Here is a 57,671-nt window from a genome sequence, read left to right as displayed (position 1 = left end):
TGCTTCAAGGTCTTTAAATAGAGCACATTCACCAGAAACTTTAACCTGAGCGTAGCCAAACTCACGTTCGTTAGAGCCCGCCACTTTGCCTCCTAGCTGTTCCGCCATGGTTTGCATGCCGTAACATACGCCAAGCAAAGGAACACCAGAATCAAACACATATTGAGGCGCGCGTGGAGAGTTCTCTTCCGTTACGCTTTCTGGACCGCCAGATAGGATAATGCCATCTGGGTTGAATTCGCGAATATCCGCTTCTTCTACATCCCAGCTCCATAGTTCACAGTAAACGCCGATTTCACGTACGCGGCGTGCTACTAATTGAGTGTACTGAGAACCGAAGTCCAAGATCAGAATACGTTGGTCATGGATATTTTTAGTCATTTTGAGCAGTCTTTTTAAGGCTAAGTGATTAAAACCGAGGCGAGTGTACTCGCCTCTTCTTAATGCTTCAAGGAAAAAGCAAACGTTTCCGTTAGGTAATTAGTTCCCTAGACGGTAGTTCGGTGCTTCCTTAGTAATTTGAACATCGTGTACATGAGACTCTTGCATACCAGCACCAGAGATACGTACAAATTCAGCTTTCGTACGCATATCTTCGATAGTTGCAGAACCAGTTAGACCCATGCTTGAACGTAGACCACCCATTTGTTGGTGTACGATCTCTTTTAGACGGCCTTTGTATGCGATACGACCTTCGATACCTTCTGGTACTAGCTTGTCCGCTGCGTTGTCAGACTGGAAGTAACGGTCAGAAGAACCTTGAGACATAGCACCAAGAGAACCCATGCCACGGTAAGACTTGTAAGAACGGCCGTTGTATAGAATCACTTCACCCGGCGCTTCTTCAGTACCTGCAAACATAGAACCAACCATCACACATGATGCGCCAGCTACGATTGCTTTACAGATATCACCTGAGAAACGGATACCACCGTCAGCAATAACCGGAATACCATAATCATTAGCCACTTCTGCCGCATCTGCGATTGCAGTGATTTGTGGAACTCCCACACCCGTTACAATACGAGTTGTACAGATAGAACCAGGGCCGATACCCACTTTCACTGCGCTTACGCCAGCTTCGATTAGTGCTTTAGCACCAGCACCTGTTGCTACGTTACCACCGATGATGTCTAGATCTGGGTAAGCAGCGCGAGTTTCGCGGATGCGGTTTAGTACACCTTCAGAATGTCCGTGTGAAGAGTCGATAAGTAGAATGTCAACGCCTGCTTCAACTAGAGCAGCAACACGCTCTTCGTTACCAGCGCCAGCACCAACGGCTGCGCCAACACGTAGGCGACCACGCTCATCTTTACATGCGTTTGGTTTACGTTCTGCTTTGTGGAAGTCTTTCGCAGTAATCATACCGGTTAGTTGGAACTCATCATTCACAACCAATACTTTCTCTACACGAGCTTCGTGCATTTTCTCTTGCACTTCTTCTCGTGTTGCACCTTCTTTAACTGCTGCCAACTTCTCTTTTGGCGTCATTACTGAAGATACTTTCTTAGAAAGGTCCGTCACAAAACGAACGTCACGACCAGTGATAATACCAACAAGCTCATTGCTCTCAGTGACAACAGGGAAACCTGCAAAACCATGCTTTTCAGTGAGTGCAACAACATCAGCGATGGTCGCGTCAGGGTTTACAGTAACCGCGTCAGTTACCATACCAGCTTCGAACTTCTTAACTTTACGAACTTCGGCTGCCTGCTGCTCAATAGACATGTTCTTGTGGATAAAGCCAATGCCACCCTCTTGCGCTAGCGCAATTGCTAGACGAGCTTCAGTAACAGTGTCCATAGACGCTGAAATCATTGGGATGTTTAGGGTGATGTTCTTAGTTAGCTGAGTGCGAAGATCAGCTGTGTTTGGGAGAACGGTGGAGTGTGCTGGCACAAGTAGTACGTCATCGAATGTCAGCGCTTCTTTGGCAATTCTTAGCATTTGCAATATCTCACAATTAGAGGAGTAAAAAGAACAATCCAATCTCATCGTTTCGCATAATGAGGGTAACCTGCGTTAGCAACTAGCTACATTTGGATTAGATATTGCGGAGGGATTATACGGTTAACGCAATCGCTTGACCACAAATTTTTTAATTTTTTTCTTGCAATTACCCCCTTGCTATGTATTATATTGCCGCTAATTTCCATACTCACGTCTAAGAGATTAGCTGTGCTCTCCAAGACCAATCAAAACATCTTTACTGTTTCTCGTCTCAACGCAGAAGTTCGTTTACTCCTTGAAAACGAAATGGGGATCGTTTGGCTCGTCGGAGAGATATCCAACTTTTCAGCTCCTGTCTCTGGTCACTGGTACCTCACTCTTAAAGACTCTCGCGCTCAAGTTAAATGTGCCATGTTTCGTGGTAACAATCGCCGCGTTACTTTCAAACCCGCTAACGGTAATCAAGTCCTAGTAAAAGCTCGTCTGTCTCTTTATGAGCCTCGCGGTGACTACCAATTGATCATCGAAAGCATGCAACCGGAAGGTGATGGCCGTCTTCAACAAGAGTTTGAAGAGCTGAAAATGAAGCTTGCAGCAGAAGGGTTGTTCGCGCAAATCAATAAGCAATCTTTGCCTGAGCACCCTAAACGTGTTGGCGTCATCACATCGAAAACTGGTGCCGCGCTTTACGATATCTTAGACGTATTGAAACGTCGTGATCCTTCCCTACCTGTTGTGATTTATCCGACAGTGGTACAAGGTGAGGACGCAGCCATTCAAATTGCACAAGCCATTGGTCGCGCTAACAGCCGTGATGAATGTGATGTACTAATTGTGGGCCGAGGTGGTGGTTCATTAGAAGACTTATGGTGCTTTAACAACGAGATATTAGCTCGCACGATTGCAGCAAGCCAAATTCCTATTATTAGCGCCGTTGGACATGAAGTTGACGTGACAATAGCTGATTTTGTCGCCGACGTACGCGCGCCTACTCCATCAGCAGCCGCTGAGCTAGTAAGCCGTGATAACAGCCACAAAGATCAAGCTTTAGTTACCCGCCAGCATAAGTTAGCGAGCGCGATGCGTTACTACCTAGCACAACAAAAGCAGCAATCTGCTCAATTAGTGCACCGTCTAGAGAGACAGCACCCAAGCTATCGCTTGCAACGTCAGACGCAACAGTTAGATGAGTTGGACATGCGCTTACAGCGAGCGATGAGTCGTTTTATTGCCTTGCGTCAACAGCGAATCGAGCGTCAACATTATCGGCTGCAATTAAATTCTCCTGTAACACGCCTTGCCGAGCAGAAGTCGAAGCTAGAACGTGTTGAGCAAAAGCTCATGGATGCAATGGATCGCAAGTTACTGACTATGCGCCATCAACTCGCGATTGCTGCAGAGAAGTTAGACACCGTCAGCCCACTAGCGACATTGAAACGAGGTTACTCAATTACTCAAACTGAGCAAGGAAAAGTAATTACGCAATCTTCAGATGTAAAATCGGGAGATGTATTGATTACTCGATTAGCCGAAGGCGACGTTCGCTCTACCGTTAACTGAATACAAACTCTGGTTAACTGATTTTCTGGAACTCAAATCGGACACGTGATTTTGACTTGAGTTCATTACACACATTGCAAAAGTAACTCGCAGCACCGCATGCTTGCAGCTTCTCCAGCTCCGCCTCACAATCAGGGCAAAAACCTACTTTTTTAAAATCCGATTCACACTGTGCACAATGGTATTGTCCTGTCCATTCCAGTTCGACATTGCAAGTCGGGCAAATGTTCTGCTGCATATCCCGTTCCTCTCTCTAAACTAAGCAATTTCGAGTAACGCATGCTACTCAAAATAACGAACAAGTATGTTGATCTTCATCACCGCCCCAACAAGTTTCACGAGGCGTTAACCATACTTGATACGTAGGATCTTATACTGATCGTCTGATATTTACTCCTTGATCAGCGATCACCCCTTAAAAGAATATTTATATAACCACACACCGAAAGCATAAGTTACATATTCTGCATTCCAATTTAAGACAGAATAAAAAACCTTAGAGAGATTTAATTAAACGAAAAATCAGAATTTAATAAAAAGATCTTATTCAAAAAGCAGTGTTTACATTGGTGTGCATTTCGATAGTTTGAGCGTCGAGCTCAACGAGTTTAACTTGGATAAAAGCAAACTCATTTAAATGGCTCGCATGCGTTCCACCACAAGGGATTACCGCTAATTGACCTTCCCCTAAATCGCACTTCCAATAGCGAGAATCCGTTAATCTATCGCCGTGGCATTCCATGGTGATCATCGCATCTCTTTGAAGCCATTCAACCAGTTGGCCATTCACTTTTTCTGCAATCGCCTGGAGGTCATTCAGCATATCTGCACTGTTTAATCCTCTTTTACGGAGTGTTTTGCCTAAACGGTACGTATCGAGGCACTTGTCTGGAGTGACATAACTCGTGACTTGCGCATAGCTATTAAAGTCATAATAACCATGTGGGTCTTTGCGGTCTGCGTCTTTTCGCCAATAGTCTTCCGCTAGTACTTTATTCAACGCCAAATACGCTAAGTGTCCTGCTGTGTGGCCTCGACTCAAAGCATTTTGATAGTCTTTATCTACCGCTAATGTTACCAAGTCATTAATTGCAAATGATTCCGTACGTGATAAAACATGCACGACGACAAACACCCAACCTTCAGCATCATGCTTTACAGGGATGTCACTACCCACATACAAAGCACCACTCTCCTGCTCCACTGCTCCAACTTGGCAATCTACTACGTCATGCTCAGCCCCATTCACCTTCAACGTTCCTTTGTCTGCAGGGTGATCCGGCCATATGTGACTAACGGGATGGAACGGCGTGACATCTGTAATAACGTAAGTCACTTCTTCCGTAGATTGAACGAGCTGTATTTGTGCTTCTAATTGCCATGTTTGATGACAAAAACGAGTCTTTGTTGCTGTGATAGTCATTTTTACGATTACTTTTGATAAAAAAATACCCAAGTAGAAACTTGGGTATTCGAATTTCATTATTTATTGCGGTTTTTCACCATCGACATCATACGCTTACGTTTACGCTCTTGTGATAGCGTAAGCTTATTCGTACGGTTCTCGTATGGGTTATCACTGTTGTGGAAGTTAATGCGAATCGGTGTTCCCATAATTTCCAGAGACTTACGGAAGTAGTTCATCAGATAACGTTTATACGAATCTGGTAATTCACGAACCATGTTACCGTGGATAACAACGATCGGTGGGTTGTAACCACCTGCGTGTGCGTATTTGAGTTTGATACGACGACCACGAACCATTGGCGGCTGGTGATCATCCACTGCCATCTTCATGATACGCGTCAGTACTGACGTACCCACGCGCGTTGTCGCCGAGTTATATGCTTCTTGAATAGATTCAAATAAGTGACCAACGCCAGTACCGTGCAGCGCAGAGATAAAGTGGATACGCGCGAAATCGACGAATCCTAGACGGCGGTCCAGTTCTTTCTTCACGCTTTCTTTCACGTCACTGTCTAGACCATCCCACTTGTTAACGGCGATGACAATTGAGCGGCCAGCATTCAGTGCAAAACCAAGCAAGCTTAGGTCTTGGTCTGAAATATTTTCACGTGCATCAATCACCAGTAGAACGACGTTTGCATCTTCTACCGCTTTCAGCGTCTTAACAACAGAGAACTTTTCAACCGTTTCATTGATACGACCACGACGACGAACACCTGCGGTGTCAATTAGTACGTATTCGCGTCCATCACGTTCCATCGGGATGTAGATAGAATCGCGCGTTGTACCTGGCATATCGTATACAACTACACGTTCTTCACCCAGAATACGGTTAGTCAGTGTCGATTTACCTACATTCGGACGACCGATGATCGCCAACTTAATCGGCTGCTCTTGAAGGCGCTTGAATTCAGCTTCTGCGTCTTCTTCAGTGTAATCTTCAACAAGAGGCTCTTCGTCTTCGAATCCAGTCAGGTCTTCAATCTCACCTTCTTCAGATTCACTTGTTAATAGATCATCAAAGAATGGAGATAAAGCACGCTCAAGCAAAGCGGTCACACCACGGCCATGAGCAGCCGCAATCTGGTACATATCATCCACTCCGAGCTGCCAAAAATCAGCACACGCCGCATCGGCATCAATACCATCGATTTTGTTTACTACCAGCATCGCTGGCTTTTCAATTTTACGCAGATGCGCAGCAATTGCTTCATCTGAAGGTGTCAGACCAGCACGACCGTCAACAAGGAACAACACAACATCAGCCTCATCAATCGCGGCTAATGACTGTTCTGCCATCTTTGTTTCCACGCCTTCTTCTGTGCCATCGATACCACCGGTATCAATCACAATGAATTCGTGCTCTTCACCAAGTCTCGCCTGGCCATATTTACGGTCTCGCGTTAGGCCTGGAAAGTCCGCAACCAACGCGTCACGAGTGCGAGTCAATCGGTTAAATAGTGTAGATTTACCTACGTTCGGACGCCCTACTAGAGCTACAACAGGTACCATAACAACCTCTACAATAATCTTTCTTCTGTAGTTATAGGTAACGACTTGCTCGATGCCAAATCAAACCAGATTTTTACCTATAACCACGTCAGGGTTAATAAATTCAAACAACAAAACGGCTCCTAGCTGTCACCAGCCAGGAGCCGAATGTGAATTATATCACGATATTATTCGTTAATGGTTAGTTTCTTTACATCGCCGTTGCGAGTTGTAATCACATAACCATCCGACAATAACGTCGGGCCAACTGCCAAGCCACTATCATCGACAAACTGCTGCGCAACAAATTCGCCCGTTGAACGATCCATCCAGTGAAGGTAACCAAGCGTGTCACCGACAACGAGATAATTGCCAACAATAACTGGCGCTGTAAGTTGTCGGTGCTCAAGCAAGCTGTTTTCCCACAACTCAGTTCCGCTTCGTGAATCAACGGCAACAACATGATCTTTTTCCGTTATCACAAAGATGCGACTACCATCTGTAGAAATGTCTGTCGCAGATGAGTAATTACGCTTCCAAATCGGGTTCGCTGAACGCAAGTCAATAGCGATAAGTTGGCCATTGTATCCAATGGTGAAAAGAGTACCGCCTAGCACAATTGGCGATGAATCAACGTCAACCAAACGATCAATTTCTGTCGCGCCTTTTGGCGTACCAACAGGCTGTTGCCAAATCAACTGACCACGCTCAACGATAGCAGCTGCGAGTCGGCCATTTGCCGTTCCCCAAAATACACCGCCACCAATTGCAGTCGGAGTACTGTCGCCACGTAAAGTTAAGTTCGGCACTTCTGTACTCAATGCCCAGCGTTGCTCACCTGTACTCTCATTAAGGGCAATCAACATGCCTCGGCTAGTATTGATGATAATAAGGCCTGAATCTGCAACTGGCTTCGCCAGTACCTCACCACCAACTTTTACACGCCAAACAATTTCACCTGTTTCTTGGTCAAGAGAGATGACTTCACCATTCTCAGAGCCAATGTAAAGGTTTCCGTATGCCGCTGTGATACCACCAGAGAGACGAGCAATGACATCTTCTTCTAGGTCCGTTTGCCAACGTTGTTTACCATTCTCAGGATCCAGCGCTTTTACTAAGCCATCACGACTTGCCACGAACAATGTATCATTCGCAAATACAGGGGATAGCTTTGAAAAGTAATGACCGACACCATCGCCAACCGATGTGCTCCACTCACTACTGGTTGTAAACTGACTGTCTACCTGAGGTAGTGGCGCCATTACAATGGTGTCTTTCTCACCTGCACAACCGGCAAGTACTCCCATTGTTAACGCCCCTAGCAAGGCTTTCTTAAAGACTCTTTTCATCCAATGCGGTCCTTATTTCGCCAGATCGTCCAATTTCATTTGTAGTGTCGGGCTTGCATCTGCCGCTTGCTGAGCTTCAGTATACGCAGCGTACGCAGCATCTTTGTCACCTTGGCGAATCGCAATATCGCCACGAAGTTCAGCAATACGACCTGTCCATGCTGTATCAGTGACGTTACTTAGCTCTGCCGTTGCAGCGTCGAAGTTACCCATTTCCGTCTCAATACGCGCAATGCGGTAACTAATCAATGGTAACAACGCAGCATCTTGAGTGTTGCTTTGCGCCCACTTCAGTTGCTCCAATGCAGCAGAAAGGTCTTGAGCTTCAACTTGTGCTTTAGCAAGTTGTAGCGCAGCCAATACTGAATATTCTTTTACTTCATTTGACTCAATGAAAGCTTTCACGTCAGCTTGAGCATCAGTGCCTTTGTCTTGCAAAGCATTCATTGCTGTCGTGTAGCTTTGAGAAGCTGCTTCACTCGCCTGAATCACAGAATCCTGGTAGTAACGCCAGCCGAATAGACCACCTAAACCAACAACCGCACCGATGATGACGGCTTTGCCGTTTTCCTTCCACCAGTCTTTAATGGCTTCAACTTGTTGTTCTTCAGTATCGTAAAGTTCCACTTCCTGTCCTCTTAAAACATGTAAATGGCAGCTTAGCTGCCATTGTTCCTATTTCGTTTAAAGGCTCCACATTTGGGAGCCTTAGCTTACGAACTAGGATGTAATTTTGTTAGATTACTAAAAGACTTAAATCAGTGCTGCGATCTTTTCTGCAACTTCTGCTTGGTTGTAAGTCTCTTGCTCACCACCAGCTAAGTCTTTCAGTACTACGGTATTATCCGCAACTTCGTTTTCACCCAGAACTAATGCTACAACAGCACCAACTTTGTCTGCGCGTTTAAACTGTTTCTTGAAGTTACCGCCACCGAAGTGATTCATCACACGAACGCCTGGAACAGACTCGCGAAGCTGTTCTGCTAGCTTCATTCCTGCCATCATGGTGCCTTCACCCGCTGTGACTACGTACACGTCAACACTGCGACGAACGTCTGTCAGTTCCAACGTTTCTAGCATCAGTACTAGACGCTCTAGGCCCATTGCAAAGCCAACCGCTGGTGTTGGTTTACCACCTAATTGCTCTACAAGGCCATCGTAACGACCACCACCACATACAGTGCCTTGAGCACCTAGGCTCTCGGTGATCCACTCAAATACCGTGCGATTGTAGTAATCCAGACCACGAACTAGACGTTCGTTAACTGTGTATTTGATACCTGCGGCGTCTAAAAGTTCACATAGACCTGCGAAGTGTGCTTTAGATTCTTCACCCAAGTAATCTGAAAGGCGAGGCGCATCACCTAAAATAGCTTGAACGTCTGGGTTCTTCGTATCCAGAACACGCAGTGGGTTCGTGTGCATGCGACGCTTACAATCTTCATCTAGCACATCAATATGTTGCTCAAGGAATGCAACCAGTGCAGTACGGTAGTCTGCGCGGTCTTCTTGAGAACCGATAGAGTTCAGCTCAAGACGAACATGTTCATTGATACCTAGCTCACGCCATAGACGCGCCGTCATCATGATAAGCTCTGCATCAACATCTGGACCATTTAGACCAAACACCTCAACACCACACTGGTGGAATTGACGGTAACGACCTTTCTGCGGACGTTCATGGCGGAACATAGGCCCCATGTACCACAGACGCTGTTCATCACGGTTGATCAGGCTGTTTTGGATACATGAACGTACACAACCCGCCGTACCTTCTGGGCGAAGTGTTAGGCTGTCGCCGTTACGGTCATCAAAAGTGTACATTTCTTTTGAAACGACGTCTGTTTCTTCACCAACAGCGCGGCTGAATAGGTTTGTTTCTTCAACGATTGGCATGCGCACTTCGTTATAACCGTATGCGCTAATTACATTTTTCACTGTGTTTTCTAATTTTTGCCACAGTGGCGACTGAGTTGGGAGGCAATCGTTCATGCCTCGAATTGCTTGAATTGTTTTTGCCACAATACTTACCGTAATTCTCGTTGAGATTAATCTTGTACTTTAACTTCGATGCGGTTTTCGCCATTCATCATAGCTGCTTTCGCACGGATCTTAGCTTCTAGCTTATTCACAAGGTCATCGTTATCAAAGCGCTCTTTCTGGCGTTTACCATCTTCGTAGAATGCGCTCTTCTTGTTACTACCTGCTAGACCTAAGTGAGAAACTTCTGCTTCACCAGGGCCGTTTACCACACAACCGATGATAGACACATCCATTGGAGTGATGATGTCTTCTAAACGTTGCTCCAGTGCATTCACCGTACCAATCACATCGAATTCTTGGCGTGAGCAGCTTGGGCACGCAATAAAGTTGATGCCTCGAGAGCGAATGCGCAGAGATTTAAGGATGTCGAAACCAACTTTGATTTCTTCAACTGGATCGGCAGCCAAAGAGATACGCAGCGTATCGCCTATCCCTTCAGATAACAGCATACCTAAGCCAACAGATGACTTAACAGCGCCAGCTCGAGCACCACCCGCCTCTGTGATACCTAAATGAAGAGGCTGATCGATTTTCTTCGCCAGCAGACGATATGAATCCACCGCAAGAAAAACGTCTGAAGCTTTCACGCTAACTTTAAATTGGTCAAAGTTAAGACGATCGAGATGATCTACGTGACGCATCGCCGACTCAACCAAGGCTTCTGGCGTAGGCTCACCGTATTTCATCTGTAGATCTTTTTCCAAAGATCCACCATTGACACCAATACGGATCGGGATGTTTTTATCGCGAGCGCAATCAACAACAGCGCGAATGCGCTCTTCATTGCCGATGTTACCTGGGTTGATACGTAAACAGTCAACTCCGTACTCCGCAACTTTCAGCGCGATACGATAGTCGAAATGAATATCAGCCACTAATGGTACAGAAACTTGCTGTTTAATCAGTTTGAAAGCTTCTGCTGCGTCCATCGTAGGTACAGAAACTCGAACGATATCTGCGCCGACTTTTTCTAGTGCTCGGATTTGAGCGACTGTCGCTTCTACGTCAGTCGTGCGAGTGTTAGTCATTGACTGTACTGCAATTGGCGCACCATCACCAATTGGCACATCACCCACATAAATACGCGTCGATTTACGACGAATAATTGGAGATTCGTGTTGCATAATTTTTTATAACGGTAGAGTGAATCTAGCTACTTTGCCTGAAGTATACCCAGAAAGGTCGACAGGTTCACTTGCAAATGTCATTGTAACCCCTTCCGGTGCGCCTAATATCACTTTAAATGGCGCTTTTCCGGTAAGTTCTACATCTTGTCCTGGCTTATGAGTACCACTTACCAGCGTTTTACCATTGGTGTCTTTTACTTGAATCCAACAGTCCGCTTTAAACTTCATAGTAAGAAGTGTCATGCCTTCAGGTACTACTGGCGCAGGCTGTTCCTCTTCCGCCGCTTCAATCACGGCAACAGGTTCTTCAGAATCTACGCTTGTTGTATTTTCAGTTTCAGTCAGCAAAGGATCCGCCCCTTGCTCAACGGGTGCTTCAGTCAATTCAGCAACACCTTCATTAGTTGAAGCAACTTCTTCAGGAGTGCTTGCGATTAACTCTTCAGCCGTCATCAAATCGATATCAGCTAATTCTTGAGCAGTGGGCTGCGGCGCTTCAACACTTGAATCCGTTACTTCCTTAGTTAGGCTATTCTCTTGTTGGTTTTGCCACCACCATGCCGCTGAAATGCCAATAATGACCAGCCCGATAACCCAAGTAAGGAGCATAATACGGCTATTGTGCTTCTCGTCTTTTGTTTTACGAGAGAAGCTTTGCATTTCAATTTCTTGCTCTTGAGGCTGAGCATCGGCAGTCTGCTCTAACGCCGTCAAAACCACCTTCTCATCAAGACCTACGAATTTAGCGTAAGAGCGTAAGTAACCACGTGTAAATGTCGCGACTTGTTGAGATTCAAATCGGTTATTTTCAATATCTTCAATCACAGAAATGCGAAGCCTCAGGCGATCGGCAACTTGCTTTTGGCTCATTCCCAAGGATTCACGTTTGTTTTTCAGTAATGTGCCAGCTTCAATAGAGAGTGGCACTTCATTCGTATTTTCGTGTTCTGTCATAATGGCGGTATTTAATCTGTTTTAGTGGCTAACGTAGTCATGTATTTTCGTTATTGTTCTTAAGCCTCTTTAAAGATAGCTAGCCTAAACGCGTTAACCAAAAATAATAATTTTAAGAAACTCTCAGCGATCTGAGTGCGAATACCCGTTTTGCAAAAATCAGCAAAACGTATGTGAGAAAGTGCTGAGAATTATCGGTGTCATCGTTAGTGTTACATATCATGATAAGCGAATGCGCAACGAAGACAAAAACTCTTTACACTCAAACTAACAGATAGCTCAAGCTTTTGTCCAAACTTTGACAAAGGAATTCGAAATTATACCCAAATAACCTTAAGTTGAAGAGTGATAGTCCCAAATCTTGGCGAAAATGTCCTAAACAATAAACAAAATAGCCAGAGCGAATGGCTCTGGCTATTTTTGAATTCCGGTCGTTTATACAGCTTTCACTTCAATGGTATCGGCACCGCGTGACGCTTTCAGCATTGCCGTACGTTTAGTTCGGTCAATTACATCACCGACCAACTGACCACATGCGGCATCAATGTCATCACCACGTGTTTTACGAACCGTAACTGTGTGCTCGTATTGCATCAATGTTTTTTGGAAGCGATCAATACGTGAGTTACTTGGTTTCTTGTAAGGTGAACCTGGGTACGGGTTAAACGGAATCAAGTTAATCTTACATGGTGTGTCTTTCATCAATTCAGCCAGCTCGCGTGCATGGTCCATGTCATCGTTCACATGATCAAGCAACACGTACTCGACTGTTACCTTGCCACGGTTTGCATTCGATGAAGCAATGTAACGACGAACGGATGCTAGGAAATCTTGAATATCCCAACGATCGTTAATTGGCATGATTTCACTACGCAGCTTATCGTTTGGTGCATGAAGAGAGATCGCCAACGCAACGTCGATTTTGCCCGTCATCTGATCAAGACCAGAAACCACACCTGATGTTGATACGGTTACGCGACGCTTCGACAAACCAAAGCCAAGGTCATCCAACATTAACTCCAGTGCTGGAATCAAGTTCTTCATATTAAGAAGCGGCTCACCCATGCCCATCATCACGACGTTCGTAATTGGGCGACGGCCTGTTTCTTTCTCAAGACCAATTTCACGTGCAGCACGCCACACCTGACCGATGATCTCTGAAACTTTCAAGTTACGGTTAAAGCCCTGCTGTGCTGTTGAGCAGAACTTACATTCCAATGCACAACCTACTTGAGAAGATACACAAAGCGTTGCGCGATCATCTTCTGGAATGTAAACCGTTTCTACATCCTGATCACCAACCTTCATTGCCCACTTGATCGTGCCGTCTGAAGAATGCTGAGCTTCTGCTACAGTTGGTGCTTTAATTTCACACTTGTGTAAAAGCTTTTCGCGCAGCTTCTTGTTGATGTTTGTCATTTTTTCGAAGTCATCTACACCGAAATGGTAGATCCACTTCATAACCTGATCGGCACGAAACGCTTTCTCGCCAAGTTCTTCCGCGAAAAACTGACGCATGCCTTTGCGATCAAAGTCGAGTAGATTGATTTTTTCAGTGGTCATGTTGCCTCTCAATGACTGAAACAAGAATAAGGGCGCGAATTGTACAGCCTTTATTCAGCTACAACAAGGGGTGTAAGACCCTGAGTTTGCTAAGGCATTAAAATAAAAACGATTAAATTTTAATCAGACTTTACGGTGAGAATAATGATTAGACAACCGGCAGCAAAAGCGTAGAAGTGGTGCAGAGAAAGCAGTGAGAAGAAACACACGTAACTAAGCTTTCCCCCCTGTAAGGTGCTCAGATTAGCCAACGTCTTCGCGAGTACTTACGAATGAACTCGCCGATGAAATGGAGAACGCGGAATAAAAAACCTCGGACAATTCCGAGGTTATTACGAACTAGATCATCACGCAAAAGTGATGCATGAACGAGTTAGCGAGAGAAAACTTCTGATTCAGGGAAGAAAAACTCAATTTCACGAGCGGCAGACTCAGGGCTATCTGAACCATGAACTGAATTGTGACGCATGCTGAGTGCGTAATCAGCACGCAAAGTGCCACATGCCGCGTCCTCTGGGTTGGTTTTACCCATTAGCTCGCGGTAACGTGCAATCGCATTTTCGCCTTCCAATACCTGAACCATAATAGGACCAGATGTCATGAACTCTTTTAGAGGAGGGAAAAACTCTTTACCTTCATGCTCTGCATAAAAGCCGCTTGCCTGATCTTCTGTCAGGTGAACCATTTTGGCAGCGATGATACGTAGGCCAGCCTTTTCAATACGATTGTAGATTTCACCAATTAGGTTTCGCTCTACAGCATCAGGCTTAATGATTGAAAATGTTCTTTCTAGAGCCATAAAATTTCCTTTCTGTACTTGTAATAATAGTTGTGCTTTTAAAGTGACTTACTGGGTAAGAGCAGCACTCAAACAAGAGAGTGCTGCAATCAATCTTATTTTCCAGCTTGCTCATTGAGGAAACGAGCAAGTGTACGAACACCCATACCCGTTGCTCCCGCAGCCCATTTATCAGAAGCGGCTTTACGATACGTACCCGCACAGTCGAAATGTAACCAGCCTTTTTTGTAGTCCTCAACGAAGTAAGACAAGAATGCAGCTGCAGTGCTTGCACCTGGAGAATAATCACCAGAGCTGATATTCGATAAATCGGCAAAATTAGATGGCAGCATTTCTCGATGGAAGTCAGCAAGTGGTAGCGGCCACAAGCCTTCTTTTTCCTGGTTTGCCGCCGTAAGCGCTTGATGCGATAGCTCATCATCAAAGCTCATTAGCGCATGGTAATCGTTACCTAACGCATTCTTCGCTGCGCCTGTTAGCGTCGCGCAGTCAATAATTAACTCAGGCTTTTGCTCACTAGCGTAGATAAGACCGTCTGCAAGCACCAAGCGACCTTCCGCGTCGGTATTCATAATCTCAACGGTTTTGCCGTTTTTGTAAGTGATGATGTCGCCAAGCTTAAGGGCACGGCCAGAAACCATGTTCTCAGCACAACACAAGATCAGTTTTACGCGCTTGTTCAAACCGCGTAAGATAGCTAACCCTAGGCCACCAGTGATAGTACCCGAGCCACCCATATCTGCTTTCATTGCACTCATGAAGTTAGAAGGCTTCAAGCTGTAACCACCGGAATCAAAGGTGATGCCTTTACCCACAAGACATGCGAATACAGGTGCGTTTTCGTCACCAGTTGGGTTGTAGTCTAACTGAAGCATCGCAGAAGTACGCTCAGAACCACGGCCTACTGCGTAAATACCTTCCCAACCTTCTGCCAACAAGTCTTTGTCTTTGACGATACGTGCTGTCACCGTGCCTTTCGGCGCAACAGATTTAATGAATTCAGCAGCCATTGTCGCTAGCTGACGAGGAGCAACTTCTTCTGCCGTTTTGTTGATAATATCGCGGGTAAAATCAGTCGAAGTAATACGAGCTTGAAGCTCTGCTTGATCTTCATCAGACAATGCTGCCCACTCAACTGAGCCATGTTTTTTAGGGTTACGGAACCCTTGGTGGAAAGCCCATACGCTCTCTAGATCCCAGTTATCACCAGAAAGAAAAATAGAACGAATTCCTTGGCCATCTAGCTGACGAGCTGCACGTTGAATTGCGCCGAGATCATGACCTTCACCTAAGTGAATAGTTGCGCCGTTTTCAGCGAATGAAAGCAGTGCTTTTTCACCCCAATGTGGTGCTGCCGACTCTTGACTTAAAAATACAGACATCTGTGTAGACATGGTTTCTCCTTGTCTTATAGCAGCGTTGCCTACGCTGCTTCTTTTTAATAACTCACGGATGTTAGCATTATGTAGGGCAAAAATGTCAATTGGATAAAAAAAACGGACCTAAAGGTCCGCTTTTTTTAGTAAGAATTGTTAACTAGGCTGTGTTTTACAGACTTAGTCCGCTTCGTCCATCCAGCACATGATAACGGCTTCTAGAATCTTTTCATTAGAACGGTTTGGCTCATCGTCAAACTCATCTAACTCCATGATCCATTGATGAAGATCGGTAAAACGCACTGTTTTTGGATCGACATCTGGAAACTTGTCACAAAGTTCAATCGCGATATCGCGAGAATCTGTCCATTTCATTGCTCATCTTCCTTTTGCTTCTTCCCTATATTGGGAAGATAGTTTTAGTGATCTTCTGAAGCGTGGTTTAGTGTGTATTTAGGAATTTCTACCACCAAGTCTTCATCAGCAATTCTCGCCTGACACCCTAGGCGTGACTCAGGCTCTAGACCCCACGCTTTATCTAGCATGTCGTCTTCTAGTTCTTCACTTTCTTCTAGTGAATCAAAACCTTCACGGATGATTACGTGGCAGGTAGTACACGCACATGACTTCTCACACGCATGTTCAATACCGATACCGTTTTTTAGCGCTACGTCTAGAACGGTGTCACCAGAGTTTGCTTCCAACACTGCACCTTCTGGGCACAAATCGTCGTGTGGTAATACAATAATCTTAGGCATAACTACTTATCTCTTATATATCGTCTACTGATTGACCTGACAACGCAGCTCGAATCGATTTATCCATACGGCGTGATGCGAAATCTTGGCTCGCTTTATCGGTATCTTTAATGCCTTGCTCTATCGCATCTGCATCATCACCATTACGCAGCTCAATCAAGGCTTCGATGGCTTTAATCAAGTTTTGTTTCTCTTGTTCTGATAGTAAGTCATCACCATCAGCTTGCATCGCTGCAATCAAACCTTCTATCACTCGGTCGGCTTCAACACGCTGCTCAGCTAAGGCACGAGCTTGCATGTCTTCTTTTGCGTGCGTCATTGAATCACGCAACATATCCGCCACTTCATTGTCACTTAAGCCGTAAGAAGGTTTTACTTGAATCTCTGATTGAACACCAGTGCTCTTCTCCATTGCCGTAACAGAAAGAAGGCCATCTGCGTCAACTTGGTAAGTCACGCGAATATGTGCCGCACCCGCTGCCATCGGAGGAATACCTTTTAACGAGAAGCGAGCAAGTGAACGACAGTCATCAACCATTTCACGTTCACCTTGTACCACATGAACACTCATCGCCGTTTGGCCATCTTTGAATGTGGTAAATTCTTGCGCACGCGCAACGGGAATCGTAGTGTTGCGGGGGATGATCTTCTCGACCAAACCACCCATGGTTTCAATACCGAGCGACAGTGGAATCACATCAAGAAGCAACATTTCAGAGTCAGGCTTGTTACCCGCGAGAATGTCTGCTTGAATACCCGCACCGATTGCAACAACTTCATCTGGGTTAATGCTTGTCAGTGGTGTACGGCCAAAGAATTCGCCAACCATTTCTCGTACAAGCAATGTGCGTGTTGAGCCACCGACCATGACTACTTCAAGTACATCTTCCGCATCTACATCCGCATCTTTCAGCGCACGGCGGCAAGACATCAGGGTTTTCTTCACTAGCGGACGAATAAGATCTTCGAACTGCTCGCGAGTCACGGTGCCTTTCCAACCAAAAACGTCAACGTCAACACTGTCTTGCTCAGAGAAAGCAATCTTAGCTTCAGTAGCAATGTTCAACAGTGTACGGTTCTTTTCTGCAGAAAGCGGCGCTTCTAGACCCGCTTGCTCCATTAAATAATCGGCAAATAGATGGTCGAAGTCGTCACCGCCTAATGCAGAATCGCCACCTGTTGCTAATACTTCAAATACGCCTTTCGATAAACGTAGGATAGAGATATCAAAAGTACCGCCACCTAGATCGTAAACCGCAATCACACCTTCTTGACCTGAGTCTAGGCCATAAGCAATTGCCGCAGCGGTTGGTTCGTTAAGTAGACGGAGAACATGAAGACCAGCTAATTTCGCCGCATCTTTTGTACCTGCACGTTGCGCGTCATCAAAGTAAGCAGGAACGGTAATAACGACACCAGCTAACTCACCACCTAACGTATCTTCAGCTCGCTTACCCAATACTTTTAGGATGTCCGCAGATACTTCAATCGGGTTTTTGTCACCTTGAGGTGTTTGCAGAATTGGCAGGCCGTTTTCACTCTCTTTAAAACGATAAGGAAGTGAAGAGTAACGGGACTGAATGTCCTTTAATGAACGACCGATCAAACGTTTTACAGAGATAATCGTGTTCTCTGGTTCAAACTCTGCTTTAGCTTTGGCTTCGTGGCCGACCGTTAACGTTTCCTCAGCGTAATTAACGACTGAAGGTAAAATAGTACGGCCCTGCTCGTCCGCAAGTGGAGTTGCATCGCCGCTACGTACAGAAGCAACCAAAGAGTTGGTAGTACCTAGGTCGATACCCGCTGCTAACTTATGCTCATGAGGTGCCGAGCTTTGGCCCGGTTCTGCGATTTGAAGTAGTGCCATGATAGGTCCTTGTCACGCTTACTAGCCGAGGAGTTTGTCTTCGACTAGCTCAATTTCGTTCTTTAGTTTGGCAATGAATTTTAGCTTACGAACTCGGTCTGCGGCTTCAGCCCATAGACCATCATCAAGCTCTTGCTCGACGCTTGCCAGATGCTGTTTGTACATTTTGCTGACCTTAGAGTCGAAGTCAAAAAGCACCGATTCAGGATCGGACTTGTCAGCAATCTCTTCCAGTTCTTCGCGCAGTTCCATTTGCTCCATTAAGAACATCGGATCTTGCATCGTTTGCTGTTCACCTCGGATCTCAACACCTTGCTCTGCGAGGATATACTCGGCGCGAGAAATAGGATTTTTCAGAACTTGATAGGCATCGTTGATTTGCGCCGCCTTTTGCACCGCCATCAAACGGTCACGTTCTGAGCCCGTTGCAAAGTTATCCGGGTGGAAGCGTTTTTGTAGTTCTCGGAACTGAGAAGAAAGAAGGCTACCATCCAGCTTAAACTGACTTGGTAGCCCAAATAATTCAAAGTGATTCATTAAGTTCGGGTCCTAGTAAAGCCTTCCGGACTCGTTTGCCCAGAAGGACAATCAATTAGACGTTGAAGCTTTCACCACAACCACATTCACTTTTCGCGTTAGGGTTGTTGAATTCAAAACCTTCATTCAACCCTTCTTTCACGTAATCCAATTCAGTACCATCTAGGTACACTAAGCTCTTTTGATCGATGATAATTTTCACTCCAGAGAGTTCAAATACTTCGTCTTCTTCATTGAGCTCATCAACAAACTCAAGTACGTATGCCATGCCGGAACAGCCAGTCGTCTTCACTCCAAGACGTAAACCGATACCTTTGCCTCGGTTATCTAGGAATGCTCTTACGCGACTTGCCGCTGATTCTGTCATTGTGATGGCCATACTGCACCTTAGTCTGTCTAAATTTCGATTGGAATGGGAGCGTCAAAGCTCCCATTATATTACGGAATAATTATTCTTGGTGTTTTTTCTTGTAGTCAGCAACCGCTGCTTTGATTGCATCTTCAGCAAGAATAGAACAGTGAACTTTCACTGGTGGAAGCTCTAGCTCTTCAGCAATCTCAGAGTTTTTAATTGCTGCCGCTTCATCAACTGACTTACCTTTTACCCACTCAGTTACTAGTGAGCTTGATGCGATTGCACTACCACAACCGTATGTTTTGAACTTCGCATCTTCGATGATACCTTCAGGTGTCACTTTGATTTGAAGCTTCATTACGTCACCACACGCAGGAGCGCCAACCATGCCGCTACCTACTGATGGATCTTCTTTATCGAATGAACCAACGTTACGTGGGTTCTCGTAGTGATCAATTACTTTTTCGCTGTATGCCATGATAAATTACCTCGAATCCTCTATTTCAATCCCTGAGATTAATGGTGAGCCCATTCAACAGTGCTCAAATCAATCCCTTCTTTGTACATATCCCATAGAGGAGACATGTCGCGTAGCTTAGTCACTGCAACGCGGATTTGTTCAATTGCGTAATCAATTTCTTCTTCAGTCGTGAAACGACCAAACGAGAAACGAACCGAGCTGTGAGCCAATTCGTCATCCATGCCTAGGGCACGAAGAACGTAAGAAGGCTCAAGGCTTGCAGACGTACAAGCACTACCAGAAGATACCGCTAGATCTTTAAGCGACATTAGTAGTGATTCACCTTCTACGAATGCGAAACTGATGTTTAGGTTGTGTGGTACACGCTGCTCAAAGTCACCGTTTACCGTCACTGCTTCTAAGTCTTTCACGCCATCAAAAAGACGGTTACGAAGCGCTAAAGCATGATCGTAATCTTTTTGCATGTCTTCTTTTGCAATGCGGAATGCTTCACCCATGCCTACGATTTGGTGAGTAGGTAGTGTACCAGAGCGGAAACCACGCTCATGACCGCCACCGTGCATTTGCGCTTCAAGACGAATACGAGGCTTACGACGTACGTAAAGTGCACCGATACCTTTAGGACCGTAAACTTTGTGAGCAGAAAGTGAAATTAGATCAACTTTCATCTCTTGAACGTCGATTGGTAATTTACCTGCAGATTGCGCAGCGTCCACGTGGAAAACAATTTTACGCTCACGGCACAGTTCGCCGATCGCTGTAATGTCTTGAACCACACCAATCTCGTTGTTTACATGCATAATAGACACAAGCACGGTGTCATCACGCATGGCTGCTCTAAGCTTCTCTAGATCGATCAAGCCATTTGATTCTGGCTCAAGGTAAGTCACTTCAAAGCCTTCACGCTCAAGTTGACGACATGGGTCAAGAACGGCTTTGTGCTCTGTTTTACAAGTGATTACGTGCTTGCCTTTCTTCGAGTAAAAGTGCGCTGCACCTTTAATCGCAAGGTTGTCTGATTCTGTCGCACCAGATGTAAATACGATTTCGCGAGGATCTGCATTTAGAAGGTCAGCAATTTGCTCACGAGCAGTATCGACCGCTTCTTCTGCCTGCCAGCCGTAACGGTGCGAACGTGACGCTGGGTTGCCAAATGTGCCATCCATTGTCATGTACTGAACCATTTTTTCAGCAACACGTGGATCAACTGGACATGTAGCGGAATAATCAAGATAAATCGGCAGTTTCATTCTCTACTCCAATGTAAAAAGCTGACCGCTAAGAGCGGACGTTTACACCGATGGGCGCGGCGGTTGTATTTTTGTTTGATAGCCCATGGGTTACCGCCAGATCAATGTCCTGACGATCAGAAATTTCGAGTACTTCATTGTCTGTCATCAACTCACCAAGAGTGATGTTATTCAAAAAGTCACTAATGCGAGAGCTTAGGTCACGCCACAGCGTGTGAGTAAGGCAACGTGTTCCACCTTGGCAATCTCCTTTACCTTGGCATTTGGTTGCATCTACTGACTCATCAACGGCAGCAATCACGGTACCAATAGCGATACTGTGAGCGTCGGCACCAAGTCGGTAACCACCACCAGGACCACGAACGCTGGCAACGAGACCTGCTTTACGCAATTTTGAAAATAGCTGCTCTAAGTAAGAGAGCGAGATCCCTTGACGCTCTGAAATATCAGCCAGAGGTACAGGGTTTTGTTGCGAATGCAGTGCCACATCCAGCATGGCTGTCACCGCATATCTTCCTTTAGATGTAAGTTTCATACCACACCGTATCCACATGGTTTGTAATGGTTAAGATTTTTCCATACCTGAGTAATTTGGTCAAGTATTTATTTGACCATTTTACTCAGGTATTCATCCTCACATCTAAAGTGGTTATTATTCACTCAGAACTTCTTTTCTATCGAAGTCAAAACGCCTCGTAGAATATTAAGTTCTTGGGTTTCTGGTCGAGCACGAGAGAACAAACGGCGCAACTTATTCATCACCTGTCCAGGTTGCTCTTTGTTAATAAACTGGGTCTCAACCATCACCTTTTCAAGATGCTCGAAGAACAATTCGAGTTCTCGATGACGCGGGTATTCTTCCGATTCATTTGGGGAAAACTGGCTTTGCTCTAAGTTCAAGTGTGCAACTCGCACTTCGTAACTGAGAGTTTGTACAGCCATCGCTAGGTTAAGCGAGCTGTACTCAGGATTAGCGGGAATACAAACATGGTAGTGGCACTTTTGTAGCTCTTCGTTTGTCAAACCAGTTCTTTCTCGGCCAAACACGAGCGCAACCGGATGCTTTCGGCCTTCAACTGCAAATTTCTCACCGCATTCACGTGGCTCGAGCATTGGCCATTCTAATGTACGAGAGCGGGCGCTAGAACCCACAACAAGGCCACAATCTTCAACCGCTTCTTCTAATGTGCCGACAATCTTTGCATTTTGAGCAATATCACCAGCACCCGCAGCTAAAGCAAGAGTTTGTTCATCCACTTCACATTGTGGATCGACTAATACTAGTTGGTTTAAACCCATCACTTTCATTGCTCGAGCTGCTGAGCCAATATTGCCTGAATGAGAGGTACCTACGAGTACAATTTTTACTTGATCCAACATCTGTGTTTGCTACCTAAATTAAAACCGCAGAATGTTATCATAGTTTTTTAAGACACCCTAGAGGCAAGCAGACCTCTCTTCTCATTCTTGGTTATTGTTCTCGTCCGCAGTATGATCTGTACACTCAGTCGGCCGCAATTAGAGTAAAAAATAACCACTTCCCTTTTTGATTATCTCTGGTATACTCGCCGCCGCTTTCATTTGTTCTTTAACATCCGTTGGGAAATTCGTATGCATCCAATGCTAAACATTGCTATTCGCGCTGCGCGAAAGGCAGGCAATCATATTGCTAAATCATTAGAAAACACTGATAAAGTAGAATCTACTCTTAAAGGCACTAATGACTTTGTCACTAACGTAGACAAAGAAGCAGAATACATCATCATCGATACTATCAAGCAGTCTTACCCTGAGCACTGTATCGTTGCTGAAGAACAAGGTCTTATCGAAGGTAAAGATAAAGACGTACAATGGATCATCGACCCACTGGATGGCACCACTAACTTTGTAAAAGGTTACCCAACTTTCGCGGTTTCTATCGCTGTTCGTATTAAGGGCAAAACTGAAGTTGCTTGTGTTTACGATCCAATGCAAAACGAGCTATTCACTGCACAACGCGGTGCCGGCGCTCAACTAAACAGTGCACGTATTCGTGTTGCTCAACTAAAAGACCTTCAAGGTACTGTTCTAGCAACAGGCTTCCCATTCAAGCAGAAACAACACGCTGAGTCTTACATCAAGATCGTTGGTGCGCTATTCACTGAATGTGCTGATTTCCGTCGTAGCGGCTCTGCTGCTCTTGACCTTTGTTACGTGGCTGCTGGCCGTGTTGATGGTTACTTCGAGCTAGGCCTAAAACCTTGGGATATGGCAGCAGGTGAGCTTATTGCTCGTGAAGCTGGCGCAATCCTAACAGACTTTGCTGGCGGCACTGACTACATGAAGTCTGGTAACATCGTTGCTTCAAGCGCTCGTGGCGTAAAATCTATCCTTAAGCACATCCGCGAAAACGGTAACAGCGCGATCCTTAAGTAAGATTTGAAAGTCATATATAGCCCGTCACGCTGATGACTTTAGAAAGCCCCGCTCATTGAGCGGGGCTTTTTTATTTCGAACAATCAGCCTGTTTGTAGAAACGGTCGTAGTCAGATAAGTGGTCTATTTTTACGTGCTTAACCTTCCATATTTGTTCCTTCATTAAAAACTGCAGCGAAACCGTGACTGGCTGGTATACATCACCAAAGCCGTTTACAGAAAGACATCCAACTCCTCCATCCTCACTGTACTCTTCAAAGTAAGACAGCTCTGTAACCAAACTTGATGGGATAGATGATAAAAATGGAAATTGATGACCAAATTTTATTGGGTGAGACTTAATACTGTTCAGCTCTTCAATCGATAGATTTGGTCCTGCCATAGCTTCTACCACCTCTATATACTGCATCTTGTATAAATTATTACGTATATCAAGGTAAGTATCGTGGAGTGGACTTGCGATGCAGGGCGTTGAAACACTTAGTAAAACCGGAATAGGTAGAATTCTATTTAGCATAACCAACTAAACCCCAGCTTCACGGAGCGCTTGATCAATTTTACTCGGCTTAAATCTGTACTTACAAAGCCCCCACTCGCACTGCTCTAAAAGCTCACGGACATTTACCTGCCCAGTAACTCCAAAGGAAACAACACCAAAAAGAGAAACACTCCCACTGTATGTCAAAACACCATCACGAGTAGTTTTAAAAGTAACAGAAACGGCTTTTAATTTTATGCCCAGCTCTTCAACCATTTCTTTTGAAACTTCAAACTTAGTAAATCCAAGCTCACCAGATAAAGTTACTTTACCTGACTCATCAACTGCTAACTTGAACCTTTTCCCTCCAGTAACTAGCTTGGTGGTAACACCTTTATTGTGCTTGTAAGAAATCTCTACAAACTTCAGTAACTGTACTTTTATTTCAGCTTGCCTTGACATTATTTCCTCCCGAAATTGTTGAACATACTTCCGATATTCAACTCAATCAAAAAACTACAATTCAAGCTGGAAGTACCTCAAAAAAAAATGAAACTTTCAAATCTATCAGGCATAAAAAAACCGCTGATTGTTCAGCGGTTTTTGTTTTCGGTTCTCAATCTGCCTTATGGCATTTCGTCGAACTCTGCACCCTCTTTTTCTACTTGAGGTGGCATCAAGTGCTCTTTCTGGATACCCAGTTTTAGAGCCAGTGCTGATGCTACGTAGATAGAAGAGTAAGTACCTACAGTGATACCGAGTAAAAGTGCGGTTGCAAAGCCGTGAATCATAGCACCACCCTGCATGAACAGTGCAATTACCACGAACAACGTCGTACCAGATGTAATCAATGTACGGCTCAACGTTTGAGTGATTGAGGCGTCCATAATGTCTGAAGGTTCACCCTTACGCATCTTACGGAAGTTTTCACGAATCCGGTCAAATACAACGATGGTATCGTTGAGTGAGTAGCCCACAACCGTCAGTAGCGCAGCTACGATAGTCAGGTCAACTTCAATTTGTAGAAACGAGAAGACACCTAGCGTGATAATTATATCGTGAGCCAATGCCATTACCGCACCAGCCGCTAGACGCCATTCAAATCGCATCGATACATAAAGCAGAATACAGATCAGCGATACCAAGATCGCTAGACCACCAGCTTCTGTTAGCTCATCACCAACGTTGGGACCTACGAACTCAATACGACGCATTTCTACGCTTTCGCCAGTACCATCTTTGATAGCACCAATGATTTGGTTACCTAGCGTTTCACCAGAAACGTCATCACGTGGACGAAGACGAACCATGACTTCACGAGCACTACCGAAGTTTTGTACTGTCGCATCGCCAAAGCCTTTTGAATCTAGTGCTGCACGAATCTCTTCAAGGTTTGCTGGCTGTTCAAAACCGACCTCGATAAGAGTACCGCCAGTGAAATCTAGACCCCAATTAAGCCACTTGGTTGACAAAGTGAAGATAGAAGCAGCAATCATTATAATTGAAAAAACGAATGCTACTTTCGACCAACGCATAAAGCCGATCGTCTTCTCTGCTTTTAGAATTTGAAACATATTAATTCCCAGCCTTAGATCGACAATTTATCAACGCGTTTGCCACCGTAGATCAGGTTCACGATACAACGTGTACCAATAATGGCGGTGAACATTGAAGTTAAGATACCGATAGATAGAGTAACTGCGAAACCTTTCACCGCACCTGTACCGACCGCAAATAGAATGATTGCAGTAATTAGTGTTGTGATGTTCGCATCAGCAATCGTGCTGAATGCATTCGCGTAACCTTGGTGAATCGCTTGTTGTGGACTACGTCCATCACGAATTTCTTCACGGATACGCTCGAAGATCAGTACGTTCGCATCAACTGCCATACCGACTGTTAACACGATACCGGCTATCCCCGGAAGCGTCATGGTAGCGCCTGGAATCATCGACATAACACCAATGATAAGCACTAAGTTTGCCATTAGAGCAATGTTTGCAATCAAACCAAAGCCGCGGTAGTAAAGCAGCGTAAATAGCATTACGGCAACCATACCCCAGATACATGCTTGGATACCCATATCGATGTTTTGCTGGCCCATTGATGGACCAATGGTACGTTCTTCAACGATAGAGATAGGTGCAATCAGTGCACCAGCACGTAGTAAAAGTGCTAGGTTGTGTGCTTCTGCAGCAGAGTCGATACCTGTGATACGGAAGTTACGACCAAGAGCCGATTGAATCGTTGCTTGGTTGATGACTTCTTCATGCTTATCCAGAATAACTTTGCCTTCAGGCGTACGACGGCCACTGTCTTTGTATTCTGCAAACACGGTAGCCATTAGCTTACCAATGTTCTTCTTAGAGAACGCAGACATCTTATTACCACCTTCGCTGTCTAGCGAGATGTTAACTTGTGGACGACCATATTCATCAACACTTGAGCTTGCATCTGTGATGCTTTGACCGCCAAGAATAACGCGCTTCTTAAGCACAACTGGGCGACCATCACGGTCCATCTTGATTTCACTACCTGCTGGCGCACGACCATTTGCCGCTGCCGATAGGTCAGCTTTATCATCAACTTCACGGAATTCAAGCGTTGCCGTAGCTCCGAGAATTTCTTTTGCACGAGCAGTGTCTTGAACACCAGGCAGTTCAACTACAATGCGACTAGCACCTTGACGTTGAACCAATGGTTCCGCAACACCTAGTTCGTTGACACGATTACGTAAAATCGTAATGTTTTGCTCAACAGCATAGTTACGGATCTCTTGTAAACGTTGCTCAGTAAAGGTTGCAGTAAGAGCGTAACGGCCATTTGAATCAGAATCGACAAAAATCATGTCCGGGTGATTCTTTTCTAGCGTTGCTTTCGCTTCTGCTAATTGCTCTTCGTTACGCAACAACACTTCTACCGCTTCTTTTCCAGAAGGGCGGATTGCACGGTAACGAATCTTGGCGTCACGAAGTTCGCTACGGAAAGCTTCTTCTTGTTGACCAATAAGCTTTTCCATCGCTGCATCCATATCCACTTCCATTAAGAAGTGAACACCACCGCGAAGGTCAAGACCTAGCTTCAATGGTGACGCGCCAATCGCTTCTAGCCAATCGGGTGTAGAAGGTGCAAGGTTAAGTGCAACAATTGTGTCTTTGCCTAGCGCTTCGCTGATGACATCACGAGCACTGATTTGTGTGTCAGTGTCGTTAAAACGAACAAGAATTGATCCATCTTCGAGAGCAATGGATTTATGAGAAAGTTGCTCTTTGTTAAGAGCAGTAGTGACAGCATCCAGCGTTGACATATCTACAGAGGCGCCACGCGCCCCTGTAACTTGAATAGCCGGATCTTCACCGTAGATATTTGGAAGTGCGTATAACGCAGCGGTGATGATGGCAAAAAGCACCATCAAGTACTTCCATAATGGATAACGGTTTAGCACAGCGAGGATCCTTTAGCTGTTTTATAGAGACTTAAGCGTACCTTTTGGTAGCACTGCAGTGATGAAGTCTTTCTTGATTACTACTTCATTGTTCGCGTTAAGCTCAATTGAAATGTAGTCATTGTCTTCAGCAATCTTAGTGATTTTACCCACTAGGCCACCGCTAGTTAAAACTTCGTCGCCTTTGCCCATAGAAGCCATTAGGTTTTTGTGTTCTTTTACGCGTTTCGCTTGTGGGCGGTAAATCATGAAGTAAAAGATCACTGCGAACATGCCAAGCATGATTAGCATTTCAAAACCACCGCCTGCTGGCGCGCCTTCTGCTGCTGCGTGAGCCTGAGAAATAAACATTAAAACATCCTCATTATATTTTATTGATAATCAAACAAATTGGGCTTTCGCATTTTAGATTCAAGTCTGAGAGTAACTAATAGAGATCGCTCTCTCAAAAATAACGTGCGTTAGCCTACTTTATTAGCAAAAGCCTCTGGCGACATGCCAAAGGCTTTAATTCTTTTAGTTTTTCAATTACTGCTCTTTTGCTAGTGGTGGCACTTCACGGCCACGACGCTCATAGAACTCAGTAACAAATTCATCGAAGCGATCTTCATCAATTGCTTTACGAATGCTTTCCATCAGACGCTGGTAGTAACGCAGGTTATGGATTGTATTCAAGCGAGCGCCTAAGATTTCATTACAACGCTCTAAATGGTGAAGGTACGACTTGCTGTAGTTTTGACAAGTGTAACAGTCACAATGCGGATCCAATGGTGTTGTATCCGTTTTATGTTTCGCATTACGGATCTTGATCACACCACCAGTCACAAATAAGTGACCATTACGTGCGTTACGCGTTGGCATTACACAGTCAAACATGTCGATACCACGACGAACACCTTCAACCAAGTCTTCTGGCTTACCTACGCCCATCAAGTAGCGAGGTTTGTCTTCAGGAAGTTGAGGACAAGTATGCTCAAGAATACGGTGCATGTCTTCTTTAGGCTCACCTACTGCCAAACCACCAACCGCGTAACCGTCAAAACCGATTTCCGTTAGACCTTTTACCGACACATCACGTAAATCTTCGTAAACACCACCTTGGACAATACCAAATAGGTTGTTCGGGTTTTCTAGCTTCTCGAAGTGGTCACGTGAACGCTGTGCCCAGCGTAATGACATTTCCATCGATTTCTTCGCTTCATCGTGTGTCGCTGGGTAAGGCGTACACTCGTCAAAAATCATAACGATGTCAGAGCCCAGGTCTTTTTGAATTTCCATCGACTTTTCTGCGTCCATGAAAATCTTGTCACCGTTTACTGGGTTACGAAAGTGAACACCCTCTTCAGTGATCGTACGCATCTTACCAAGGCTGAATACTTGGAAGCCGCCTGAATCAGTAAGAATAGGACCGTGCCAGTTCATAAAATCGTGCAGGTCACCGTGCATTTTCATCACTTCTTGACCAGGACGTAGCCACAGGTGGAACGTATTACCTAGCAGAATTTCTGCACCAGTACCTTTTACTTCTTCTGGTGTCATACCTTTAACGGTACCGTAAGTACCTACTGGCATGAACGCAGGAGTTTGAACAGTGCCGCGTTCGAAAGTCAGTTGACCACGACGTGCATTGCCGTTTTTCTTCTTAAGATCGAATTTTAATTTCACGATGCCTCCGGGTGTCAGAGAAACAGTCTGACTGAGTGTTTAGGGCTCTACCCTACTTTAAGGAGCGGTCGCTTTTCCTTGCGAGAGACAAAGCAATGGATGCTTTATTTCCTAGCTTACTGCTAGCACTCGTAAATCTATTTTTAACTACGCCGTTTTCTTCTTGATGAACATTGAATCGCCATACGAGAAGAAACGGTATTTGTTTTCCACCGCATGTTTGTAAGCATTCATGGTGTTCTCGTATCCAGCAAATGCACTCACCAACATGATCAGTGTTGATTCAGGCAAGTGGAAGTTTGTGATCAAGCAATCCACCAACTGATATTCGTAACCAGGGAAAATAAAGATTTCTGTATCGCCAAAGAATGGGGCCAGCTCAGTCCCTTTTTGCAATGCGTCTTGCGCTGCACTTTCAAGTGAACGCACAGATGTTGTACCAACAGCAATAATTCGTCCGCCACGCGCTTTCGCCGCTTTAATTGCTTCGACGACTTCTTGTGGTACTTCTACGTACTCGGCATGCATGTGGTGATCGTTGATATTTTCCACTTTTACTGGCTGGAATGTACCCGCCCCAACGTGCAAAGTAACGTAAGCAAACTCTGCACCTTTCGCTTTGATTTTCTCCAAGAGAACATCATCAAAGTGAAGGCCCGCCGTCGGTGCCGCAACCGCACCTGGCTTTTGATTATATACCGTTTGGTAACGCTCTTTATCTGCATCTTCGTCTGGACGGTCGATGTAAGGAGGAAGCGGCATATGGCCGATTTCTTCCAGAATTTCTAGTACCGTCTTATCAGAACTAAATTTCAGTTCAAATAAAGCATCATGGCGTGCAACCATTTCTGCTGAATATTCATCATTCTCGCCAACAATAATGGTTGTACCTGGTTTTGGTGATTTAGAGCAACGAACGTGCGCGAGGATGCTTTTCTCATCCAACATGCGCTCCACTAGCACTTCTAATTTACCGCCCGACTCCTTGCGGCCAAAAAGACGAGCAGGAATAACACGAGTATTATTAAACACCACTAAGTCACCGGGTTGAACTTGGCCCAATACATCAATAAATGTGCCATCAATGAGCTCTCCGGTATTGCCGTCCATTTGCAGCAGTCGGCTAGCGGTACGCTCTGGTTGAGGGTAGCGAGCGATGAGTTCATCTGGAAGGTCGAAATGGAAATCTGATACTTGCATGTTACTTGTCTTATCTATTGGTCAAATCACGTCTAGGCGACGATAAAATTGCGACGAGTTTTTCGCAGCAGACTAGTATATGTTTACATGCTGCAATAGCAAGCAAATCACCAGAATATAGCAGTAAAAGCCATGGTGAAGAGTGTAATAAAACGTGAAAAGCCTCGATTACTTGGCACTATTTTTAATTTGAGCCCAAAAGAGAAAACATGAAAAAAGCAAAGCAGCGTATACCGCTGCTTATTAGTTTGGCATTCCAATCGCCCTATCAAACCTCACGCTTTCGCCACAAGAATAACGGCACGAATAAACCCAATAACCAAAACCCTAGACTGCCACCTTCATCATCTGAGCCTTTGAAATCACAGTTATTGGTCGCAATGCCATCGTGACACTCTTTATTGTCACCACTTTCATTGTTAGCACTTTTGATAAAATTCGGCGCAATGATGTAACGACTTGGTGGCGCATCGGCAGTGATGTAAGACTGTACCCAGTCGTAATAGTGGCTCACCTTGGTGTAGAAACTTGGGATCGTCAAAGAGCCACACGTTGGTAGAATAAGGGGGCCGCCACTAACAATACCAATTTGTTTGCCGGTCGCCACATCGACCAACGGGCCACCACTGTCACCTTTACATGCAGAGTTGCCATATTGAGTATGGCTATCTGGCTCCAATACATGGTTTTGTGTTGGTAGCGTACAAATTTTGGTTTGGTTGTCTCTTGAATCAATGATCCCCGGAAAACTGCTGCCAATTTCTAAACGCTCATAACATTTGTCGATGGGTAAAAATGTGCTAATGGTGGTTTTGAGCGTATTAGAAGGTTCAGAAGCATCCGGCTGAGTAGCCCCCCATCCAAACACTTGCACATTTTCGACACGTTGATTGGTCAGGTAATTATCGTTCCAATCCGCCGCCAAACGTGCTTCGATACTCTCCATGTCAACTTTACTCGCTAGGTCAGCAAAGCTCGCGTTTGCCACTGGGCGCGTGAGATACAGCAACGCGATGTCTGAATCTAAACCGGTTTGGATAGGTTTCACGTTGCCATTACTGTCGGTCTCAGCTTTTGAAATCCGGGTGTAATCCGGATGAACCACAACGTGAGACACCGGATAGAAGTTATCAAGCCCTGCAGAATTAAGTTCATACACATTCGCATTCACCGACAGCTCACCCGGCGGGGTCACATAGTAGGTTGCTTCATTGGTTCCTTGTCCCATCACCACACAGTGCGCCGCAGTCAGTACCCATTGCTCTGTCAGCATCGTTCCACCACACAGCGGAAACTCTGCCATATTACTTGCTCGCAAAGTAACGCGGTCAACAGGATCGGTTTGTTCATCTCCTAACACAATCGCCTGTGTTGATGGCACACTGAATGCCGCCACTGCCAGCGCAATAAGTTTGTTACACGTTGTTCGTTTCATCTAGGTTGCTGTCTTCAATTTGGTAAGCCTGGACGTATCTTCTTCGAGAGAAGAATCTTGGAAAATCCAGCGAATAAAAATGTGCGATTCAATTCATTGGATTACCTTGGGGGCACATTCAATATCAACTAAAAATGCCAACTGACTCGCACACAAACCGACTTATTCAAATTAATAAAAACACCAATAAAACACAGATTACGCAGCCCATCAGCATTGTGCTATTTAATTGATGAAAAACGAGTTAGCTCCCAGATATACAGAAAAATATTCTCTATATTTAAGAGAAGGACAATGCCGCTGGAGGTCTCTATGATCAAGGTTGAAGACATGATGACTCGTAATCCTCATACATTACTGCGCACGCACACCTTGCGTGATGCAAAAAGCATGATGGATGCGCTTGATATTCGACACATTCCGGTTGTTGATGCCAATAAGCACTTACAAGGCTTGGTGACTCAACGCGACATTCTTGCTGCTCAAGAATCGAGCTTGCACCCAGATGAGGCTGAACAATCTTTTACTTTAGACACACCGCTCTACGAAATGATGCACACCAACATCATGACGGCAGAGCCTATCGCGGGGCTCAAAGAGAGCGCTATCTATATGCAAAAGCATAAAGTTGGCTGTCTACCTGTTGTCACCAAAGGTCGATTGGTCGGCATTATTACTGATAGTGACTTCGTGACGATTGCGATTAACTTATTGGAACTGCAAGAAGAAGTGGAACCTGAAGAAATCGAGCAGGAAGAGTAGTACGCAAGCGTATTCTCTTTGTTGTAAGTTTCGTTTTTACACCGGTTAAACGAAAAAAAGAGCGGCAGGGTTGCCGCTCAAAATGCCATTACTGACGCTGATTAAGGAAGTGTTTCTCTGCCAATTAGAATTGGTCTTCTTCGGTCGAACCTGTCAATGCTGTCACTGAAGAGTTACCACCTTGGATAGTATTGGTCATTCTATCGAAGTAACCTGTACCTACTTCTTGTTGGTGCGCAACAAACGTATAGCCTTTTTCAGCTGCTTGGAATTCAGGACGCTGAACTTTCTCAACATAATGACGCATACCTTCACCTTGAGCGTAAGCGTGCGCCAGTTCAAACATGTTGAACCACATGTTGTGAATGCCTGCTAGCGTGATGAATTGGTACTTGTAGCCCATGTCTGCAAGCTCTTGTTGGAACTTAGCAATAGTTTCTGCATCTAGGTTTTTCTCCCAGTTGAATGAAGGCGAGCAGTTGTACGCCAACAATTGATCTGGGTATTCAGCGTGAATTGCTTCTGCAAACTTACGTGCTTCTTCCAAACATGGCGTAGCCGTTTCACACCAAATCAAGTCTGCATATGGTGCGTAAGCCAGGCCGCGAGAGATAGCTTGGTCGATACCCGCGCGAACGCGGTAGAAACCTTCTTGAGTACGCTCACCTTCGATGAAGTCTTTATCATATGGGTCGCAATCTGAAGTAATGAGATCCGCCGCATTCGCATCAGTACGAGCAATAACTAATGTTGTTGTACCCGCTACGTCAGCAGCCAAACGAGCTGCAACGAGCTTTTGTACCGCTTCTTGCGTAGGAACTAATACCTTACCACCCATATGGCCACACTTTTTCACCGATGCTAACTGGTCTTCAAAGTGAACGCCCGCGGCACCGGCTTCGATCATCGATTTCATTAGTTCGTAAGCGTTAAGCACACCACCAAAGCCCGCTTCAGCATCCGCTACGATAGGTAGGAAGTAATCAATTCCACCTTCATCTTCAGGCGTCTTACCAGCAGCCCACTGAATTTGGTCTGCACGACGGAATGAGTTGTTGATGCGTTTTACTACTGACGGTACAGAATCTACTGGGTAAAGAGATTGGTCTGGATACATCGTCGAGGCGGTGTTGTTATCCGCCGCTACCTGCCAGCCTGACAAGTAAATCGCTTCAATACCTGCTTTAGCTTGTTGAACCGCTTGACCACCCGTTAGCGCACCAAGACAGTTTACGTAACCTTTTTTCGCACTACCGTTGACCAGTGACCAAAGTTTGTCTGCACCACGTTGTGCAATTGTGTTTGCAGGCACCATAGAGCCACGCAGTTCCACCACTTCCTCGGCAGTGTAAGTACGCTTCACATTTTTCCAGCGTGGGTTAGTTGCCCAGTCTTTTTCCAGAGCTTCAATTTGTTGGCGGCGAGTTAAGTTAGTCATTGGTCTATCCCTCTTTATAATTTGCACTTTATGCGTGTGCGTTGAGTTTCCGTTCTCAGGCAGTACTTCCCTATCTGCCTTGAAAATCCTTCACGTTATTGGTGTTACAGTTATTCTTTATTAATCCAGGTAGTCATAACCAGGAACTGTCAAAAAGTTGGTCAGTTCATCGCTCGTCGTGAGCCTTGCCATTAAGTCTGCTGCTTCTTCAAATCGACCCGCATGGTAGCGCTGCTCGCCAATTTCTCGCTTCACGACTTCAATCTCCTCTTTGAGATAGAGCTCGAACAGCTCTTTAGTGACCTTTAATCCGTTGTCTAGCGACTTGCCGTGTTGAATCCATTGCCAGATAGAGGCGCGTGAGATTTCTGCCGTTGCTGCGTCTTCCATCAGTCCGTAAATCGGCACACAACCATTGCCAGAAATCCAAGCTTCGATGTATTGCAGCGCAACGCGAATATTGTGGCGCATTCCGCCTTCAGTGCGCTCGCCTTCACAAGGCTCAAGCAGTTCAGCTGCTGTAATAGGCGCATCCTCTGCACGGCTCACATCCAACTGGTTGGTGCGCTGCCCCAGTGTGGCACTGAATACTTCCATTGCGGTGTCTGCCAAACCTGGGTGTGCAACCCAAGTGCCGTCATGACCGTTGTTAGCTTCTAGCGATTTATCGTTGTGGATCTTATCCAGTACTTTTTGGTTTTCTTGTGGGTCTTTAGCCGGAATAAAGGCTGCCATGCCGCCCATCGCAAATGCGCCACGTTTATGACAAGTACGCACCAACAATCTTGAGTAAGCGTTGAGGAATGGCTTGTCCATAGTCACTACTTGGCGATCCGGAAGTACGCGATCTGGGTGGTTTTTCAGTGTTTTGATGTAGCTAAAGATGTAATCCCAGCGACCACAGTTCAAACCAACGATGTGTTCTTTAAGCGAGAACAGAATCTCGTCCATTTCAAATACCGCTGGTAAGGTTTCAATCAGCACAGTCGCTTTGATGGTGCCTGTATCCAAACCGAAATAGTCTTCCGTGAAATGGAACACTTCGCTCCACCACTTCGCTTCGTGATGCGATTGCAGTTTTGGAAGGTAGAAATAAGGGCCGCTGCCTTTTTGAAGTAACGCTTTGTAGTTGTTATAGAAATACAGAGCGAAATCGAATAGCGCACCTGGAATGATCTGACCGTGCCACGTAACGTGTTTTTCTTTTAAATGAAGGCCGCGAACACGGCAGATCAACACCGCTGGGTCATCTTCCAGCTGATAATGTTTGCCATTGCCAGGATTGGTGTAACTGATGGTGCCATTAACAGCATCGCGCAAGTTAATTTGACCATCTAGCACTTTACTCCATGCAGGAGACATTGAATCTTCGAAGTCTGCCATGAACACTTTTACATTCGCATTCAGTGCGTTAATCACCATCTTGCGGTCAGTTGGTCCGGTAATCTCCACACGGCGATCTTGCAGATCTTGTGGGATTCCTAGGATCTTCCAACTTCCTTCACGGATGTCTTGTGTCTCTGGTAGAAAATCTGGTAGCTCACCAGCATCAATACGTGCTTGCTTCTCTTCTCTTGCTTCCAGCAACTGTTCAACACGTCCGGCAAATTTTTCACACAGTAGAGATAAAAAGGTTTGGGCTTCAACAGGGAAAATTGCTTGATGTTCTGGAGCAACGACTCCATTCACCTCAAGCATGCCTTGGGTTTGCTTTAGTTGTTGTGTTTTTTGTTCTGTCTGAGCAAGCATAATCATTCATCCTTAACGTGCTTTATCCATCTTGGGCAGTCAGCGTAAAGCTACATTTGTAAGTTATGAACAACAAATTACATCCTTTAACTTTGTGTTCAACTCGTCTAGCTATGTCGATAGATTGCGTAATGCTACGTGTATTTTCAATCTAGACATAAGTCGTATCGCCTTTAAATAAGCTATATCAACAAAGGGTTTAGTGAAACCCCCAATATAAACAAAACAGAAAATTCAAAGTTTTATTCCGCAAGGTAAAAACCATCTATCAAGCACCTTATTTTGTAAGTTATTACGTAATAAAATTACATTAAATTTAAAGTCGTTTTATCATTTCAAACAAGCGTATGAATATAGACTGATAAACAAACACCTTGTATTCACAAGGGCTGAAGAGATGGATTTAAACAGGGGTCAAACAAGACATGCAGGGCTTTGTGTAAAATTAACATTGTGAAATTTCACTATTTTATGAAAGCTTCATCAAAGAAGAGCTGTAAAATTTTACAAGTCAAAGTTTACCAACAGAATAAAATACTAGAAAGCGCACTGTTTCCAGTGCGCTTTTAGATAAATAATGGAGAAGTAAGGGCTAATACTAATAGCTAAAGCAGCTCTGAAACGACTTCTGCAAGTTGATTAAATGTTTTCGTTCTTGACGAGCTCGGACGCCAAACTAAGCCGATTTCGCGATAAGCTTGTTTACCTGGAGGATCGATCACGACTAAATTCTGGTTATGCAGCAAGCCATGGTCGATAGCCATTTGAGGAATGAACGTTGTTCCCAAACCATTCGCAACCATTTGCACCAGTGTATGGAGGCTGGTTGCCGTAAACGGATTGATTTTTTCTTTGTCTGTTAATTTACACGCTGATACCGCATGTTCCGTTAAGCAATGTTCTTTCTCTAGTAGAAAGACGGATTCGTCAGGTAAATCCGCGTAACGAATCGGCACAGGGACCGATTGGGCTTGATTAGCGCTTATAACCATTCGAAACGGATCCTTACCCACTACTCGGCTTTCCATCCCATCAATTTCGACTGGTAACGCTAAAATAAGCACATCCAGCTCACCATGTCTGAGCGCTTGGAGTAAGTTTGTCGTCGTGTCTTCTCTTAATAAAAGGTTCAGTTGTGGGAAACGGTAGTTCACCTCTTGTACCAAATCACACAGTAAAAACGGAGCAATTGTTGGTATGCATCCTACTTTTAGCTGGCCTTGCATATCGTCGCCTTGGCACATACGTCCAAGCTCGACCAAATCTTGCCCTTTTGCTAACAGCTCTCGCCCCTGCTTTACTACCATTTCTCCTGTTTGGGTAAAAACCAGTGGACTTTTCTTGTCTTTCTTTTCATATAATGGACAGCCAATCAACTCCTCTAAGTTTTGAATACCCTTACTTAAAGTCGACTGACTGACAAAACAACGCTCTGCAGCGTCACTAAAATGTCTTGTTTCATGCAGTGTGACTAAATAGTGTAACTGCTTCAAACTGGGCCATTTATTCATAACTGTATTTGTATCTACCGCCGTTCCAGTGATCGAGTTAAGAGTTTTGTTATTATCGTTTTTTTCGATTAACTCAATCTATTTATTTCGCTTTTTTCAATACTACAATCTGTACTATAGTTTGTCTCGTACAAACACGAACCAAACCGACACAACTGAATTCGGTTTGGAGCTAACCATACTTTTTAGGAGCAAAAAAATGGTACTAGTAGGTCGTCAAGCCCCTGATTTTACTGCAGCAGCTGTTCTAGGTAACGGTGAAATCGTTGAAAACTTCAACTTTGCAGAGTTCACTAAAGGTAAGAAAGCAGTAGTATTCTTCTACCCACTAGATTTCACTTTCGTTTGCCCATCTGAGCTAATCGCATTCGACAACCGTCTAGCTGACTTCCAAGCTAAAGGTGTTGAAGTAATCGGTGTTTCTATCGATTCTCAGTTCTCTCACAACGCATGGCGTAACACTGCTATCGAAGATGGCGGTATCGGTCAAGTTAAGTACCCACTAGTTGCTGACGTTAAGCACGAAATCTGTAAAGCTTACGACGTTGAGCACCCAGAAGCAGGCGTTGCTTTCCGTGGTTCTTTCCTAATCGACGAAGAAGGCGTTGTACGTCACCAAGTAGTTAACGACCTACCACTAGGCCGTAACATCGACGAAATGCTACGCATGGTTGACGCTCTTAACTTCCACCAGAAGCATGGCGAAGTATGTCCTGCACAATGGGAAGAAGGTAAAGCAGGTATGGACGCATCTCCAAAAGGTGTTGCAGCGTTCCTATCTGAGCACGCAGCTGACCTAGGCAAAAAATAATAGACCTTCACCCTAGCTCAACGGGTGTGATGGTTGGATGTATATAAAGCAAAAAGCTAATGCGGAAAACCGCAAACGCCAATCAGTCTAAGTAAAGTCCTATCAAAGCCCAGAGCCTCTGCTCTGGGCTTTCTTTTTCCTTCAGATAAACCGCCAAAATGAGGTAACGCTTTAGCGTAAACTTTACCTCTATTTATCATCCCCTCCATACAGATTCTGCTTACTTGCCCTGTTAATATCTTAGCCACAACACCTATTTGTAACGTTAGCAGGATGAATGAACATGGTTACTCACCTAGAAGTCTGTATCGATAATATTGAATCTCTGCACTACGCCATTGCTGGCGGCGCCACTCGGATTGAACTTTGCTCCTCTTTGGCTTTAGGCGGACTAACACCCAGTTATGGTTTTATGCAGCAAGCGGCTAAGCTTTCGAGTGTTCCTGTTTATGCCATGATCCGCCCACGCCAAGGTGACTTCTTCTACAATGAAGAAGAGATCGAAATGATGCGTTGGGATATTGAAGCGGCTCACCAATCAGGCTTGAGCGGTGTCGTGTTCGGCGTGCTCACTCAAGACGGTGATATTCATATGCCTTACGCGGCTGCGCTGTGTGAATTTGCTCAAGCGCTTGGCTTAGGCGTGACCTTCCATCGTGCCTTTGACCAGTGTCGTGACGCTGAAAAAACTTTGGAAGAAGTGATCAGCTTAGGTTGTGAACGTATTTTAACCTCCGGTCTTGCGCCTTCAGCACCACAAGGGATCGATGTGCTTAGAGCTTTGGTTAAGCAAGCCCAAGGACGCATAGCAATCATGGCGGGGGCTGGCGTTAATGCGAGTAACGTACGTGCGTTAGTAGAAGACACTCAAGTTCCTGAAATCCATCTGTCAGGCAAAACCACACGCCCTAGCCAAATGACCTTTGTTGCTGAACAAAGCAAAATGGGCGCATCCGATGTCGATGATTTTTTAATCCCCATCACAAGTACACAAGCCATAACCGATGTCGTAGCAGCTCTCAAATAGACCACCGTAACCTCACGCGCATAGCTTTTGAGTGCTAACATATTGTTTATCAAGGAGTGAGGAAATGTGTATGTCTAAATTGAAGAAAAAGGAATACGAAAAGGAGCTCAAAAACCTTCAAGTTGAGCTCGTAAAACTTCAAGAGTGGGTCAAACACAAAGGGTTAAAAGTGGTGGTTCTGTTTGAAGGACGTGATGCTGCGGGCAAAGGCGGAGTGATAAAGCGAATTACAGAAAAGCTAAACCCGCGTGTTTGTCGCGTAGTGGCTCTGCCTGCACCGACAGAAAAAGAAAAAACGCAATGGTACTTCCAACGTTACGTCGCTCATTTACCATCTGCTGGTGAAATCGTTTTATTTGACCGAAGTTGGTATAACCGAGCAGGTGTCGAAAAAGTCATGGGGTTCTGTACTCCAGACGAATACGAGGAGTTTTTACGCTCTTGCCCTGAATTCGAGAGAATGTTGCAACGATCTGGGATTATTCTGATTAAGTATTGGTTTTCGGTTTCAGACGAAGAGCAGGAAAAACGTTTTCTAGGTCGAATTAATACGCCGATCAAACGTTGGAAATTCAGCCCAATGGATTTAGAGTCACGTCATCGCTGGGCGGAGTATTCGGAAGCAAAAGATAAGATGTTTGCCTATACAGACACGAAAAACTGCCCTTGGTGGGTCGTCCCTTCTGATGACAAAAAGAAAGCGCGCTTGAACTGTATCAGTCATTTACTAAGCCAGATTGACTACAAAGCACTTGAGTACTCACCCATAGAATTACCTGAACTCAATAAAGAAGGTTACGTCAGAGCGCCCATTGATGATCAGACCTTCGTTCCTGATAAATATTGACGTGCTTTCCTTCTCTCTAATAAATAGGCCAGCCTAAAAGCTGGTCTATTTGTTGAAGTCAGTTACTTCAGTACGTCATCAATACTTTGATCACCTAGGTGGCGTACATCTTTCCCTTTCACAAAGTAAATAATGTATTCACAGATGTTCTGGCAGCGGTCCCCCACGCGTTCAATCGCGCGTGCAGACCACATCACTTGCAGAATATTAGGGATATTTTTTGGATCTTCCATCATGTAAGTCATCAACTGACGAATCACCGCTTCATACTCGGCGTCTAGTTTGTCATCTTGTTTGTGCACCTCTGCTGCCGCTTCTACATCCATACGGGCAAACGCGTCTAAAACCTGATGCAGCATATTAATTGCCTGACGGCAGAGAGGCTCTAACGACACTTGGAATTGTCGTTCTTTTGATGATGGGCTTTCAATGGCAACGTAAGCAATGCGTGTCGCCACATCACCGATGCGTTCTAAATCCGTGATCGTTTTGATGATAGCCATGATTAAGCGCAAGTCTTTTGCCGTTGGCTGACGCTTAGCAATAATGCGTGTACAGGCGTCATCGATCGAGACTTCCATCGCATTCACTTTATGATCGTCACGCACAACCTTACGCGCCAGTTCGATGTCTTCTTTATGCAAGGCTTGAATAGCATACGAAAGCTGCTGCTCTACCAAGCCTCCCATGGTTAATACATGAGTACGAATCGATTCTAGCTCTACGTTAAATTGTCCTGAAATATGACGTCCAAAGTGCATGATGTTCCTTATTCCGTATAGAGTCGCGACTTAACCGTAGCGACCCGTAATGTAATCTTCGGTCTGTTTCTTCATTGGCGAAGTGAAGATCGAGTCCGCGTCAGAGTATTCAATTAACTTACCCATATGAATGAATGCAGTATGATCGCTCACTCTCGCCGCTTGTTGCATGTTATGGGTAACGATAACGACAGTATATTGAGTCTTCAGCTCATTGATAAGCTCTTCAATAGTTAAAGTTGAGATTGGATCCAACGCTGATGTTGGCTCGTCCAATAACAGGACTTCCGGCTCAATCGCCACCGCACGCGCAATGACCAAGCGCTGTTGCTGACCACCAGATAAACCAAATGCGTTCTCATGCAAGCGGTCTTTTACCTCATCCCACAACGCCGCCGAGCGCAAGGATCGCTCCACTGCGTCATCTAAACTGCGGCTGTTTTTTACACCTTGTAAGCGTAAGCCATAAACTACATTTTCATAAATAGACTTAGGAAATGGATTGGGTCTTTGAAACACCATCCCCACTCGGCGTCGAAGTGTCGCAACATCGACATTAGGATGATAAACATTCTTGCCATGGAGACGCACTTTGCCTGTGACTCGACACCCTTCCACTAAGTCGTTCATGCGATTGATGCAACGTAATAACGTCGACTTTCCACACCCTGAAGGACCGATAAAAGCGGTGACTCGCCCTTTGGGAATTCGCATCGAAATATCATGCAGCGCCTGAGTTTGACCATAGAACAGATTAAGGTTCTCGATTGAGATGGCTGTTTGTTCATCCGTTAAATTATGAACGTCCAATGGTGGCTCATAACCTAATGTACTATCAAAATTAAACATACTTAATCTTGTCCTAACGTTCTGTATTTTTCTCGTAAATTATTGCGAATACTGATTGCTGTTAAGTTTAGCCCGACAATCACTGTCACGAGTAAGAAAGAGGTAGCATAAACTAATGGTCGCGCCGCTTCGATGTTGGAGGTTTGAAAGCCAACATCGTAAATGTGAAAACCTAAATGCATGAACTTTCTATCCAAATGCACATAAGGGAATTGTCCGTCAACCGGTAAACTGGATGCCAATTTCACGACCCCCACCAGCATCAGTGGCGCTACTTCGCCAGCTGCACGTGCAATCGCAAGGATCAAACCTGTGATAATAGCTGGCGTCGCCATAGGTAAAACCACACGCCATAGTGTTTCGAACTGAGTTGCACCAAGCGCCAGAGAACCATGTCGTACTGAGCTCGGAATACGAGTTAAACCTTCTTCAGTAGTCACAATCACAACTGGAAGCGTCAGCACGGCAAGAGTTAGTGCAGACCATAACAAACCCGGCGTACCAAAGGTTGGTGCCGGTAGCTTCTCCGCATAGAATACGTTGTCGATAGAGGCACCAATCGTATAAACGAAGAAACCTAAACCAAACACGCCATAAACAATCGATGGAACACCCGCTAGGTTTATAACCGCAATACGAATAACTCTGGTTAGAGCGTTATTCTTAGCGTATTCATGTAGATAGATAGCGGCGATCACCCCGAGTGGCATCACAATGATCGACATGATGAGTACTAAGAAAACCGTACCAAATATCGCAGGGAACACGCCTCCTTCGGAGTTAGACTCTCTTGGATCTTCAGATAAAAACTTCCAAACCTGTTTTCCCCAATGCATGACTTTATCAGGCAGTGACATTTGGTTTGGATACCAGTAGTCCAAAATGTCTTCGAGCGGAATCGATACTTGTGACCCCGTCATATCCTCGACAATCAAGGCATAGTCAGAGAGCTGAAGTCGTAAACCATCAAGTTGCAAATCTAACGTCGCAAGCGCTTTTTCTATCTGCTCTTTTTTCGTCTGGTTTTCGTTTAAGAAGCTTTCTGTCAGCGTGTCATTCAATTCATGCTTGCGCTTTTCTAATCGCAACTGCTCTAGCTTCCAACCAAGCTCTTTAAGCTGATCGACCACCAAAGAATCAATCTCATGGCGCAGAGTTTCTGCATCATCAAGCTTTTTATTTAGTACCGATTGAATATCACTGGTGTATATATTATCACCATCTTGAAACGCCACCAGCTTACCAAAGAAATAACCACCGCTACTGCGCTCTATCACCGCCCACTCTTTTGGCATCGTGGGCTCATCCAACTGCATTTGCAATACGGAGATAAAATCGGCGGGATACAACTCTCGGTTAGCGATTTTGATACTGAGTCGCGTGGCAAAATCTTCATCGTCTTCTAACTGTTGTGCTGCGCTTTCAGGCAAATAACTCTTCGGTACAAAGCTGCGCTCATACACTTGACCAATCAGAATAGTATTTTCATGTAGCACTTCGCCTTGTACAGGAGTCAGCGCTGCAACATTCCACTGATACAAAGGCGCTGGCCAAAAGTAAGTCAGGCCTTTCCAGCCGATAAGGAGTAACAACCCTAATACCGACAACAAACTGATGCTGACTGCACCGCCTGTTAGCCATATCCACGGTGCGCCAGAACGAATCCAATTTAACACGTTATTACTCGCTCTTTATTCAAACCATTATTACAACGCACGGTACTTATCTCTCAGTCTCTGACGAACCCACTCCGCAAGCGCGTTTACTGCAAACGTAAACACAAATAAAATCAATGCAGCTAGGAACAGCAGGCGATAATGCGAACTTCCAACTTCCGACTCTGGCAACTCAACGGCGATGGTCGCCGACAGGCTGCGCAATCCTTCCAAAATATTCCAATCCATTAATGGCGTATTGCCCGTTGCCATTAACACAATCATGGTTTCGCCAACAGCGCGTCCCAGGCCCATCATAATGGCAGAAAAAATACCTGGGCTTGCAGTAAGCAAGACAACATAGATTAAAGTTTGCCAAGGCGTGGCCCCTAATGCCAAAGAGCCATCCGATAAATGCTTCGGTACAGAGAAAATGGCATCTTCGGCAATGGTAAAAATCGTCGGGATAACAGCAAACCCCATCGCTAACCCCACCACCAATGCATTGCGTTGATCGTAACCAATACCATGCTCGGTTAAGAATAAGCGCATATCGCCACCAAAGAACGTCTGCTCAATCGTAGGCGAAATCCACACTCCAAGCCCAATCAGTACCAATATGACAGGCATGAGCACTAAAGCATGCCAACCATTAGGCAGACGATTCCGCAAAGGTTGCGGTATTAATGCCCATAGCCCGCCCATAATCATGGTGCTCAAAGGCAAAACAAACAGCATAACGACGATCGTAATCAAATGATCTTCGACAATAGGCGCGAACCACAATCCCGCGAGGAAACCTATGATCACCGTCGGCAGTGCTTCCATTAGCTCAATCGACGGTTTTACTACACGACGCATGCGTGGCGACATAAAGTAAGCCGTATAAATAGCACCTAGCACTGCGAGCGGTACTGAAAACAGCATCGCAAACATCGCCGCTTTTATCGTTCCAAACGCAATAGGTACTAGGCTGAACTTAGCCTCAAAGTTATCGCTCGCCGAAGTCGATTGCCACACAAATTCAGGCTCAGGATACCCTTCGTACCACACTTCTTGCCATAATGAAGACAATGAAATTTCCGGATAGGCATTGTCCACTTCCGCAACATTTAACGCATTATTTTGCCAAGTGATTAAGTAGCGTTCATTGTTAGACATTGCTGCGATTGCGGGCGCTTGATTGTACGCACGCTTAAACAACACCAGTTTTTCACTGGTTGTATAATGGCTTTGCAACGTGCCGTTGGTGTAAAAGCTATAAAATCCTTTTCGATGAGAATCCGGCAACAAATACTTAAGCTCTGATGCCAATTTAAAATCACGAATATGCGTTAACGTGCGTTTTTCTTCTTGCAGCGTATCAAACCATTGCGACACCCGACCATCGTTGTGCGTCACCAAAAGCGAGTAAGCACCAGCCAATAAGTCTATCGTACGAACGGAATGCTTCTTATCACCTTGAGTGAGATCGACCACCTCTCGCACAGCAAATTTACGTGCGGTTTTCTTTAACACGATCAACTCAGAGCCATCGCGCAAATAAAGCGTTTCACCGTCAGGTGTCAATAACATTTGCTGAGGCGTATCAAAACCTGAAGAGAACGTAAAATCAATCGTTGTAGGAGACGTACCCAAAGACGAAGCCACTTGCCAGCGAGCTTTCACTTCACCACTTTGCGTCTGCCAAACAACCGTTGGTAAGGGCGTCGAAGCTGCAAATACAAACTGAGTCACAGGATCTTGAGGCGTACTTAGTGTCAGATCCATGCTGGTGTCTAGCTCAATCACTTCCGGAGGACGTGTATTTTCTCTCAATGTGGCATTAAATTCTGGCTTGAAAAGGTTCGCTTTACCCTGCCCATCAACAAATCCATACCAACCTAGCCCAGGAGCAGATTGAGAGAAAGCGACGGGTTTCTGGACGATTTGCTGTGTATACACCGCAGGTTTCGTAGGATCGTCCATCGACAAATATTGAATCTCACCACTTTGGGTTAGAACGAACGCGAGCTGAGCGTAATCATCCACTGAAATCGCAAGTGGTGTTTCAATATGAGTGGCTCGAATGGCTTGGTTGGTTTTGATCTCCGCATCAGAAAAAAGCGGAATGATCACCATGGCGAGGTAGACAAAGATCAAAATAAGCGCCGCGAGTACGCCGACACCACCAGATGTCACTGCAAGTCGAACTAAACGATCTTTTATCAGTCGTTTCTTATCTTTTTCCTGCAATGAAAACTCGGCTTGTGCCATTTAAATCTCTACCTTTTTTGACTTAGTACTAGAATATGTCGTTAAGATGACAATTATATTACAGATCACATTAAACACCTGAAAAGAATACAACTCTTATGCAATGCGTGGTATGAAATAAATCTGTAATGAAAATCTCATAATGTTCTCACTCATCCATTTTTCCAAGATGAGTACGTAATACTTCACTTTTGGCTAGGTAAGGTTATGAGCGCAGAAAAACTATATATAGAAAAAGAACTGAGTTGGTTGTCTTTCAACGAACGAGTATTACAAGAAGCTGCCGATAAAACCGTCCCTTTGATCGAACGTATTCGCTTTCTTGGGATCTTTTCCAACAATTTAGATGAATTTTACAAAGTACGCTTTGCGGACGTGAAGCGCAGAATCCTAATCAGCCAAGAGCGCGGTGGCAGTGATAGCCCTAAACGACTGTTAACCAAAATGCAGTCGAAAGCACTAAAGCTTAACGAACAATTTGATGAGCTTTACAGCGAGTTGATTCGAGAAATGGCGCGACGTCGCATTTTCTTGGTCAACGAGCAACAACTGGATGAATCGCAACAAAAGTGGATCGCGAAATACTTCCGTAGAGAGGTAATGCCGCATATCACTCCCCTCCTAATGAAAGACGAGATCGATGTTCTGCAATTTCTCAAAGACGAGTACGCTTACATCGCCGTAGAACTGCGTAAAGAAGAACATTACCAGTACGCTCTGATCGAAATTCCGACCGATCACCTTCCCCGCTTTGTGATGGTACCAGAACAGAAAGGAAAGCGTCGAAAAACCATCATCTTACTTGATAATATTATCCGCCACTGTTTGGACGAGCTGTTCAAAGGCTTTTTTGATTATGATGAGCTTAGCGGCTATGCGATGAAAATGACGCGTGACGCTGAATACGATTTACGCAATGAAATCGAGTACAGCTTGCTTGAACAAATGTCAGAGGGTGTCAATCAGCGACTGACAGCAAAGCCCGTTCGCTTCGTCTACGAACGCGATATGCCGCCTCAAATGTTAGAGTTTCTGTGTAACAAACTTAATATCTCTAACTACGATAACCTTATCCCCGGCGGACGCTATCACAACTTTAAAGACTTCATCGGCTTTCCAAATGTTGGACGAGAATATCTTGAAAATAAACCTCTCCCGCCAATGAAATGTGCCGATTTCGAAGGTTATGCCAACAGCTTTGACGCGATTAAAGCGAAAGATATTCTGCTCTATTATCCCTACCACACTTTTGACCACATTAGTGAGTTAGTGCGCCAAGCCTCCTTCGATCCCAAAGTACTTAGTATCAAGATTAACATTTATCGCGTCGCGAAAGATTCTCGCTTGATGAACTCTTTAATTGATGCGGTGCACAACGGCAAAAATGTCACTGTGGTCGTCGAACTGCAAGCTCGCTTTGATGAGGAAGCCAATATCGAATGGTCAAAAGTATTAACTGAAGCGGGTGTGCACGTCATCTTTGGTGCGCCTGGTCTTAAGATTCACTCAAAGCTACTGATGATTAGCCGCCGCGAAGGTGAAGAAATTATTCGCTACGCACACATCGGCACAGGCAACTTCCATGAGAAGACGGCACGAATTTATACCGACTTCTCCCTGCTTACGGCAGATCAAGAAATCACTAATGAAGTCCGTAATGTCTTCGGTTACATTGAGAATCCATACCGACCAGTGAAGTTCAATCACCTTATGGTATCTCCTCGTAATTCTCGAACCCAAATCTACCGCTTAATTGATAATGAAATTGCGAATGCCAAGCTAGGGAAAAAAGCCGCTCTTACGATCAAGGTCAATAACCTAGTCGATAAAGGCATCGTCAATAAGCTTTATGGAGCAAGTACTTCCGGTGTAAAAATAAACATGATCATTCGAGGTATGTGCTCATTAGTACCGGGCATTGAGGGGATCAGCGACAATATTCGCATCATCAGTATTGTTGACCGCTTTCTTGAGCACCCTCGCGTGGTGATCACCCACAATGATGGCGATCCGCAAGTTTATATCTCCTCCGCAGACTGGATGACAAGAAATATTGATCACCGTATCGAGGTAGCAGTACCAGTCCGTGATCCACGTTTGAAACAGAGAATTATTGATATAACGAATATCCATTTTACCGATACAGTAAAGGCTCGTTTAATAGATAAAGAAATGAGTAACGCTTACGTACCACGAGGTAATCGCAAAAAAGTTCGCTCTCAAATCGCTATCTATGACTATCTTAAAAATATAGAAAAGCAAACTAGAAAACAAAATTCAGATGCCTCAAATACTTGAACAAGATACTCGCTACATTGCCGCGATAGACCTCGGCTCAAACAGTTTCCATATGGTGGTGGCCAAAGTTGTTGGCAGTGACCTACAACTGGTTAGTCGTCATAAACAACGTGTTCGCTTAGCATCAGGACTCGACAGTGAATTGAACTTAAGTCACGCCGCAATGGAGCGTGCGCTAGAATGCTTAGCCATGTTCGCTGAAAGGTTGCAAGGGCTTGATGAGTCAAATGTACGTATCGCCGCCACACACACACTAAGACGCGCTAAAAATGCCCACCTTTTCATCGAGCGTGCAAAAGAAGTGATGCCTTTCCCAATAGAAATTATCCCTGGAGAAGAAGAAGCCCGCCTGATTTACTTAGGTGTCGCGCACACTCAAGTAGAATCCAACTCCAAACTAGTCATCGATATCGGAGGCGGCAGTACCGAGATGATTATTGGACAAGAATTTGAGCCTGAGCTTCTCAACAGTAAACAGATGGGATGCGTCAGTTTTACAGAGCAATACTTTAAAAACGGCAAACTGTCAGGCAAAAACTTCAGTAAGGCGATGTTAGCGGCCGAACAAAAACTCGAGTCCATCGCCTCAACATATCGTAAAAAGGGCTGGGATATTGCTCTCGGCTCATCAGGAACCATCAAAGCGATTCAAGAAGTGCTAGTAGGATTAGGTTTTGAAGATGGCCTGATCACAGCGAGTCGACTGGATACACTTATCGAAACTCTGTGTAAATTTGATTCAATTGAAGATATTGAACTGACTGGTCTAACAGAAGAACGTAAACCCGTATTCGCAGCAGGCGTAGCGATTTTGTCCGCGATTTTCAAAGCGCTTCGCATTGAGCAGATGTTTTTCTCCGATGGTGCTCTGCGCGAAGGCCTGTTGTACGAAATGGAAGAGCGTTTTGCGCGCTCCGATATTCGCATGCGCACCACAGAAAATTTAGCCAACAAGCACCGGGTCGACTTAGAGCATGCCGCTCGTGTTAAGGGGCATGCACGTGAGATGTTATGTCAGGTACGCTCTGAACTAGGCATTAAGAAAAAGAGTGAGTTATTTGACTTACTAGAGTGGGCAGCGTTGCTTCATGAAGTCGGATTAAGTATTAACTTGCGTAGTTTCCATCGCCACTCTTTTTATATTCTGTTGCACTCCACCCTACAAGGCTTCAACCGTGAGCAGCAATTAGTGCTTGCAACATTAGCTCGCTTCCAGCGTAAAGCGCTCAAATTGCAAGAACTACCAGATTTCAACCTCTATAAACAGAGTGACGTTATAAGCCTCATCAAAATATTACGACTTTCTATCGTATTAAATGGGCAGCGTAATGAAGATCCATTGCCTGATATCACCTTATCTATCAAAAATGACGAATGGATTCTCACATGCACAGATGAAGCATGGCTAGAAAACAATAAATTACTTCACGCGGATTTACAGGAAGAACAAGAACGTTGGGACAGCGCGAAGTGGACACTCACTTTCTGATCTCGTACTGTCCATACCTAAATAAAAAGTCGGCTTACAGGCCGACTTTTTTTAACTCTTCTTCTGCAAAGTCTGCCGTAATGGGCACATAACCATCTTTCTCAACCAACGCTTGTCCCTGAGCAGAAAAGATAAAGCGAATAAACTCAGCTTCAATTGGTGTTAATGGGTAATCAGGGTGCTTATTCACGTAAACATATAAGTAACGTGATAGTGGGTACTTACCACTAACAATATGTTCTCGCGTTGGAGTCACGTAGTCATTTCCCATTTTAGCCACAGGGACTAAGCGCACGCCTGCCACTCGATAACCAACACCGGAATAACCAATTCCACTGATGGTTGACGCTACAGCTTGCACTACTGACGCGGAGCCTGGCTGCTCGTTAACTCGAGTCTTGAAATCGCCGCCACACAAGGCATTACTTTTGAAGTAACCATAAGTTCCAGAAACGGAGTTACGACCAAACAACTGTACGTTTCGCTTTGCCCACTGTGATTCAAGACCGAGTTGCTGCCAGTTTGTTACAAATTGACTTTCGCCACAGCGTAGCGTGGCAGAAAACAAAGCATCTAATTGACTAAAGTTAAGACCTTGAATTGGATTATCTTGATGAACAAAAATACCGATTGCATCGATGGCTACCCTAAGCGCCGTTGGCTTGTAGCCATGTTCACGTTCAAACGCTTCTATCTCTCTTAAACGCATAGGGCGACTCATGGGACCAAACTGAGCTGTTTGTTCGGTCAATGCTGGAGGGGCAGTAGAAGAGCCAGACGCTTGGACTTGCGCATTAATATTCGGGTAAATGGATTTAAACTCTTCAACCCAAAGCGTTGTCATACCCGCAAGTGTATCGGAGCCAACAGAGAGCAAGTTCCCGACAATCCCCGTCGTTTTATGATAACTCGGCAATGGTTTATCTTGAGCGGCAGCCATAAAAGAACAAACAAGCGCGAATAAACTGAATGTTTTTGCTAATCGTAAAGCCATTATTTCACCACCAAACGCTCAGGCAATACGAAAGAAAACTTACTACCCACGCCTACTTCACTGTGAATTTCTAAATGAGAGTCATGGTGACTCAGCGCGTGTTTTACAATGGCAAGCCCTAAACCACTTCCACCAGTATCACGTGATCTTGCTTTATCCACTCGATAAAAACGCTCAGTAAGTCGGTGGAGGTGCTGAGGTTCAATACCATCACCACTATCTTCCACCTCTAAGCATGCGCCTTGAGAGGTCTGGAACCAACGAACATTAATGTTCGCACCAGGCGGTGTGTATTTGACGGCATTATAAACGAGGTTAGAGATAGCACTACGTAACTGGTCATCATCGCCCAGCACGCGTAGGCTAGCATCAACATCAAATTTCAATTTATGTTGGTTGTCCCCACTAAGGCTAACCGCCTCTTTTTCTAACACTTCAAGCATCGCGGGCACATTCACGACTTCCTCAAGCTCATGCATAGGTGCCGCTTCAATTTTAGATAGTGTCAGTAGTTGGTTCACCAAACTGTTCATGCGGTTAAGCTGCTCCGTCATGACACCATGAGCTTTGCTCCACATAGGACCCACGACCATATCAGGATCTTCTGTCATCTCAAGATAACCTTGTAGCACCGTCATTGGTGTACGCAGTTCATGAGATACGTTGGCAAAGAAGTTGCGACGCATTCCCTCAAGTTGTTTTAACTGGCTAACATCACGCACCACCATCAAATGTTCACCTTCGGTATACGGTACGATACGTAGTTCTAGCATGCGTTCGACATTGAGTGGTGAACGCATTTCTAATGGCTCTGAAAAGTCTTTCTTGTTGAGGTACTTGATAAAATCAGGTGTACGAATGAGATTGGAGATAGGTTGACCTGAATCTTCTGGCCAATGGAAGCCCAGTAAGTGCTGAGCCAGCTTGTTGCACCAAACAATATTGCCTTCAGCACGGAATACCACTACCGCATCGGGTAGCGATTCTGCACCATTTCGGAATCGACGAATAAGATTAGTAAGCTCTTTTCGTTTGCGGCGTTGGCGCTGTTGTAAGCGATACAACCCATTGAACAAAGATTCCCAGTTACCGCTACCAGATGGTGGCGTGAGGCGTTTTTCATCCCATAACCAAGAAGATAAACGTACTTGGTTATGCAAATGCCACACAAGCTGCAATGCCGTAGCAGCCAAAAGCAACCACGGCATATAACCGAATATCCAACCTACTATCACCCATGGGGTGTAAAAAAAAGCCAGCTCCCAAGCCAGCTTTTTCCACGTTAATCTTTCAACCACTCATAACTCCAGAAATGGTACCGATAAGCTGCGTGTTAATTTATGCCTTCGTCGAGAAGCGGTATCCAGCACCACGAACAGTTTGGATCAGCTTATCATGCCCTGCAGCTTCCAATGCTTTACGCAGGCGGCGAATGTGAACATCAACCGTACGGTCTTCGACATACACGTTAGTGCCCCAAACATTGTTTAATAGCTGCTCACGGCTGTATACGCGTTCTTGATGCGTCATGAAAAAATGAAGCATCTTAAATTCTGTAGGGCCCATGTCTAATGGCGCATCATTAGCCGTAACACGGTGCGATACAGGGTCAAGCTTCAATCCCTGTACATCAATTACATCTTCTAGTGCAGTAGGGGTAACGCGACGAATCACCGCTTTTAGGCGTGCAACCAACTCTTTAGGAGAGAATGGCTTAGTAATGTAGTCATCCGCACCGACTTCTAAACCGCGCACTTTATCTTCTTCTTCACCACGAGCGGTAAGCATCACAACTGGAATGTTGCGCGTTAATTCCTCTCGCTTCATATGTTTGATGAAGTTAATGCCACTACCGCCTGGTAACATCCAATCCAGTAAAACTAAATCAGGGAAGGGTTCAGCCAGTTTGGTTACTGCAGTATCGTAATCTTCCGCTTCTACCGCTTGGTAACCTTTCTGCTCAAGTACGAAGCACAGCATTTCGCGAATAGGAGCTTCGTCTTCAACAACCAGAATCCTTCTAGACATAATTGAGTAACCTTATGTTCGTTGAGCTAATGAATTTAAGAGACAAAGCGCCTCTCTATGCATAAGCATTATCACTACCAATTATGACACTTTTGTGACCTTTGAAAACAAATTTTCATATAACTTTCTTTTGAGGTTCATTCGGATATTTTTCATTTCTATTAAGACATCAGCACAAAAATTCCCTATGATTAGTCCCTTGTCATCAAGCCTAGAGAAGATTTATGTGGTTTAAAAACTGTCTGGTATACCGCGTTAACCGCGAGGTTACTTTTAACGCCGAACAACTAGAAACTCAGCTGTCTGAATTCCGATTCACCCCGTGTGGCAGTCAAGACAAACAGAAATTTGGCTGGGTCAGTGCAATGGGTAGACATGGCGATATGATGACTCACGTGTCAGAAAACCGCATTCTGATTTGCGCCAAGAAAGAAGAGAAAATGCTACCTGCCTCTGTGATCAAAGAATCATTGAATGCAAAAGTAGAAGCAATGGAAGCGCAAGAAGGTCGTCCTCTGAAGAAGAAAGAGAAAGACAACCTGAAAGATGACATCGTAATGGATTTACTGCCGCGCGCATTCAGCCGCAGCAGCCACACTCACGTGCTCATCATGCCAAAAGAAGGTTTTATCCTTGTTGATGCAAGCAGCTATAAAAAAGCAGAAGATGTATTAGCATTGCTTCGTAAAACCATGGGTAGTCTACCTGTTGTTCCTGCTATCCCAGAAGTGGCGATTGAAACTACGCTAACCGAGTGGGTGAAAAGCGGTGACACACCTCAAGGTATCAGCATGATGGACGAAGCTGAGCTAAAATCCGTACTTGAAGAAGGTGGTGTGATTCGCTGTAAGAAGCAAGAGCTAACCACTGATGAAATCCGCAACCACATCGCTGCGGATAAAGTCGTGACGAAACTTGCGCTTAATTGGCAAGATCGTATTGAGTTCATTATGACGGAAGATGCAGGCATCAAACGTCTAAAATTCTCTGATGAATTGAAAGATCAAAACGATGATATTCCACGTGAAGATCAAGCAGCTCGATTTGATGCAGACTTCTCTCTAATGTGTGGAGAGTTCAGTGCTTTCCTTCCCAACCTATACGATGCGCTAGGCGGCTTACCGAATCCTAACGCTTAATTTTGTATAAAGGTTAACCATAACGCCCTCACTTTTTTTGAGGGCGTTTTTCTATCTGAAGCACAATTACCCTAGTCACAGTTCACATTTTGACGTAAAATTTGCGCCCCATTTCCATTAGGTGGAATTGGCCTGACTTGTGATCAGATAAAAGAGAATTGAGCAATGACAACTGAGAAAGCATTCGTGCCTGAGCTACTATCTCCAGCGGGCAGCCTGAAAAACATGCGTTACGCATTCGCCTACGGGGCAGATGCAGTTTACGCTGGCCAACCTCGCTACAGCCTTCGCGTACGTAACAACGAGTTTAACCACGAGAACCTAAAAATCGGTATCGATGAAGCCCACGCCCTAGGCAAAAAGCTTTATGTGGTATGTAACATTCAACCACACAACTCGAAGCTAAAAACGTTCATCCGTGATCTTAAGCCAATCGTAGAGATGGGTCCTGACGCATTGATCATGTCAGATCCAGGCCTAATTATGATGGTTCGTGAAGCTTTCCCAGAAATGCCAATTCACCTTTCTGTACAAGCGAACGCTGTAAACTGGGCGACCGTTAAGTTCTGGGCAGCGAATGGCGTGGAACGTGTGATCGTTTCTCGCGAGCTATCTCTAGAAGAAATCGAAGAAATTCGTGAGCATTGCCCTGAAACTGAACTTGAAGTATTCGTTCACGGTGCATTATGCATGGCTTATTCTGGTCGTTGCCTACTTTCTGGCTATATCAACAAACGTGACCCTAACCAAGGCACTTGCACTAACGCATGCCGCTGGGAATACAAAGTTGAAGAGGGTAAAGAAAACGACGCTGGTGACATCGTAGAGAAATTCGACCCGACGGAAGCACAGCCTGTCGAAGTACAAGACGAGCGTCCTGAAACCACAATTGGTCGCGGCAAACCAACAGATGAAGTCGTTCTACTTTCTGAAGCACACCGTCCAGAAGAAAAAATGGCAGCTTACGAAGACGAGCATGGTACTTACATCATGAACTCTAAAGACCTACGAGCGGTTCAGCACGTTGAACGCTTAACTAAGATGGGTGTTCACTCATTGAAAATTGAAGGTCGTACTAAATCGTTCTACTACTGCGCACGTACCGCTCAAGTTTATCGTAAAGCAATTGATGATGCTGTAGCAGGTCGACCATTCGATGAAAGCCTAATGGGTACACTAGAAAGCCTAGCTCACCGTGGCTACACTGAAGGCTTCCTACGCCGTCATACACACGATACTTACCAAAACTACGATTACGGTTACTCAGTCTCTGATGCTCAACAGTTTGTTGGTGAATTCACTGGCAAACGTCGTGGTGACATGGCTGAAGTAGAAGTAAAAAATAAGTTTCTTGTCGGTGATAGCCTTGAACTAATGACGCCAAAAGGCAATATTGTTTTCACGCTAGAGGCAATGGAAAACCGCAAGTCAGAGTCTATTGAAGACGCGAAAGGAAACGGTCACTTTGTATTCATTCCAGTACCAGCAGAGCTAGATTTAGAATATGGCCTATTAATGCGTAATCTAAACTCAGGGCAGGACACCCGTAACCCGACTGGTAAGTAACCATGGCCTTGCTCATTACTGATAAATGCATTAACTGCGACATGTGTGATCCCGAATGCCCCAATGGGGCAATCAGTATGGGAGAGAGCATTTTCGAAATTGATCCAGCGCTATGTACAGAGTGTAAGGGGCATTACGAAAAGCCGACCTGTCAGTCAGTGTGTCCAATTACAAAATGCATAATCACTGATCCGAACCATGTCGAAACTGAAGAGCAGTTGCTTGAAAAATTCGTGATTATTCAAGGGTTAGCATAAGAGTAATTAGGTTCAACTTTGGCATCAAAGTTGAACCTTTTCTCAACCTGATTTTTCAATAGGGATAATATTGCAGAACAGCTCTTTTTCAAAATGATACTCTAGTCTCTCACGCCAATTTTCCGCTTGAGAAACAGGTATTAAATAAAAGTTTTCTCGGCTCGTATCAGTAACGAAAGCCATTCCATATTGCATCAGCTCATAATGCACATCATTAACAAAACCCGGATCAAGGCGTTGACGCCCAGTCAGGTGATTCACATCCTCTCGAGTCAAAGAGACTCCTTTAGTATCACTGCTAAATCTGTGTCTTAACCACTCTGCAAATTCTTTTGCACAAATCATAGTCATGGTTTTGTCCTTGATTTACTCTTCTAACAGGAAAAGGGCATATCCCTGCCTTACACACTTGTCTGCGTTGTTATCGCTTTTTAGCCAACTGACAGACATATTGCTAAGAAACCAGAGTATCGTGACGAAAGATCTTTTTCTAAACAGAGAAGTTACAACTTACCCATACTACAACTCTTTGTTTAATTTAGATTTCTATAATATGTCCCCAAAACTAATTGGGTTAGTTTTTGTATTGGTACTATTCAATGTAGACAAAAGTATGATGTTTCTCCAGTTTCATAAAAGAGATCACCAAGTACAGATAAACCTGAAGAGTAACACTAATTAGGATTGATAAGCGGCAAGCATTGAGGTGGAACGACTTTTTTTCGTTTGGGCTTAGAGGTTGTTTTTACCCGTGGAGGGGTATCAATAGGTTTTGCTTTCGGGGCCCAACTTGCAAGCTCAACACCGCAGCCATCGCCTACTGGAGGTGGTGCTTGATCAACACAATAGTCGCTCGAATCAGGACAAGACAACCTGACGTGAAAGTGGTAATGATGCCCCCACCATGGACGTACTTTACGTAACCAAGAACGATCTTTGCCGTTTTCTTGCAAGCAAAGTTGCTCCTTAATAACAGGATGTACAAAAATTCGTGCAACATCCTTACTTTTTGAAGCGTACCGAATTAGCTTAAAGTGCCGTTCTTCCCAGCGATGATTAAGTATGGAATAACCTTTTAAATCCACCACACTCATGGGCTTAGGAAGTTGTAATTCGTTATAAGAAAGCGGTTGGTCAGCAAGTCTTAACCAGATATCGATATCTAACCCGGTTTGATGACTAGAATGACCAGAGGAGAACCTTCCACCTCTAGGTAAAGACAAATCACCAATCAACAGAGTGGTGTTGAGATTTTGATGAGCTTTAAGCGCCAGATTTTCAATAAACTCTATCGTTTTAGGGTGCCCATAGTAGCGCTTCGTTTTACTACGTAAGACTTGATAACCAACGCCATCGAGAGGCAAGGGTAATGCACCATCTAAACAACCGTTAGCATAACTACCAATAGAGGAGGAAGAGTTTCGGGTAGGATTAACCGCAGACTCCCAAGGAGTAGAACATACTGAAGCTGAGAAACATAAACCCAAAGTTACAATGAAACTCAGCCTCATAGCCTTTAACCTTTAGTAGTGTTCGCCATTATCGTAATAAGCTTTAGGAGATAAGGCGGAAAAGATAACTGCAACATCAATATCGGCACCAGCGATACCGCGCACTTGTTGCGTAATAAGCTTGGCAACTTCATCTTGCACTTCCTGGCCACGGTCGAACCAAAGCACTTCGACAAAAGGATATGCAGCACTCACCTCACCCTCATTGAAAAACGTAGTGTAGATATACTCAAAAGTAAAATCCTCACGCGGACAGTCCATTAGAGGCTGAAGTTCATCCGTAAGGGGTTTTGATAATGCCTGAACAGCTTGTGGCTCTACAGCACGGAATCGAAAATGTGGCATAAACTTACTTCCTAATTATTAGCATCAATGCATGATGATAACAGGAACCAAGTCAGTAATCATCCAAGCCAATGTAACCACTGACCTTTCAATAGATTGTGAATCAGATGTGCTCGATAACGAAGAAAAAGCGTTATGAAAATTCGAAGGTAAAACAGAAAGAGCAAAGCGATACATCAACATTTAATAATTACATTACTAGAAAATAAAACTATCTGAAGCAAAGGTATGCCATATTCGTTGGATAAACATACACCTGACGCCGAAACTATACGTTAGGAATAAAAGAGCCCCTGACCTAAGCCAGAGGTTATGAACATGGGGGATAGGTGAAGTGGACCAATATCCCGGAGATATGAACTTTCAATCCCCCGATACTTTGGTATCAGAGGAATCGACAGCTCTCCAACTAGTCAGATTCTCTTTTCTTCAGATGCAAAAAAGCCCCAGCATTACTGCTGAGGCTTTAGAGTATGGCAGGGGTGGAGAGATTCGAACTCCCAACACGCGGATTTGGAATCCGCTGCTCTGCCAATTGGAGCTACACCCCTGTAATTCGTGTTTATTGAGACGACGCTCAAATAAGTGGCGGAGTGGACGGGACTCGAACCCGCGACCCCCGGCGTGACAGGCCGGTATTCTAACCAACTGAACTACCACTCCGCAGTGGTATCACTCGCTTTAATAAGCAAGCGTCCGCTTTTGTCTTCACTTTTCGAAAAAGTGAAAATAAAAATAAAGCCTGGCGATGTCCTACTCTCACATGGGGAAACCCCACACTACCATCGGCGCTATTTCGTTTCACTTCTGAGT

Annotated in this window: 53 protein-coding genes, 2 tRNA genes and 2 pseudogenes (1 of these 57 running past the window's edge); 11 read left to right on the top strand and 46 right to left on the bottom strand. The window is 44.8% G+C overall.

The features are described 5' to 3' along the window. Both guaA and guaB read right to left on the bottom strand, forming a co-directional pair. Nucleotides 1-381, bottom strand: partial view of a glutamine-hydrolyzing GMP synthase gene (gene guaA, locus R8O11_RS14690; protein ID WP_005381685.1) — the 5' end (the start) only. It extends 1,173 nt beyond the left edge of the window; only the first 381 of its 1,554 coding nucleotides appear in the window; its start codon is at nt 379-381; its stop codon lies beyond the left edge, outside the window. Between the two features lie 99 nt (nt 382-480). After that, on the bottom strand, nt 481-1,947 hold the full coding sequence (gene guaB, locus R8O11_RS14685; protein ID WP_017633908.1) for an IMP dehydrogenase: 1,467 nt from the start codon (nt 1,945-1,947) through the stop codon (nt 481-483). Nucleotides 1,948-2,178: 231 nt separating this feature from the next. On the opposite strand from guaB, the gene xseA reads away from it, so the two are divergent. Next, entirely contained in the window at nt 2,179-3,510 is a 1,332-nt protein-coding gene (gene xseA, locus R8O11_RS14680; RefSeq protein ID WP_017633909.1) for an exodeoxyribonuclease VII large subunit, read from the top strand. Nucleotides 3,511-3,523: 13 nt separating this feature from the next. Here xseA and R8O11_RS14675 read toward each other — a convergent pair whose 3' ends face one another. The 20 genes from R8O11_RS14675 to trmJ form a co-directional block, all read right to left on the bottom strand. Continuing rightward, nucleotides 3,524-3,748: a zinc ribbon domain-containing protein gene (locus tag R8O11_RS14675; protein ID WP_012842112.1), complete on the bottom strand. Its 225-nt coding sequence runs from the start codon at nt 3,746-3,748 to the stop codon at nt 3,524-3,526. Between the two features lie 309 nt (nt 3,749-4,057). After that, complete coding sequence (locus R8O11_RS14670; RefSeq protein WP_318194248.1) at nt 4,058-4,933, bottom strand: alanyl-tRNA editing protein; 876 nt, start codon at nt 4,931-4,933, stop codon at nt 4,058-4,060. A gap of 59 nt (nt 4,934-4,992) precedes the next feature. After that, the gene (gene der, locus R8O11_RS14665) at nt 4,993-6,489 is read right to left on the bottom strand and encodes a ribosome biogenesis GTPase Der (protein ID WP_017820569.1); all 1,497 of its coding nucleotides are present in this window, start codon (nt 6,487-6,489) and stop codon (nt 4,993-4,995) included. 167 nt (nt 6,490-6,656) lie between these two features. Continuing rightward, nucleotides 6,657-7,817 (bottom strand): outer membrane protein assembly factor BamB, encoded by a 1,161-nt coding sequence (bamB, locus tag R8O11_RS14660; RefSeq protein ID WP_005381696.1) that lies wholly within the window; start codon nt 7,815-7,817, stop codon nt 6,657-6,659. Nucleotides 7,818-7,829: 12 nt separating this feature from the next. Next, complete coding sequence (locus R8O11_RS14655) at nt 7,830-8,444, bottom strand: YfgM family protein (protein ID WP_005381697.1); 615 nt, start codon at nt 8,442-8,444, stop codon at nt 7,830-7,832. Nucleotides 8,445-8,570: 126 nt separating this feature from the next. Further along, nucleotides 8,571-9,839, bottom strand: a complete 1,269-nt coding sequence (hisS, locus tag R8O11_RS14650) for a histidine--tRNA ligase (RefSeq protein WP_005381698.1) — start codon at nt 9,837-9,839, stop codon at nt 8,571-8,573. Nucleotides 9,840-9,865: 26 nt separating this feature from the next. Then, nucleotides 9,866-10,984 carry a flavodoxin-dependent (E)-4-hydroxy-3-methylbut-2-enyl-diphosphate synthase gene (gene ispG / locus R8O11_RS14645; RefSeq protein WP_005381699.1) on the bottom strand — a complete coding sequence of 373 codons (1,119 nt, stop codon included), beginning with the start codon at nt 10,982-10,984 and terminating at the stop codon, nt 9,866-9,868. A gap of 6 nt (nt 10,985-10,990) precedes the next feature. Next, on the bottom strand, nt 10,991-11,941 hold the full coding sequence (rodZ, locus tag R8O11_RS14640) for a cytoskeleton protein RodZ (RefSeq protein ID WP_005383707.1): 951 nt from the start codon (nt 11,939-11,941) through the stop codon (nt 10,991-10,993). A 435-nt stretch (nt 11,942-12,376) separates the two neighbouring features. Beyond that, complete coding sequence (locus R8O11_RS14635) at nt 12,377-13,504, bottom strand: bifunctional tRNA (adenosine(37)-C2)-methyltransferase TrmG/ribosomal RNA large subunit methyltransferase RlmN (protein WP_017633913.1); 1,128 nt, start codon at nt 13,502-13,504, stop codon at nt 12,377-12,379. Between the two features lie 373 nt (nt 13,505-13,877). After that, nucleotides 13,878-14,303 carry a nucleoside-diphosphate kinase gene (gene ndk, locus R8O11_RS14630; RefSeq protein WP_005381702.1) on the bottom strand — a complete coding sequence of 142 codons (426 nt, stop codon included), beginning with the start codon at nt 14,301-14,303 and terminating at the stop codon, nt 13,878-13,880. Between the two features lie 95 nt (nt 14,304-14,398). Then, entirely contained in the window at nt 14,399-15,697 is a 1,299-nt protein-coding gene (gene pepB / locus R8O11_RS14625; protein ID WP_206954192.1) for an aminopeptidase PepB, read from the bottom strand. 162 nt (nt 15,698-15,859) lie between these two features. Then, the gene (gene iscX, locus R8O11_RS14620; RefSeq protein ID WP_005381711.1) at nt 15,860-16,054 is read right to left on the bottom strand and encodes a Fe-S cluster assembly protein IscX; all 195 of its coding nucleotides are present in this window, start codon (nt 16,052-16,054) and stop codon (nt 15,860-15,862) included. Between the two features lie 44 nt (nt 16,055-16,098). After that, nucleotides 16,099-16,437 (bottom strand): ISC system 2Fe-2S type ferredoxin, encoded by a 339-nt coding sequence (gene fdx, locus R8O11_RS14615; RefSeq protein WP_005381713.1) that lies wholly within the window; start codon nt 16,435-16,437, stop codon nt 16,099-16,101. 13 nt (nt 16,438-16,450) lie between these two features. Next, complete coding sequence (hscA, locus tag R8O11_RS14610) at nt 16,451-18,304, bottom strand: Fe-S protein assembly chaperone HscA (RefSeq protein ID WP_053302969.1); 1,854 nt, start codon at nt 18,302-18,304, stop codon at nt 16,451-16,453. 21 nt (nt 18,305-18,325) lie between these two features. Beyond that, the gene (hscB, locus tag R8O11_RS14605) at nt 18,326-18,841 is read right to left on the bottom strand and encodes a co-chaperone HscB (protein ID WP_253657040.1); all 516 of its coding nucleotides are present in this window, start codon (nt 18,839-18,841) and stop codon (nt 18,326-18,328) included. A gap of 55 nt (nt 18,842-18,896) precedes the next feature. Further along, entirely contained in the window at nt 18,897-19,220 is a 324-nt protein-coding gene (gene iscA, locus R8O11_RS14600) for an iron-sulfur cluster assembly protein IscA (protein ID WP_005381717.1), read from the bottom strand. Between the two features lie 70 nt (nt 19,221-19,290). Continuing rightward, nucleotides 19,291-19,674 (bottom strand): Fe-S cluster assembly scaffold IscU, encoded by a 384-nt coding sequence (gene iscU / locus R8O11_RS14595; RefSeq protein WP_005381718.1) that lies wholly within the window; start codon nt 19,672-19,674, stop codon nt 19,291-19,293. Between the two features lie 38 nt (nt 19,675-19,712). Continuing rightward, complete coding sequence (locus tag R8O11_RS14590; protein WP_005381719.1) at nt 19,713-20,927, bottom strand: IscS subfamily cysteine desulfurase; 1,215 nt, start codon at nt 20,925-20,927, stop codon at nt 19,713-19,715. Between the two features lie 28 nt (nt 20,928-20,955). Further along, nucleotides 20,956-21,462, bottom strand: coding sequence for a Fe-S cluster assembly transcriptional regulator IscR (gene iscR, locus R8O11_RS14585; RefSeq protein ID WP_005381720.1), 507 nt, complete (start codon nt 21,460-21,462; stop codon nt 20,956-20,958). 125 nt (nt 21,463-21,587) lie between these two features. Continuing rightward, nucleotides 21,588-22,307 (bottom strand): tRNA (cytosine(32)/uridine(32)-2'-O)-methyltransferase TrmJ, encoded by a 720-nt coding sequence (trmJ, locus tag R8O11_RS14580; RefSeq protein WP_017633919.1) that lies wholly within the window; start codon nt 22,305-22,307, stop codon nt 21,588-21,590. A gap of 231 nt (nt 22,308-22,538) precedes the next feature. Here trmJ and suhB point away from each other — a divergent pair, with 231 nt between their 5' ends. Then, the gene (suhB, locus tag R8O11_RS14575; RefSeq protein ID WP_005381722.1) at nt 22,539-23,342 is read left to right on the top strand and encodes an inositol-1-monophosphatase; all 804 of its coding nucleotides are present in this window, start codon (nt 22,539-22,541) and stop codon (nt 23,340-23,342) included. 70 nt (nt 23,343-23,412) lie between these two features. On the opposite strand, the gene R8O11_RS14570 is transcribed toward suhB, so the two are convergent. From R8O11_RS14570 to R8O11_RS14535, 8 genes are all read right to left on the bottom strand, one after another. Beyond that, a complete protein-coding gene (locus tag R8O11_RS14570; RefSeq protein ID WP_017633920.1) occupies nt 23,413-23,724 on the bottom strand; it encodes a hypothetical protein in 312 nt (103 codons plus the stop codon). A 141-nt stretch (nt 23,725-23,865) separates the two neighbouring features. Next, complete coding sequence (locus R8O11_RS14565; protein ID WP_017633921.1) at nt 23,866-24,282, bottom strand: hypothetical protein; 417 nt, start codon at nt 24,280-24,282, stop codon at nt 23,866-23,868. A gap of 164 nt (nt 24,283-24,446) precedes the next feature. Next, nucleotides 24,447-25,394 (bottom strand): protein translocase subunit SecF, encoded by a 948-nt coding sequence (gene secF, locus R8O11_RS14560; RefSeq protein WP_005383689.1) that lies wholly within the window; start codon nt 25,392-25,394, stop codon nt 24,447-24,449. A 14-nt stretch (nt 25,395-25,408) separates the two neighbouring features. Further along, nucleotides 25,409-27,265, bottom strand: a complete 1,857-nt coding sequence (gene secD, locus R8O11_RS14555) for a protein translocase subunit SecD (protein ID WP_080960089.1) — start codon at nt 27,263-27,265, stop codon at nt 25,409-25,411. Nucleotides 27,266-27,286: 21 nt separating this feature from the next. Next, nucleotides 27,287-27,616, bottom strand: a complete 330-nt coding sequence (yajC, locus tag R8O11_RS14550; RefSeq protein WP_005381725.1) for a preprotein translocase subunit YajC — start codon at nt 27,614-27,616, stop codon at nt 27,287-27,289. Nucleotides 27,617-27,793: 177 nt separating this feature from the next. Further along, nucleotides 27,794-28,930, bottom strand: coding sequence for a tRNA guanosine(34) transglycosylase Tgt (tgt, locus tag R8O11_RS14545; protein ID WP_005381727.1), 1,137 nt, complete (start codon nt 28,928-28,930; stop codon nt 27,794-27,796). Nucleotides 28,931-29,077: 147 nt separating this feature from the next. After that, the gene (gene queA, locus R8O11_RS14540; protein WP_047102150.1) at nt 29,078-30,130 is read right to left on the bottom strand and encodes a tRNA preQ1(34) S-adenosylmethionine ribosyltransferase-isomerase QueA; all 1,053 of its coding nucleotides are present in this window, start codon (nt 30,128-30,130) and stop codon (nt 29,078-29,080) included. Between the two features lie 268 nt (nt 30,131-30,398). Continuing rightward, nucleotides 30,399-31,565, bottom strand: a complete 1,167-nt coding sequence (locus R8O11_RS14535) for a trypsin-like serine protease (protein WP_042521159.1) — start codon at nt 31,563-31,565, stop codon at nt 30,399-30,401. 312 nt (nt 31,566-31,877) lie between these two features. On the opposite strand from R8O11_RS14535, the gene R8O11_RS14530 reads away from it, so the two are divergent. Next, entirely contained in the window at nt 31,878-32,327 is a 450-nt protein-coding gene (locus R8O11_RS14530) for a CBS domain-containing protein (RefSeq protein WP_318194245.1), read from the top strand. 124 nt (nt 32,328-32,451) lie between these two features. Here the strand turns inward: R8O11_RS14530 and aceA are convergent, their stop codons facing one another. The 3 genes from aceA to R8O11_RS14515 all read right to left on the bottom strand — a co-directional run bounded on the left by aceA (nt 32,452) and on the right by R8O11_RS14515 (nt 37,025). Continuing rightward, entirely contained in the window at nt 32,452-33,765 is a 1,314-nt protein-coding gene (gene aceA, locus R8O11_RS14525) for an isocitrate lyase (protein ID WP_005381733.1), read from the bottom strand. Nucleotides 33,766-33,885: 120 nt separating this feature from the next. Next, nucleotides 33,886-35,514, bottom strand: coding sequence for a malate synthase A (aceB, locus tag R8O11_RS14520; protein ID WP_318194244.1), 1,629 nt, complete (start codon nt 35,512-35,514; stop codon nt 33,886-33,888). Between the two features lie 605 nt (nt 35,515-36,119). Beyond that, a complete protein-coding gene (locus R8O11_RS14515; protein ID WP_005383681.1) occupies nt 36,120-37,025 on the bottom strand; it encodes a hydrogen peroxide-inducible genes activator in 906 nt (301 codons plus the stop codon). A 199-nt stretch (nt 37,026-37,224) separates the two neighbouring features. Here R8O11_RS14515 and R8O11_RS14510 point away from each other — a divergent pair, with 199 nt between their 5' ends. The 3 genes from R8O11_RS14510 to ppk2 all read left to right on the top strand — a co-directional run bounded on the left by R8O11_RS14510 (nt 37,225) and on the right by ppk2 (nt 39,710). After that, the gene (locus R8O11_RS14510; protein ID WP_005381738.1) at nt 37,225-37,836 is read left to right on the top strand and encodes a peroxiredoxin C; all 612 of its coding nucleotides are present in this window, start codon (nt 37,225-37,227) and stop codon (nt 37,834-37,836) included. 283 nt (nt 37,837-38,119) lie between these two features. Next, nucleotides 38,120-38,863 (top strand): copper homeostasis protein CutC, encoded by a 744-nt coding sequence (locus R8O11_RS14505; protein WP_031780841.1) that lies wholly within the window; start codon nt 38,120-38,122, stop codon nt 38,861-38,863. 70 nt (nt 38,864-38,933) lie between these two features. Beyond that, nucleotides 38,934-39,710 (top strand): polyphosphate kinase 2, encoded by a 777-nt coding sequence (gene ppk2 / locus R8O11_RS14500; protein WP_005381743.1) that lies wholly within the window; start codon nt 38,934-38,936, stop codon nt 39,708-39,710. Between the two features lie 62 nt (nt 39,711-39,772). On the opposite strand, the gene phoU is transcribed toward ppk2, so the two are convergent. The 5 genes and pseudogenes from phoU to R8O11_RS14480 all read right to left on the bottom strand — a co-directional run bounded on the left by phoU (nt 39,773) and on the right by R8O11_RS14480 (nt 45,231). After that, complete coding sequence (gene phoU, locus R8O11_RS14495; protein ID WP_005381744.1) at nt 39,773-40,471, bottom strand: phosphate signaling complex protein PhoU; 699 nt, start codon at nt 40,469-40,471, stop codon at nt 39,773-39,775. Nucleotides 40,472-40,501: 30 nt separating this feature from the next. Next, nucleotides 40,502-41,320 (bottom strand): phosphate ABC transporter ATP-binding protein PstB, encoded by an 819-nt coding sequence (gene pstB / locus R8O11_RS14490; protein WP_005381745.1) that lies wholly within the window; start codon nt 41,318-41,320, stop codon nt 40,502-40,504. Nucleotides 41,321-41,322: 2 nt separating this feature from the next. Further along, a pseudogene (gene pstA, locus R8O11_RS14485) lies at nt 41,323-42,699 on the bottom strand (phosphate ABC transporter permease PstA); the annotation flags it as partial. A gap of 65 nt (nt 42,700-42,764) precedes the next feature. Continuing rightward, nucleotides 42,765-42,996 (bottom strand): annotated as a pseudogene (locus R8O11_RS31820) (phosphate ABC transporter, permease protein PstA); the annotation flags it as partial. A gap of 30 nt (nt 42,997-43,026) precedes the next feature. Beyond that, nucleotides 43,027-45,231: an ABC transporter permease subunit gene (locus tag R8O11_RS14480; RefSeq protein WP_318194243.1), complete on the bottom strand. Its 2,205-nt coding sequence runs from the start codon at nt 45,229-45,231 to the stop codon at nt 43,027-43,029. Between the two features lie 207 nt (nt 45,232-45,438). Between R8O11_RS14480 and ppk1 the strand changes: the two genes are divergently transcribed. Beyond that, on the top strand, nt 45,439-47,529 hold the full coding sequence (gene ppk1, locus R8O11_RS14475; RefSeq protein WP_005381748.1) for a polyphosphate kinase 1: 2,091 nt from the start codon (nt 45,439-45,441) through the stop codon (nt 47,527-47,529). After that, nucleotides 47,513-49,018, top strand: coding sequence for an exopolyphosphatase (gene ppx, locus R8O11_RS14470; RefSeq protein ID WP_005381749.1), 1,506 nt, complete (start codon nt 47,513-47,515; stop codon nt 49,016-49,018). Before ppk1 ends, ppx begins: the two co-directional genes overlap by 17 nt. 34 nt (nt 49,019-49,052) lie before the next feature. On the opposite strand, the gene R8O11_RS14465 is transcribed toward ppx, so the two are convergent. Genes R8O11_RS14465 through phoB form a run of 3 tightly spaced genes read right to left on the bottom strand, consistent with a single transcriptional unit; the run spans nt 49,053 to nt 52,040 of the window. Continuing rightward, nucleotides 49,053-50,012, bottom strand: coding sequence for a PstS family phosphate ABC transporter substrate-binding protein (locus R8O11_RS14465; protein ID WP_085569938.1), 960 nt, complete (start codon nt 50,010-50,012; stop codon nt 49,053-49,055). Continuing rightward, the gene (gene phoR / locus R8O11_RS14460; protein WP_005383667.1) at nt 50,012-51,310 is read right to left on the bottom strand and encodes a phosphate regulon sensor histidine kinase PhoR; all 1,299 of its coding nucleotides are present in this window, start codon (nt 51,308-51,310) and stop codon (nt 50,012-50,014) included. Before phoR ends, R8O11_RS14465 begins: the two co-directional genes overlap by 1 nt. A gap of 40 nt (nt 51,311-51,350) precedes the next feature. Next, a complete protein-coding gene (gene phoB / locus R8O11_RS14455; protein WP_005381752.1) occupies nt 51,351-52,040 on the bottom strand; it encodes a phosphate regulon transcriptional regulator PhoB in 690 nt (229 codons plus the stop codon). 224 nt (nt 52,041-52,264) lie between these two features. Between phoB and rdgC the strand changes: the two genes are divergently transcribed. The 3 genes from rdgC (at nt 52,265) to R8O11_RS14440 (ending at nt 55,002) form a co-directional block, all read left to right on the top strand. Continuing rightward, entirely contained in the window at nt 52,265-53,179 is a 915-nt protein-coding gene (gene rdgC / locus R8O11_RS14450) for a recombination-associated protein RdgC (RefSeq protein ID WP_005381753.1), read from the top strand. Nucleotides 53,180-53,344: 165 nt separating this feature from the next. Beyond that, nucleotides 53,345-54,745: a tRNA 5-hydroxyuridine modification protein YegQ gene (gene yegQ, locus R8O11_RS14445; protein ID WP_005381754.1), complete on the top strand. Its 1,401-nt coding sequence runs from the start codon at nt 53,345-53,347 to the stop codon at nt 54,743-54,745. Nucleotides 54,746-54,747: 2 nt separating this feature from the next. Next, complete coding sequence (locus R8O11_RS14440; RefSeq protein WP_005381763.1) at nt 54,748-55,002, top strand: YfhL family 4Fe-4S dicluster ferredoxin; 255 nt, start codon at nt 54,748-54,750, stop codon at nt 55,000-55,002. 42 nt (nt 55,003-55,044) lie between these two features. On the opposite strand, the gene R8O11_RS14435 is transcribed toward R8O11_RS14440, so the two are convergent. The 5 genes from R8O11_RS14435 to R8O11_RS14415 form a co-directional block, all read right to left on the bottom strand. Then, entirely contained in the window at nt 55,045-55,353 is a 309-nt protein-coding gene (locus R8O11_RS14435) for a hypothetical protein (RefSeq protein WP_005381765.1), read from the bottom strand. A 323-nt stretch (nt 55,354-55,676) separates the two neighbouring features. Beyond that, nucleotides 55,677-56,513 carry a penicillin-insensitive murein endopeptidase gene (gene mepA, locus R8O11_RS14430; RefSeq protein WP_017633932.1) on the bottom strand — a complete coding sequence of 279 codons (837 nt, stop codon included), beginning with the start codon at nt 56,511-56,513 and terminating at the stop codon, nt 55,677-55,679. Between the two features lie 12 nt (nt 56,514-56,525). Continuing rightward, nucleotides 56,526-56,858 (bottom strand): DUF1904 domain-containing protein, encoded by a 333-nt coding sequence (locus tag R8O11_RS14425; RefSeq protein ID WP_005381768.1) that lies wholly within the window; start codon nt 56,856-56,858, stop codon nt 56,526-56,528. 474 nt (nt 56,859-57,332) lie between these two features. Then, a tRNA-Trp gene (locus R8O11_RS14420) sits at nt 57,333-57,409 on the bottom strand. Between the two features lie 35 nt (nt 57,410-57,444). Further along, nucleotides 57,445-57,521, bottom strand: a tRNA-Asp gene (locus R8O11_RS14415). Nucleotides 57,522-57,671 lie beyond the last annotated feature (150 nt).

Source organism: Vibrio sp. 1288 (assembly GCF_033344475.1).
This window is presented reverse-complemented; position numbering and strand designations above follow the sequence as displayed.

What these genes read in the sequence shown, in the direction of transcription:
- bamB (WP_005381696.1), bottom strand. Translation starts at nt 7,817, where the DNA reads ATGAAAAGAGTCTTTAAGAAAGCCTTGCTAGGGGCGTTAACAATGGGA.
- ppk1 (WP_005381748.1), top strand. Translation starts at nt 45,439, where the DNA reads ATGAGCGCAGAAAAACTATATATAGAAAAAGAACTGAGTTGGTTGTCT.
- R8O11_RS14570 (WP_017633920.1), bottom strand. Translation starts at nt 23,724, where the DNA reads ATGGCAGGACCAAATCTATCGATTGAAGAGCTGAACAGTATTAAGTCT.
- ndk (WP_005381702.1), bottom strand. Translation starts at nt 14,303, where the DNA reads ATGGCTCTAGAAAGAACATTTTCAATCATTAAGCCTGATGCTGTAGAG.
- phoB (WP_005381752.1), bottom strand. Translation starts at nt 52,040, where the DNA reads ATGTCTAGAAGGATTCTGGTTGTTGAAGACGAAGCTCCTATTCGCGAA.
- R8O11_RS14675 (WP_012842112.1), bottom strand. Translation starts at nt 3,748, where the DNA reads ATGCAGCAGAACATTTGCCCGACTTGCAATGTCGAACTGGAATGGACA.
- rdgC (WP_005381753.1), top strand. Translation starts at nt 52,265, where the DNA reads ATGTGGTTTAAAAACTGTCTGGTATACCGCGTTAACCGCGAGGTTACT.
- ppx (WP_005381749.1), top strand. Translation starts at nt 47,513, where the DNA reads ATGCCTCAAATACTTGAACAAGATACTCGCTACATTGCCGCGATAGAC.
- R8O11_RS14635 (WP_017633913.1), bottom strand. Translation starts at nt 13,504, where the DNA reads ATGACCACTGAAAAAATCAATCTACTCGACTTTGATCGCAAAGGCATG.
- pstB (WP_005381745.1), bottom strand. Translation starts at nt 41,320, where the DNA reads ATGTTTAATTTTGATAGTACATTAGGTTATGAGCCACCATTGGACGTT.
- R8O11_RS14480 (WP_318194243.1), bottom strand. Translation starts at nt 45,231, where the DNA reads ATGGCACAAGCCGAGTTTTCATTGCAGGAAAAAGATAAGAAACGACTG.
- der (WP_017820569.1), bottom strand. Translation starts at nt 6,489, where the DNA reads ATGGTACCTGTTGTAGCTCTAGTAGGGCGTCCGAACGTAGGTAAATCT.
- secF (WP_005383689.1), bottom strand. Translation starts at nt 25,394, where the DNA reads ATGTTTCAAATTCTAAAAGCAGAGAAGACGATCGGCTTTATGCGTTGG.
- ppk2 (WP_005381743.1), top strand. Translation starts at nt 38,934, where the DNA reads ATGTCTAAATTGAAGAAAAAGGAATACGAAAAGGAGCTCAAAAACCTT.
- trmJ (WP_017633919.1), bottom strand. Translation starts at nt 22,307, where the DNA reads ATGTTGGATCAAGTAAAAATTGTACTCGTAGGTACCTCTCATTCAGGC.
- pepB (WP_206954192.1), bottom strand. Translation starts at nt 15,697, where the DNA reads ATGTCTACACAGATGTCTGTATTTTTAAGTCAAGAGTCGGCAGCACCA.
- R8O11_RS14440 (WP_005381763.1), top strand. Translation starts at nt 54,748, where the DNA reads ATGGCCTTGCTCATTACTGATAAATGCATTAACTGCGACATGTGTGAT.
- phoU (WP_005381744.1), bottom strand. Translation starts at nt 40,471, where the DNA reads ATGCACTTTGGACGTCATATTTCAGGACAATTTAACGTAGAGCTAGAA.
- mepA (WP_017633932.1), bottom strand. Translation starts at nt 56,513, where the DNA reads ATGAGGCTGAGTTTCATTGTAACTTTGGGTTTATGTTTCTCAGCTTCA.
- aceA (WP_005381733.1), bottom strand. Translation starts at nt 33,765, where the DNA reads ATGACTAACTTAACTCGCCGCCAACAAATTGAAGCTCTGGAAAAAGAC.
- R8O11_RS14535 (WP_042521159.1), bottom strand. Translation starts at nt 31,565, where the DNA reads ATGAAACGAACAACGTGTAACAAACTTATTGCGCTGGCAGTGGCGGCA.
- ispG (WP_005381699.1), bottom strand. Translation starts at nt 10,984, where the DNA reads ATGCAACACGAATCTCCAATTATTCGTCGTAAATCGACGCGTATTTAT.
- iscX (WP_005381711.1), bottom strand. Translation starts at nt 16,054, where the DNA reads ATGAAATGGACAGATTCTCGCGATATCGCGATTGAACTTTGTGACAAG.
- yegQ (WP_005381754.1), top strand. Translation starts at nt 53,345, where the DNA reads ATGACAACTGAGAAAGCATTCGTGCCTGAGCTACTATCTCCAGCGGGC.
- R8O11_RS14510 (WP_005381738.1), top strand. Translation starts at nt 37,225, where the DNA reads ATGGTACTAGTAGGTCGTCAAGCCCCTGATTTTACTGCAGCAGCTGTT.
- R8O11_RS14465 (WP_085569938.1), bottom strand. Translation starts at nt 50,012, where the DNA reads ATGGCTTTACGATTAGCAAAAACATTCAGTTTATTCGCGCTTGTTTGT.
- R8O11_RS14670 (WP_318194248.1), bottom strand. Translation starts at nt 4,933, where the DNA reads ATGACTATCACAGCAACAAAGACTCGTTTTTGTCATCAAACATGGCAA.
- guaB (WP_017633908.1), bottom strand. Translation starts at nt 1,947, where the DNA reads ATGCTAAGAATTGCCAAAGAAGCGCTGACATTCGATGACGTACTACTT.
- R8O11_RS14530 (WP_318194245.1), top strand. Translation starts at nt 31,878, where the DNA reads ATGATCAAGGTTGAAGACATGATGACTCGTAATCCTCATACATTACTG.
- aceB (WP_318194244.1), bottom strand. Translation starts at nt 35,514, where the DNA reads ATGCTTGCTCAGACAGAACAAAAAACACAACAACTAAAGCAAACCCAA.
- queA (WP_047102150.1), bottom strand. Translation starts at nt 30,130, where the DNA reads ATGCAAGTATCAGATTTCCATTTCGACCTTCCAGATGAACTCATCGCT.
- iscU (WP_005381718.1), bottom strand. Translation starts at nt 19,674, where the DNA reads ATGGCATACAGCGAAAAAGTAATTGATCACTACGAGAACCCACGTAAC.
- iscA (WP_005381717.1), bottom strand. Translation starts at nt 19,220, where the DNA reads ATGGCCATCACAATGACAGAATCAGCGGCAAGTCGCGTAAGAGCATTC.
- R8O11_RS14590 (WP_005381719.1), bottom strand. Translation starts at nt 20,927, where the DNA reads ATGAAACTGCCGATTTATCTTGATTATTCCGCTACATGTCCAGTTGAT.
- R8O11_RS14435 (WP_005381765.1), bottom strand. Translation starts at nt 55,353, where the DNA reads ATGACTATGATTTGTGCAAAAGAATTTGCAGAGTGGTTAAGACACAGA.
- hscA (WP_053302969.1), bottom strand. Translation starts at nt 18,304, where the DNA reads ATGGCACTACTTCAAATCGCAGAACCGGGCCAAAGCTCGGCACCTCAT.
- R8O11_RS14505 (WP_031780841.1), top strand. Translation starts at nt 38,120, where the DNA reads ATGGTTACTCACCTAGAAGTCTGTATCGATAATATTGAATCTCTGCAC.
- iscR (WP_005381720.1), bottom strand. Translation starts at nt 21,462, where the DNA reads ATGAAACTTACATCTAAAGGAAGATATGCGGTGACAGCCATGCTGGAT.
- R8O11_RS14515 (WP_005383681.1), bottom strand. Translation starts at nt 37,025, where the DNA reads ATGAATAAATGGCCCAGTTTGAAGCAGTTACACTATTTAGTCACACTG.
- yajC (WP_005381725.1), bottom strand. Translation starts at nt 27,616, where the DNA reads ATGTTTATTTCTCAGGCTCACGCAGCAGCAGAAGGCGCGCCAGCAGGC.
- fdx (WP_005381713.1), bottom strand. Translation starts at nt 16,437, where the DNA reads ATGCCTAAGATTATTGTATTACCACACGACGATTTGTGCCCAGAAGGT.
- rodZ (WP_005383707.1), bottom strand. Translation starts at nt 11,941, where the DNA reads ATGACAGAACACGAAAATACGAATGAAGTGCCACTCTCTATTGAAGCT.
- suhB (WP_005381722.1), top strand. Translation starts at nt 22,539, where the DNA reads ATGCATCCAATGCTAAACATTGCTATTCGCGCTGCGCGAAAGGCAGGC.
- hscB (WP_253657040.1), bottom strand. Translation starts at nt 18,841, where the DNA reads ATGAATCACTTTGAATTATTTGGGCTACCAAGTCAGTTTAAGCTGGAT.
- R8O11_RS14425 (WP_005381768.1), bottom strand. Translation starts at nt 56,858, where the DNA reads ATGCCACATTTTCGATTCCGTGCTGTAGAGCCACAAGCTGTTCAGGCA.
- R8O11_RS14565 (WP_017633921.1), bottom strand. Translation starts at nt 24,282, where the DNA reads ATGTCAAGGCAAGCTGAAATAAAAGTACAGTTACTGAAGTTTGTAGAG.